Origin of the sequence: Nostoc sp. LPT (assembly GCF_017115165.1) — a bacterium.
Taxonomy (GTDB): domain Bacteria; phylum Cyanobacteriota; class Cyanobacteriia; order Cyanobacteriales; family Nostocaceae; genus Nostoc.
Map to the genome: position 1 here is coordinate 1 of NZ_JABXKF010000021.1, position 57,671 is coordinate 57,671.

General features: G+C 41.2%; 37 protein-coding genes and 1 pseudogene (1 of these 38 running past the window's edge). 19 read left to right on the forward strand and 19 right to left on the reverse strand.

What is annotated here, in order from left to right:
- The 7 genes and pseudogenes from HWQ58_RS38320 to HWQ58_RS03920 all read left to right on the forward strand — a co-directional run.
- Positions 1-86 (forward strand): annotated as a pseudogene (locus HWQ58_RS38320) (photosystem II protein D2); the annotation flags it as partial.
- A 778-nt stretch (positions 87-864) separates the two neighbouring features.
- Entirely contained in the window at positions 865-1,146 is a 282-nt protein-coding gene (locus HWQ58_RS03895; RefSeq protein ID WP_292858001.1) for a 4a-hydroxytetrahydrobiopterin dehydratase, read from the forward strand.
- Between the two features lie 491 nt (positions 1,147-1,637).
- A complete protein-coding gene (locus HWQ58_RS03900) occupies positions 1,638-3,398 on the forward strand; it encodes an iron uptake porin (protein WP_292858004.1) in 1,761 nt (586 codons plus the stop codon).
- Positions 3,399-3,785: 387 nt separating this feature from the next.
- The gene (locus HWQ58_RS03905) at positions 3,786-4,223 is read left to right on the forward strand and encodes an Rrf2 family transcriptional regulator (protein ID WP_292858008.1); all 438 of its coding nucleotides are present in this window, start codon (positions 3,786-3,788) and stop codon (positions 4,221-4,223) included.
- A 207-nt stretch (positions 4,224-4,430) separates the two neighbouring features.
- Complete coding sequence (gene cysK / locus HWQ58_RS03910; RefSeq protein ID WP_292858011.1) at positions 4,431-5,393, forward strand: cysteine synthase A; 963 nt, start codon at positions 4,431-4,433, stop codon at positions 5,391-5,393.
- Between the two features lie 15 nt (positions 5,394-5,408).
- Positions 5,409-6,110, forward strand: a complete 702-nt coding sequence (locus HWQ58_RS03915; protein WP_292858013.1) for a J domain-containing protein — start codon at positions 5,409-5,411, stop codon at positions 6,108-6,110.
- Between the two features lie 170 nt (positions 6,111-6,280).
- Positions 6,281-7,153, forward strand: a complete 873-nt coding sequence (locus tag HWQ58_RS03920) for a 6-carboxytetrahydropterin synthase (RefSeq protein WP_292858016.1) — start codon at positions 6,281-6,283, stop codon at positions 7,151-7,153.
- A 54-nt stretch (positions 7,154-7,207) separates the two neighbouring features.
- Here the strand turns inward: HWQ58_RS03920 and HWQ58_RS03925 are convergent, their stop codons facing one another.
- From HWQ58_RS03925 to HWQ58_RS03940, 4 genes are all read right to left on the reverse strand, one after another.
- Positions 7,208-7,765 (reverse strand): Uma2 family endonuclease, encoded by a 558-nt coding sequence (locus HWQ58_RS03925; RefSeq protein WP_292858019.1) that lies wholly within the window; start codon positions 7,763-7,765, stop codon positions 7,208-7,210.
- 9 nt (positions 7,766-7,774) lie between these two features.
- Entirely contained in the window at positions 7,775-8,767 is a 993-nt protein-coding gene (locus HWQ58_RS03930; RefSeq protein ID WP_292858022.1) for a PrsW family intramembrane metalloprotease, read from the reverse strand.
- Positions 8,760-9,683, reverse strand: coding sequence for a class I SAM-dependent methyltransferase (locus HWQ58_RS03935; RefSeq protein ID WP_292858025.1), 924 nt, complete (start codon positions 9,681-9,683; stop codon positions 8,760-8,762). The genes HWQ58_RS03930 and HWQ58_RS03935 overlap by 8 nt, the downstream gene beginning before the upstream one ends.
- A gap of 179 nt (positions 9,684-9,862) precedes the next feature.
- The gene (locus HWQ58_RS03940; RefSeq protein ID WP_292858028.1) at positions 9,863-11,539 is read right to left on the reverse strand and encodes a DUF3352 domain-containing protein; all 1,677 of its coding nucleotides are present in this window, start codon (positions 11,537-11,539) and stop codon (positions 9,863-9,865) included.
- Positions 11,540-12,631: 1,092 nt separating this feature from the next.
- On the opposite strand from HWQ58_RS03940, the gene HWQ58_RS03945 reads away from it, so the two are divergent.
- The 3 genes from HWQ58_RS03945 (at position 12,632) to HWQ58_RS03955 (ending at position 17,881) form a co-directional block, all read left to right on the forward strand.
- Positions 12,632-15,253 carry a M1 family metallopeptidase gene (locus HWQ58_RS03945; protein ID WP_292858031.1) on the forward strand — a complete coding sequence of 874 codons (2,622 nt, stop codon included), beginning with the start codon at positions 12,632-12,634 and terminating at the stop codon, positions 15,251-15,253.
- 499 nt (positions 15,254-15,752) lie between these two features.
- Positions 15,753-17,477, forward strand: a complete 1,725-nt coding sequence (locus tag HWQ58_RS03950; protein ID WP_292858034.1) for an AarF/ABC1/UbiB kinase family protein — start codon at positions 15,753-15,755, stop codon at positions 17,475-17,477.
- A 29-nt stretch (positions 17,478-17,506) separates the two neighbouring features.
- Positions 17,507-17,881: a hypothetical protein gene (locus HWQ58_RS03955; RefSeq protein WP_104906063.1), complete on the forward strand. Its 375-nt coding sequence runs from the start codon at positions 17,507-17,509 to the stop codon at positions 17,879-17,881.
- 58 nt (positions 17,882-17,939) lie between these two features.
- Here the strand turns inward: HWQ58_RS03955 and HWQ58_RS03960 are convergent, their stop codons facing one another.
- From HWQ58_RS03960 to HWQ58_RS03995, 8 genes are all read right to left on the reverse strand, one after another.
- Positions 17,940-18,968 carry an Npun_R2821/Npun_R2822 family protein gene (locus HWQ58_RS03960; protein ID WP_292858039.1) on the reverse strand — a complete coding sequence of 343 codons (1,029 nt, stop codon included), beginning with the start codon at positions 18,966-18,968 and terminating at the stop codon, positions 17,940-17,942.
- Between the two features lie 16 nt (positions 18,969-18,984).
- Positions 18,985-19,875, reverse strand: a complete 891-nt coding sequence (locus tag HWQ58_RS03965; RefSeq protein WP_292858042.1) for an Npun_R2821/Npun_R2822 family protein — start codon at positions 19,873-19,875, stop codon at positions 18,985-18,987.
- Between the two features lie 3 nt (positions 19,876-19,878).
- Positions 19,879-20,859 carry an Npun_R2821/Npun_R2822 family protein gene (locus HWQ58_RS03970; RefSeq protein WP_292858045.1) on the reverse strand — a complete coding sequence of 327 codons (981 nt, stop codon included), beginning with the start codon at positions 20,857-20,859 and terminating at the stop codon, positions 19,879-19,881.
- Between the two features lie 3 nt (positions 20,860-20,862).
- Positions 20,863-21,822 (reverse strand): glycosyltransferase family 10, encoded by a 960-nt coding sequence (locus HWQ58_RS03975; protein WP_292858048.1) that lies wholly within the window; start codon positions 21,820-21,822, stop codon positions 20,863-20,865.
- Between the two features lie 43 nt (positions 21,823-21,865).
- On the reverse strand, positions 21,866-23,083 hold the full coding sequence (locus HWQ58_RS03980) for a glycosyltransferase (protein WP_292858050.1): 1,218 nt from the start codon (positions 23,081-23,083) through the stop codon (positions 21,866-21,868).
- Between the two features lie 67 nt (positions 23,084-23,150).
- Positions 23,151-25,391, reverse strand: a complete 2,241-nt coding sequence (locus HWQ58_RS03985) for an ATP-binding cassette domain-containing protein (RefSeq protein WP_292858053.1) — start codon at positions 25,389-25,391, stop codon at positions 23,151-23,153.
- Between the two features lie 41 nt (positions 25,392-25,432).
- Positions 25,433-26,596 (reverse strand): glycosyltransferase family 4 protein, encoded by a 1,164-nt coding sequence (locus HWQ58_RS03990; RefSeq protein ID WP_292858056.1) that lies wholly within the window; start codon positions 26,594-26,596, stop codon positions 25,433-25,435.
- A 126-nt stretch (positions 26,597-26,722) separates the two neighbouring features.
- Positions 26,723-28,087: a glycosyltransferase gene (locus HWQ58_RS03995; protein WP_292858059.1), complete on the reverse strand. Its 1,365-nt coding sequence runs from the start codon at positions 28,085-28,087 to the stop codon at positions 26,723-26,725.
- 415 nt (positions 28,088-28,502) lie between these two features.
- Here HWQ58_RS03995 and gloB point away from each other — a divergent pair, with 415 nt between their 5' ends.
- From gloB to HWQ58_RS04010, 3 genes are all read left to right on the forward strand, one after another.
- Positions 28,503-29,276: a hydroxyacylglutathione hydrolase gene (gloB, locus tag HWQ58_RS04000; RefSeq protein WP_292858062.1), complete on the forward strand. Its 774-nt coding sequence runs from the start codon at positions 28,503-28,505 to the stop codon at positions 29,274-29,276.
- A 360-nt stretch (positions 29,277-29,636) separates the two neighbouring features.
- Complete coding sequence (rplI, locus tag HWQ58_RS04005) at positions 29,637-30,095, forward strand: 50S ribosomal protein L9 (RefSeq protein WP_094352304.1); 459 nt, start codon at positions 29,637-29,639, stop codon at positions 30,093-30,095.
- A 125-nt stretch (positions 30,096-30,220) separates the two neighbouring features.
- Positions 30,221-32,869: a replicative DNA helicase gene (locus HWQ58_RS04010; protein WP_292858065.1), complete on the forward strand. Its 2,649-nt coding sequence runs from the start codon at positions 30,221-30,223 to the stop codon at positions 32,867-32,869.
- Positions 32,870-32,937: 68 nt separating this feature from the next.
- Here HWQ58_RS04010 and HWQ58_RS04015 read toward each other — a convergent pair whose 3' ends face one another.
- The 3 genes from HWQ58_RS04015 to HWQ58_RS04025 form a co-directional block, all read right to left on the reverse strand.
- Entirely contained in the window at positions 32,938-33,459 is a 522-nt protein-coding gene (locus HWQ58_RS04015; protein WP_292858068.1) for an FKBP-type peptidyl-prolyl cis-trans isomerase, read from the reverse strand.
- Positions 33,460-33,537: 78 nt separating this feature from the next.
- Entirely contained in the window at positions 33,538-33,861 is a 324-nt protein-coding gene (locus tag HWQ58_RS04020; protein WP_094352173.1) for a phasin family protein, read from the reverse strand.
- 315 nt (positions 33,862-34,176) lie between these two features.
- Positions 34,177-34,587 carry a 2TM domain-containing protein gene (locus HWQ58_RS04025; RefSeq protein WP_292858071.1) on the reverse strand — a complete coding sequence of 137 codons (411 nt, stop codon included), beginning with the start codon at positions 34,585-34,587 and terminating at the stop codon, positions 34,177-34,179.
- Positions 34,588-35,101: 514 nt separating this feature from the next.
- Between HWQ58_RS04025 and HWQ58_RS04030 the strand changes: the two genes are divergently transcribed.
- Positions 35,102-35,986 carry a ParA family protein gene (locus HWQ58_RS04030; RefSeq protein ID WP_292858074.1) on the forward strand — a complete coding sequence of 295 codons (885 nt, stop codon included), beginning with the start codon at positions 35,102-35,104 and terminating at the stop codon, positions 35,984-35,986.
- A gap of 422 nt (positions 35,987-36,408) precedes the next feature.
- Entirely contained in the window at positions 36,409-39,792 is a 3,384-nt protein-coding gene (locus tag HWQ58_RS04035) for an amino acid permease (RefSeq protein ID WP_292858077.1), read from the forward strand.
- 74 nt (positions 39,793-39,866) lie between these two features.
- On the opposite strand, the gene HWQ58_RS04040 is transcribed toward HWQ58_RS04035, so the two are convergent.
- Together HWQ58_RS04040 and ileS are read right to left on the reverse strand one after the other, a co-directional pair.
- On the reverse strand, positions 39,867-41,018 hold the full coding sequence (locus HWQ58_RS04040; RefSeq protein ID WP_292858079.1) for a histidine decarboxylase: 1,152 nt from the start codon (positions 41,016-41,018) through the stop codon (positions 39,867-39,869).
- Positions 41,019-41,635: 617 nt separating this feature from the next.
- The gene (gene ileS, locus HWQ58_RS04045; RefSeq protein ID WP_292858082.1) at positions 41,636-44,587 is read right to left on the reverse strand and encodes an isoleucine--tRNA ligase; all 2,952 of its coding nucleotides are present in this window, start codon (positions 44,585-44,587) and stop codon (positions 41,636-41,638) included.
- A 493-nt stretch (positions 44,588-45,080) separates the two neighbouring features.
- Between ileS and HWQ58_RS04050 the strand changes: the two genes are divergently transcribed.
- The 4 genes from HWQ58_RS04050 (at position 45,081) to HWQ58_RS04065 (ending at position 49,578) form a co-directional block, all read left to right on the forward strand.
- Positions 45,081-45,446, forward strand: coding sequence for a Lin0512 family protein (locus HWQ58_RS04050; protein ID WP_292858188.1), 366 nt, complete (start codon positions 45,081-45,083; stop codon positions 45,444-45,446).
- A gap of 569 nt (positions 45,447-46,015) precedes the next feature.
- Entirely contained in the window at positions 46,016-47,374 is a 1,359-nt protein-coding gene (locus tag HWQ58_RS04055; RefSeq protein WP_292858085.1) for a Rieske 2Fe-2S domain-containing protein, read from the forward strand.
- 242 nt (positions 47,375-47,616) lie between these two features.
- Positions 47,617-47,955: a hypothetical protein gene (locus HWQ58_RS04060; RefSeq protein ID WP_292858088.1), complete on the forward strand. Its 339-nt coding sequence runs from the start codon at positions 47,617-47,619 to the stop codon at positions 47,953-47,955.
- 690 nt (positions 47,956-48,645) lie between these two features.
- Entirely contained in the window at positions 48,646-49,578 is a 933-nt protein-coding gene (locus tag HWQ58_RS04065) for a polysaccharide deacetylase family protein (protein WP_292858091.1), read from the forward strand.
- Between the two features lie 328 nt (positions 49,579-49,906).
- Here the strand turns inward: HWQ58_RS04065 and HWQ58_RS04070 are convergent, their stop codons facing one another.
- Together HWQ58_RS04070 and HWQ58_RS04075 are read right to left on the reverse strand one after the other, a co-directional pair.
- Positions 49,907-55,366 (reverse strand): translocation/assembly module TamB domain-containing protein, encoded by a 5,460-nt coding sequence (locus HWQ58_RS04070; protein ID WP_366837319.1) that lies wholly within the window; start codon positions 55,364-55,366, stop codon positions 49,907-49,909.
- Positions 55,367-55,904: 538 nt separating this feature from the next.
- Positions 55,905-57,671, reverse strand: the 3' portion of a protein-coding gene (locus HWQ58_RS04075) for an alpha-glucosidase (RefSeq protein WP_366837330.1). Its footprint extends 426 nt past the window's final position; the window shows 1,767 of its 2,193 coding nt (coding positions 427-2,193); its start codon lies off the right edge, out of view — the gene reads right to left on this strand; it ends in the stop codon at positions 55,905-55,907.

Sequence of the window (57,671 nt, forward strand, 5' to 3'; positions counted from 1 at the left end):
TCCGCGCTTGGATGGCTCCTCAAGATCAACCCCACGAACAATTTGTATTCCCTGAAGAAGTTCTACCTCGCGGTAACGCTCTCTAAGAATTCAAATTTGACCATGACCTAAATTAAAGTTGTGGTTGGCAGAAATTGACACACCCAGATTAAAATAATCTCCTTGTAATCAGCCAATAAAGTGTCAATTTTCAACATTCTCCAGTAATCTCCCATCAAATAGGTGGGAGATTTTTTATATATATGGTTAATATCTCTAAATTTATATGTTATATTATTTATAGGTTCTGAACCCAGAGTAAATGCTCTGCCCTTTTAAAACTAAGACCGCTTAGGCAATAAGGAGGTGATGCCCATGATAGAAAGTAGTAAATGCATGGGTCATCAGGTTGCAGTTAGCCGGCTGTGTGCCGGAGCTGTTCTCTAAAAGTTAGCCTTAGTCATCTTTGAGATACTAAGTTAGCTCAAGTAGCTAGGCAAGCTCGGAGTTCCTTCCGGCAGTCTGGTTGCAACCTGAAGACCCGCTAGACCGCCCTGAATTAGATCGCCCGATCTAGTTCAGGGCGGATAGTTTTTTATAGGTGATTTTTGTTTTATCAATAGTTATTTTTAAAAGATAGATAATGATCGCTGTCGTGGATAAAGACAACCTATTCAAGTTTTCTAAAAAGAATAAATATCTTACATTAAACCTTGGAATATGATCAAATGTGAGAAATAGCGTCTATATGCCAAGTCTGATTTAAATCTAGACATACGCATTGTGGCTTAATTTATCCTCCCATACTTTCTGTGTGCAGAATAAAAGGGGTTTGCCTTTGTCAGATGCAAAATGTAACAAATATATAAGTATGAATTTCTTGATATGGCACAACTACTCACCGAAGCAGAAATTCAAGAACAGGCAAAGGTTCTGTCAGATTGGACTGTTCAAGACTCCAAGTTGCAGATTACCCGCACATTCAAAGATTTTATTGAAGCAATTGAGTTTGTCAATAAGCTGGTTGAGCCGGCTGAGTCAGCCGGACATCATCCAGATATAGAGATTTCCTACAATAAAGTGAAGATTACACTTACAACACATGATGCAGGCGGATTGACGCAGCCAGACTTTGATGTAGCACAGGTGATTTCCCAGATCAACTAAGTGATTTCTTCTAACATCTTGCACCAGACGATAGGAAGTCACCGCGATATACGATTTGTATAGCCGAGCCAGTGTGTTCTAACTGGCGTGAAATTTATACTAGGGGTAATTGGAAGAAGCGATTTTTAATGGCAAACTGCTAAGTGTCTAAAGCTTTCAGCAATTTAGCCGGCATAAAGAGCGAATAACCCAAACCCTACTCCCTGCTTAGATATTTAGATAAGTATGTGTGACAGTTATCAAGGCGATCGCTCCAATCTTGCCATCTAGATCGGATGTTTTATAATGTTATGATATAAAGATATGTTTTTGCATAAGTTAATCACATAAGTTTTTAACCCAAAGTTAATCGTTTATTAGCTTTGCAAAAACTAAAATTGTAGTAGTGGCAACTATATCTCATCCACAGGTTTCAATGAGATGTCGCATTTTTGAGAATTTAGGTGCAACGAAACCAATTATCTAAACAAGGTGTGAGGAGTAAAGTTAAGATGTCTAATCTCTTGTGGAAATCCTTAGTGGTTAGCCCAGCAGTTTTGGGAGCAACATTGTTAGTTTCGGCAACAGTAATGGCAGCCCCAAACCCAACCACAGAAGTATCATCAGCCAAACAACTAGGTGTAACCGAAGTTGCCCAACAGCCAGAAATATTGGCTCAAACAACCATAGATCAAGTTAACCGCTACAGTAACGAAGGCAACCAAGGTAATTCTCAGTCTCAAGTAACATCGGTTTCTCAATTTTCCGACGTACAACCTACTGACTGGGCATTTCAAGCATTACAGTCCTTGGTTGAGCGCTATGGTTGTATTGCAGGTTATCCGAATTCCACTTATCGCGGTAATCGTGCTTTGACCCGTTATGAATTTGCTGCTGGTTTAAATGCCTGTTTGGATCGGGTTAACGAATTGATTGCCACAGCAACAGCTGACTTGGTAACTAAACAAGATTTAGCTACGTTGCAACGGTTGCAAGAAGAATTTTCCGCAGAATTGGCAACCCTACGCGGTCGCGTAGATTCCTTAGAAGCGCGGACTGCTGAATTAGAAGCAAATCAGTTCTCCACTACCACAAAACTAGTCGGTGAAGCCGTTTTTGCCGTTAGTGATATATTTGGAGGTAACACTGGTGACAACAACAATACTGTCTTCCAAGATCGGGTACGTTTAGACTTGCAAACCAGCTTCACTGGTAGAGACGTTTTACATACTCGTCTGGCAGCGGGTAATTCAACAGCCTTTACACAATTTAACGACGCTAATAATCCGATCGGTACTGCTGAAGGCACACAAACATATCAAGTTGGTATAGGCAATGGTAACAACAGTGTCAGAGTAGACCGCTTGAGTTATGAAGCTCCCATAGGCCCAGCCCAAGTTTACCTCGTAGCTAGTGGCGGACGGCATAGCCAGTATGCTGCTGTCAACAATCCTTACTTTTTTGACAATACTGACGACGGCGGTAACGGCGCTTTATCTACCTTTGCTTCTGAAAGTCCCATCTATCGGATTGGTGGCGGTGCCGGTATAGCGCTCAATCTCCCCCTTGGTAAAGGTGGCGGCATCCTGGGAAATAGCTCAATCACTGCGGGTTACTTGGCATCCCAAGCTAATAATCCTGGTTTTGGTATAAATGGTCAAGGTCTAGGTCTGACCAACGGTGACTATGCTGCTTTAGGACAGTTGAACTTTAGTGTTGGCGATCGCTTGGCTTTAGCTGCTACCTACGTCCACGGATATAGCGCAAGTGGTGCTTTATTTGACTCTGGTACAGACGGAGCAACTGGAGCCTTTGATGTAGGTACTGGACAAGCTAACTTTTTAGGTAATGCAGCAGGTCTTGCAGCAGGTGTAGCAACTCCATCTAGCAGCAACTCCTACGGTGTGTCAGCTGCGTTTAGACCCAGTGACAAACTGTCTATTAGTGGCTTCATCTCTTACCATGACGTAACTGGGGTAGGTGCAGGTGATGATTATGAAGCTTGGAGCTACGGTGTAGGGCTAGCCTTACCTGATTTCGGTAAAAAGGGTAACGTTTTAGGTCTTTTTGCTGGTGCAGAACCCTATTCCTTTAACCGTCCAGGTTTTGGCGGTGATAATGATATACCTTATCACTTTGAAGGCTTCTACAAGTATCGTGTGTCGGATAACATCTCTGTAACACCGGGTGTAATCTGGTTGACCTCTCCTGGTCAAAACAGAGGTAACGATGATGCTATTATCGGTACGCTCAGAACTACTTTCACCTTCTAGAGCATTGATTATCTACTGACAATTTTGAACTCCATTCCTCCCCGCCATCAGGCGGGGCTTTTTGTTTTCAGTAGTAACAATGGATAAACCCCAGTAGTTAACCGGAGTATACTAGAAAAGTTAGGAGTTATCAGTTATGGCGGGTTTGATATGAATAGACTAGAGTAATGCCCACTCTACAAGTGACTTACGCCGTGAGCAACTCTTTCTGAGCGAGCTTTTTTAGTAGAAGTTGGCGGTATAAAGCTACATATTGCGTAATATCTTAACTCTACCAATTTGAGATTTTGAATTTTAGATTTGAGATTGAAGGAAAAATCTCAAATCCAAATTGAATGACTCCTAATTCCTAACTCCTAATTTCTAACCCCTAACTTATTGCTGCTTGTGGAACTATCCTGTAAATCGGAATACGCAATTCTCGCCTTATTAGAGATGGCCGCTCATTACGAAAGCGGCGAACCGCTGCAAATTCGACAAATTGCAGCACAACAAAATATACCCGATCGCTATCTGGAACAGCTACTAGCAACCTTGAGGCGTGGCGGTATAGTTAAAAGTCAGCGTGGATCAAAAGGTGGCTATCTGTTAACGCGAGAACCCCGAAAAATCATCCTTTTTGAGATTTTGGAATGTTTAGAAGGCTTAGAGGCGCGGGCTGGTGAAGAAAACGTTAATTCCAAAAGCACAGACAGTTCAGTCATAGAAGAAATTTGGCAAGAAGCAAGTCGCGCGGCAAATTCCATCTTGCAGAAATATACGCTCCAGGATCTTTGTGAAAAACGAGATTCGCGGCGGCAATTAGATATCATGTACTACATTTAGTCAAGAGGGATTTGTCATTTTTTGATGACTAATGACCAATAGCTAATAACTAAATAATTAAGTAGGAAGACACAAATAAACTTAACTATATCAGTCAAGGGCAAAATAGCTAAAAACCTCTTGCCTCGTGCCCCCTGCCTCTTGCCTCCTGCCTTGTCCTAATTACAATTATTTATGTCACTCTACTTAATAATAAAGGACTAATTTATGCGAATAGCTCGTAACATTACAGAACTGGTTGGTCGTACGCCTCTAGTACAGTTGAACCGTATTCCTCAAACAGAAGGATGTGTTGCGGAAATTGTGGTGAAACTGGAAAGTATGAACCCATCGGCATCAGTCAAAGACCGGATTGGGGTAAGTATGATTAACGCTGCTGAAGAAGAGGGGCTAATTACTCCTGGGAAGACAGTATTGGTAGAACCCACTTCTGGAAACACCGGAATTGCCCTAGCAATGGCAGCAGCAGCTAAGTGTTATCGATTAATTTTGACAATGCCAGAGACGATGAGTGGAGAGCGTCGGGCAATGTTGCGTGCTTATGGAGCAGAACTGGAACTAACACCAGGAATGGAAGGCATGAGTGGGGCAATTCAACGAGCGCAGCAGATAGTTAATACTACACCAAATACCTATATGTTGCAGCAGTTCCGCAATCCAGCTAATCCAAAAGTGCATCGGGAAACTACGGCTCTTGAAATCTGGGAAGATACCGATGGACAAGTCGATATAATTGTAGCAGGAGTGGGTACAGGTGGTACGATCGCTGGTGTAGCAGAAGTGATTAAAGCACGCAAGCCTAACGCTAAGGCGATCGCTGTTGAACCAGCCAATAGCCCAGTTTTATCTGGGGGACGACCAGGCCCCCACAAAATCCAGGGAATTGGGGCTGGGTTTATTCCCCAAGTACTCAAGATAAAATTGATTGATGAAGTGATTACCGTCACCGATGAAGAAGCGATCGCTTATAGTCGGCGTTTGGCAAAAGAAGAAGGGCTACTATCTGGTATTTCCAGTGGAGCAGCTTTATGTGCAGCAATTCGCGTCGCCCAACGTCAAGAAAATAAGGGACGTTTAATTGTGATGATTCAGCCCAGTTTTGGTGAGAGGTATTTGAGTACACCGTTGTTCCAAGACCTGGAGGCAAGATTGGCCGCTAGCGTCAGTTAACGATACATTGAATTAATGGTCAATTCTAAGCACGTTTCTAACCATTACGAAACTCTCAAAGTTAGTCCAAGTGCCAGCCAAGCGGAGATTAAGCAAGCTTATCGCCGCTTGGTTAACTTGTTTCATCCTGACAGTAATCAGGAAACAGCCGATCACGAGCAAATTATTCGCATCAATGCAGCTTATGAGGTCTTAGGCGACAACCAAAATCGCCGCAATTATGACCAAGAACTGCAAGATGACTCCCAAAAATTAAATAGCGATCGCCAACAGCGTACAGCATCAGCCCAACAGCATTACCAGACAAGACGAAAAACTGGACGGGATGTTGACGAGCAAGTTGAAGAATGGCTGCGCCAAGTTTACCAACCAGTAAATCGCTTGCTTTGTACCGTTCTTTATTCGTTAGAAGAACAAATGGAGCAATTAGCTGCCGATCCCTTTGATGATGAGCTGTTAGATGAATTTCAGGAATACTTAAAAACCTGTCGAGATGACCTCAAGCAGGCACAAACTACTTTTCGCTCCCTGCCAAATCCCCCTAGTCTAGCAAGAACAGCGGCTCACCTTTACTACAGCCTCGATCAAGTAGCAGATGGACTCGATGAATTAGGTTATTTTCCTTTGAACTACGATGAGCGTTATTTACACACAGGTCATGAACTATTCCGTATAGCTACGAGATTGCACTGTGAAGCACAAGCGTCTGTTACATAGGTATTGGGCATTGGGCATTGGGCATGGGTCAATATCGCTGCATGTCAAATGACAAATGACAGATGATAAATGACAGATGACAAATGACAGATGACACATAACTTAGGAATTAGTTTATGCTGTAAACAGAAAAAGATTAAGAAATTTTAAATTCTGCTTATAGTGTACTCATGCCATGTATTGTTAATCGCCGCGCCCAGTTTGCAGCAAGTCATCGTTATTGGTTGCCAGAACTAAGTGAAGCCGAAAATATTGAGAAATTTGGTGCTGGTACTAGATTTCCGGGACACGGACATAACTATGTTTTATTCATCTCCCTAGCCGGGGAATTGGATGAATATGGTATGGTGCTGAACTTGTCTAATGTGAAACACGTAATTAAACGGGAAGTTACCAGTCAATTGGACTTCTCTTATCTCAACGATGTGTGGGCAGAATTTCAACAAACTCTGCCCACGACTGAGAATATTGCACGGATTATCTGGCAGCGGTTAGCACCTCATTTGCCTATAGTCCGCGTCCAGTTATTTGAACATCCTGAACTTTGGGCAGATTATATGGGAAACGCAATGGAAGCCTACCTCACCATCAGTACTCACTTTAGCGCCGCCCATCGGCTAGCTCACCCTAACCTCAGTAACGAAGAAAACAGTGAGATTTATGGTAAATGTGCTCGTCCCAACGGTCACGGACACAACTACCATTTAGAAGTCACTGTCAAAGGGAAAATTGACCCTCGTACTGGCATGATTATTGATTTAGGTGCCCTGAATAGAGTGGTAGAAGATTATGTGCTAGAGCCATTCGATCACACCTTTTTAAACAAAGATATTCCTTATTTTGCCGAAGTTGTGCCCACTGCTGAAAATATCGCATTTTATATTAGTAATTTACTGCGATCGCCTATTGAGGAATTGGGAGCTAAACTTTACAAAGTAAAACTGATTGAAAGTCCCAATAACTCCTGCGAAATTTACTGTACGGACTCTGAATCTGATTCAGTCAGCGCAACTGTGAATCAGCCAGTACTAGCACGAGTTTAGCTAATTGAAAATTAGGCATAGGACATAGGAAATTTGTATCATGCCCATGTCCAGCTAGAAAAGTTTACTTACTAAGCAATTAAAACCTGGTAGCAAAGGACTTGTCAGTTCATCTTGACTAAATAAAGTAGCTGCTAACTTTAATGCAGCCTGTTCGCGTCGATAAACCTCAACTTTCTTCTGTATAGAATCGCAAATCCAATATTCCTGAACCCCTTGCACTGAGTACAGCTTTAGCTTTGTTTCCTTATCGCGTTTCTCGTTTTTTTCGCCGGGTGACAAAACCTCTACTACTAATTCTGGTGCGCCCGTGAGGTGTCCAGATTCATCTAGCAAGTATTTTAAGCGTTCATGACTTGCCCATACCACATCAGGGATCACATTGTCAGAATCTGAGAAAATAATTCCCGGTGCGATCGCAGCCTTACCTAAATCAGTTTCATCTGACCAATTGTTAAGAACTGTAACAATATTGCCACAACTTGATTGATGATCCCAACTAGGTGATCTGGTCACAAATAGCTCTCCATCAATAATCTCATAGCGATTTCTGTGATCGCCAGCAAATAGCTCTAGGTCAGCAGTCGTCCAACGCACTGGAGTTGTTTGCATAGAAACCCCCTAGCTTTTTCTTAAATGATACTTTTGAAAATACTGACGGCGGGCGGAATGTCGCAAATAGTGATAAATGCCCCACGCTAAAACTCCGAAAAAGAGATTTAGTAAAAAGCGACTAACTATAAACGACAAAATATCAGTGTCAAAAAGCTTCGACGGACTCAAAGGACTAACAGTCCTGACTAAGAGAAACAGCCCGAAAATAGCATTTCCACCTAGCACGAGGGCAAACAACACTAAACTCCTCTGCCAGTAACGGCGCTGGGGTGTACGGCCTGAAATCATGGTAATTACAGGTTTACCTTGCACTTTTCGCAGTAATTGTTCCAGTCGCCAAAACATCCACAACAAAAACGGGAATAAACCATAACTCAGGAAACGTAGGGGTAATGAGTAACCCCAAGCACTAGATAAAATATTAACTAAAGCATGACAGATTACAGAATTTAGCCAAGCCCTAAAAATAAACTTATTGTCTCTATTTAAGCGATTTTTAGAGGAAATATAGATTCCTAAAGCATATCCCCAAGGTGCAGAGAACATAGCATGGACTGGCGTGCCGATAGTACGTTCAAAAATTGATGCTGTACCGTGGAAAAGGTAAATCCAGTTCTCTTCGGCAGTAAATCCAAGGGCAACGGCTATGGTGAACAGGAAAACCGTAGAGTGAAGTAATCGATACTTGCGTCGCAGATAGTAGGTTGGGACAACAACCGCAGCCAACTTGCAGCCTTCTTCTATTGGGCCTATTTCCACAAGCTGCCGCAAGGCTGTACCAAGAAGAGATTGCTTAATCTGATGCCAGTCTACAAAAGAGTTCGCTACAATTTCAAAATTCCATTCGAGTCTAAGGGCTAAAAAACCAGATATTGCCCCAATGATAAAGAACATCAGTAACTTTAACAAAGGTGGGGCAAATGGCACTCGATAGTAGTAGTAGGCTAGTAGCAGCAAGGGTGGTATTGCTGCCCACAACACTAGAAAGAAATCAACCACTCACCTGAGCGATCGCTGTACGGTGACGGTGGGTATTGTTGGTAATAGTCGGAGTTTGGAAACCCGCCTCAACAATAGCCTGCTCAATGTCTAAAGCAAAATATTCATCTAAATAAGGTTCAGTACTTTTGAGCAAAGTCAAAATGTAGGCTGGCATTTTCTTGTAAACTTCAGATTTGGGATTCATATCCATGATTGCCAAGTAGCCACCCGGACGCAGCACGCGCCGTACTTCAGCTAAAATCTGTCGGGTTGCTGATTGGGGTAATTCGTGGCACATCAAAAAAATGGAAACTAAATCAAACGAGGCATCAGGTAGCCCGGTAGATTCCGCTTGGGCATGAAGCCAATTAATTTTAGCTTGACGTTGCCCAGCGCGGTAATTGGCAACAGCTAAAAAGTAAGGAGATAAGTCTAAGCCTGTAATTTTGGCATGGGGATAAACTGCTTGTAGGGCAAAACTACTCAGGCCAACACTACACCCTACATCTAAAATGTCTTGCGGCTCATTGTGGATTTGACTTTTCAGGATATTGTGGTAACTTTGGCGCAGCATAGGATCGCCTTGCGCTTCTTTAGCGCCCTGCCAAATCTTGGCGTGGACAGCGTAAGCAGCAGGTTCTACCTCAAAAGCGGCTTGCCAACTGAGATTTCCGGTTTCGTAGGCATGGAATGAGGTGACGTAGTATTCTGGGTAGGAAAGCTGAGGATTTTCTACTTGAGCTAGATCGGTCTTCCAATCACGCGCTTGTAGTGTTTCGACTTCTTGCGTCCAAGGCACACCAATTCTCTCAGCACGTTTAATCATCATTTGTCTAGCTTGATGCTTGGCTAGGTTAGCTAAAGGCTGGATTGCCAGTATGCCATTTACCAAACGGGAAGCTAAACCAGGATTAGTGTTTACAGCAGCGGTCATAAATCAGTTTGCATTTAACAGCTTTTTCTACTTATGACATAGTTGCTAGAGGCCAGTCTAGATGCAAATTGAAAAACATTCTGGGGAATAGGGAGATGAAGGAGCAGGGGAGCAGGGGAGAAGTTGCAGTAAGTTTTTCCCTCTACGCCTTTGCACCTCTGCCTCTTCTGCCCCATCCCCTACTTTGCAGCAGGCTTGAGAGCTAACAACACCTCTAATTCACTGGTGGATTTATTGGGGCTAATAGCGGTAAAACCAAGACCACGAATGGAATTTAGGATGGTGATGGTATCGGCGTTAGATGATACAAAACTATTGATCAGGGGCACAGTTTTAGTTTTATCCATATCTAGGTAGAAATAGCCGCCGTTGGGCTTTTGCAAAGAACCAGTCACGGCTTTGAAAGCGTCGCTAGTGTCGAGAGATGAATTCTTGCGATCGCTAACTGCGTCAGCAATTGGCCCACCAAGAGCTATAAATACAGTATCTTGATCTAGCCAACCATGTGCCAATAAAGCTCCTTGTCGGGGAATTTGCCATTCAGTTACATCTTTACCACCAATATTTCTATTGGCGACGTTGATTTGTTGGGTTTTGGCAAGGGTATCCAATTTTGTTAAGGTGGCTTCGGCAGTTTTGCGATCGCTAGTATCAAATACTAAAGCACCTCCAAAACCAACACTCGCTAATACCCCTTGATTTGATGGAATCGCACCAAAGGCAAATTCCCCATTCATCCAGCCAAAAATATCCTTATCTAAGTCTAGATTGGCAAATTTCAGTTGTCCTCGCGCTTGTTCTAGAGCTTGTTTCATTTCTGGATAATCTTTTGACTGCTCTACCAGCACTTCCCAACCACGGCTAATGCCATTTCCGCTAATCAGAGCAAAGGTATCAGCAGGAAATTGCCCGACTATATTCCCAGGACTTGATTGATACTGAAATTTATTTAATTGCGGATCTAAATTAGCTATCGCTTTTACCCGCACTCCCGCATCATCAACACCAACACCCGCTACCACAGATTTTATCTGCTTCAGTTGTGTCAGGGTTTGTGGGGGTAACTGCTTTGCCTGCGGATTTCCAGCGGTTAATTGCTGTATCATCCCGGCATAGTCTGGTACATAAATTTGGGCGAGGCTGTTTCTAACATCCACTCCTTTAAGAATGCTGCTAGCACCTTCTTTACTGGCAAAAGAAGACTGTCCCTTAAACGTATCAATTGCTTTTTCTACAGCTTGCTTTTCGGGGGCTAATACCAACTGACTATCATTTAAAACTACGCTATACGTCGGCTTGCCATTTTGTGTAGTTTCGACAATTTTTTGACCTTGATAGTCAGATTCCTGTAATTTCACTCCTTTTTGTGACTTCAATTTGTTAGCAAAATTCAAGGCGCTGAGTTTGTCCTTGATTCCCACCACTATCAGGATATTGGATTCCTGCTGTAAATTTGTTGGTACATTAGTTGTCCCAGAGGGTACCTTTAACTGTGCTGGTTTGACAGGATTTGGTGGCAATACAGCAATCATCACACCATCAGCCCAAGGCTTTATGTCTTTTTCATAAGAAACGTTACTGTCACTGAACATTTGCTGATTGAAATCTTCCAGACCTTTCGCCACTAACTTTTGTGCTTCTGGAGTGCCAAACTGCTGTAATTTTGCCCAGGCTTGAGAGTCAGTAGTAATATAAGTTGCCATCAGTGCTGTTGAAGGAACTACTTTAGCACTGCCTAGAGCGTCCGAACTACCTCCTGATGGGCCTTTAAAGTACGTATAAGCAGCTATACTTCCGGCGACAACGACAGCAGCACCAACAGCAGGAATGAGAAATTTTGATTTACTTTCAGGCATTTTGTTATCCTCTTTTGCTCAGATTGTCACCGAGATTTATACAAGTGTCACTGTAGAGTTTTCGGATTTATTAGTAATTTCCGCTAATCCATCGCTACTGGAGTTTAGACTAACCCATGAATAAAAGATTTAGCAGCACACTCGTTGACAAACTGCACATCTACCTCCTCCTTGCTGAAAATTGTTGCTTTTGATATGCATCATTAATTTAATCTTAATAAGAAAAATTCTCAATTAGAGGTGATATTCAATCAGCAAATATCCAACTTCAAAGTGATTTTTCACTACAAATGGTGTTTCTGCAAATTAAATACATAGCAATCCTATCTGATTTGTAAAAATTGCAAGGCTAAGATTCCTGACTTCTCTAAAAAGTTGGGAATCTTGTTGTTTACGAATGATTTAGGATTGCTATAGCACTTGGATCTCGTAGTCCATCTATGCAGCAAACAAGCTAGCGATTGCCGATTTGTCAAAAGAGTTAAGAGGATTTGGGAAGCGCAACGTCAATCTACAAGCGTAACCTGCGATCAACTTTTACGGTCACTCGCCATTATGGGAGTTTTTACGGAGACAGAAATCTGTTATTGTACTCTCACACAACTGGTATGCTGCATTTAGTTTCAACTCCAGTTAGTATTTACTGATAAAATTAGTAATCTTACAAATTGGCGGTCTAAAATTACTCTCAAAAATACTTCAACCAGATGAGGGGCGAATCTGCAAATAATATGCTGTTCATCTTAAACAAAAGAACGTGTTCAGCAGCAAGCTATCCTAAAGTTATAAAAATAATTAGGAGTATTTGTACTTAATGAGAATCTATCGAGGTGCAAGAGACTCTTGACTCAATGCTAAAAAAGTGCAAAACATCAGAAAAAGTAAATGCGGGAGGGATATGGAAAAAACCCAAGGATCGGTAGCCGATCTGCGGAAGTTCGGGTGAGATTAATTTTAATCTCCTAATCCCAAAGGGAAGTTCTCACCTCCATAATGCCCTGTTGATTTGGAAAATACATCAAACACCGCTATTTTTCTTAACTACATCCAACCAAGCCAGACTTTTCAGGATTACAAGGTCAGTAAGCATCAATGTCGCAGTCTTTTTTTGATACAGATAATAACGGACACAAACCTTTTGAGTTACCGGGAGCAAGACCACACTATAACCCCGATCGCCCCGGACAGGTAGAGCATATTTTCCTCGATCTTAGCTTGGATATTCCCAAGCAAAGCTATCAAGGCAGTTGTAGCATTCGCCTCTTGCCAATCCGTAATGGTATTGATCGTTTGACTTTGGATGCTGTCAACCTAAATATCGAGTCTGTGCAGGTGGACGAAGTGCCACAAAATTTTGACTATAACGGGGAACAGCTTTCCATCCAACTTTCTCAGGCAACCCAGATTGGTCAACCCTTGCTGATTGCGATCGCTTACTCGGTAACAAAACCGCAACGCGGTATTTATTTTATTCAACCAGATAAGCACTACCCAAACAAACCTACTCAAGTTTGGACTCAGGGAGAAGACGAAGACTCTCGCTTTTGGTTCCCCTGCTTTGACTATCCAGGACAACTGTCTATTTCGGAAATTCGTGTCCGCGTTCCCAACCCTCTCGTGGCGATTTCCAATGGCGAATTAATTGACACCACAGAAGATGGTGATTACAAAATCTACCATTGGTCACAGCAACAAGTTCATCCTACCTACTTGATGACTTTGGCAATAGGTGACTTTGCCGAAATTCAGGATGAATGGAATGGTAAACCAGTTACCTACTACGTAGAAAAGGGACGGGAGGAAGATGCTAAACGCAGCATGGGCAAAACTCCCCGCATGATCGAATTTTTGAGCCAAAAGTATGGTTATCCATATCCTTTTCCGAAATATGCCCAAGTTTGCGTTGATGACTTCATCTTTGGCGGTATGGAAAATACCTCCACAACACTGTTAACAGACAGATGTTTACTGGATGAACGCGCTGCCTTAGATAACCGTAACACTGAAGCTTTAGTCGTTCACGAACTCGCGCACCAGTGGTTTGGCGATTTGGTGGTGATTAAGCATTGGTCTCATGCTTGGATTAAAGAAGGGATGGCTTCTTACTCTGAGGTGATGTGGACAGAACAGGAATATAGTCTAGAAGAAGCAGCTTACTATCGTTTATTGGAAGCTCGTCGTTACTTAAGTGAAGATAGCAGCCGTTATCGCCGTCCAATGGTAACGCACGTTTACCGAGAAGCTATTGAACTTTACGATCGCCACATCTACGAAAAAGGATCTTGTGTTTATCACATGATTCGGGCCCAATTGGGAGATGAGTTGTTTTGGCAGGCAATCCAAACATTTGTCCAAGATAATGCTCATAAAACCGTAGAAACAGTAGACTTACTTAGGGCGATTGAAAAGGCAACCGGACGTAATCTTTTGTTCCTCTTTGACCAATACGTTTATCGTGGTGGTCATCCCGATTTTAAAGTAGCTTACTCTTGGGATGGGGATACTAATTTAGCAAAAATTACAGTAATTCAAACCCAAGCTGCTGAAGGTACAAATGGCAGTAAGGATTTGTTTGATTTAAAAATAGCTATTGGTTTTGGCTACACCCAACAGGAAGAAGTCAGGAGTAATGGAAAACTCAGCACTTCATTCTCAGCACTCAAAACTTTCACCGTTCGGGTAAATGAACGCGAACAAAGCTTCTACTTTCCCCTAGAGAATAAGCCGCAATTTATCAACTTTGATGTTGGAAATAATTACTTAAAAACAGTTGCATTGGAATATCCAATCGCAGAGTTAAAAGCACAGTTAGAATTTGATCCCGACCCGATTTCGCGTAGTTATGCAGCAGCAGCTTTGGCGAAAAAAGGTGGGCTAGAAGCTATCATTGCACTGTCTGCATCGCTAAAAAATGACCCATTGTGGGGTGTGCGTGTGGAAGTGGCAAAACAACTAGCCCAAATCAATTTAGATCAAGCCTTTGATGGCTTAATTGCTGGGTTAAAAGATAAAAATGCTTATGTGCGACGAGCTGTAGTGGAAGCACTTACTCAATTCAAAACTGCTGAAAGCTATAAAGCTGTGAGAGGGTTAGTGCAAAAGGGCGATCCCAGTTATTATGTGGAAGCAGCAGCTTCTCGTGTTATCGGGGCGATCGCATCGGCAAACTCGGAAGAAAAACCCAAGGAAGACAAAGTATTAAAGCTGCTGAAATCCGTTTTAGAAGAAAAAGCAGGTTGGAATGAAGTCGTGCGGAGTGGGGCAGTTGCTGGTTTAGCTGAATTCAAAACTTCGGAAGCAGCTTTAAATCTACTGATCGAATACACCAAACTTGGTGTAGCACAACCACTACGTTTAGCCACAATTCGCGCTTTAGGAAAGATTTCTGTAGGTCAAAGTCCGGCTAATTTGGAACGGATTTTAGAAAAATTAACAGAACTAGCTAAAGAAACCTTCTTTTTAACTCAAGTAGCCGTAGCCGCAGCATTAGGACAAATGGAAACACCCAAAGCAGTAGGGATTTTACGATCGCTAGTTGACCAAACAGCCGATGGGCGTGTACGTCGCTATGCTGAAGAAGAAATTTCCAAGGTACAAAAGAACATTGGTTCAGAACAAACCCTGCGTCAACTGCGTGAAGATTTCGACCAACTCAAACAACAAAACCAGGAATTGAGAAGCCGTTTAGAAAACTTGGAGGCCAAATCTAAATAGCACTACATGACAATTAAAAGCAGGTAATTGGTAATTGTGGCAAAGCTATTAACAATTACCAAGGTTTTAGTTGATACTGTAATTTTATTGTGGACACATAAAATATTTGATTTTCCACTTAAATCACAGGTATAAATAAACATAGTACCAAGATCCCCGACTTCTAAGAGAATTCGGGGATCTTTATATTGTAAGCGGTTACTGAGTTTCAATTTGCATATATAGATACATGTTTATATTTATATAAATTAAAGTTAAGAAAAGATAAAATCATCTAAAAGTTGGATAAGTAGTTGTAGTTTTATAAAGTATAATTAAGAAAAAGATAAACAAATCTAGGCAGTAACAGATGCTAAAATCGCCTCGAACACTATCTCCAAAGGGTAAGTTCTAGTTGTTTTAGATAAAAGACTACCGCTATTCTGAATTTGCAACTAAGTTGTGAGTCAGGAGAAAAATAATCATTGTAAATTTTTCAGTTGAAGAGGCAAAAAAAGGCGTGGGTCAGTATCAACCTGCTCAACTAAAACTCTATAATCCAGATGCGATCGCTCGCTACTATAGTTACCGTCCCTGGTTAGCCTGGGGACGACTGCTGAGAATTATCTCCTCCTTTGTAGGATTTATATTCAGTCTGAAGTGGGACGAGTGGCAAGATCGAGTTGAGCAGAACAAGGGTAAACGAGCTATCCAGTTGCGAGAGATGCTCACTCGCCTCGGCCCGACTTTTATTAAAGTTGGTCAAGCCCTCTCCACCAGACCTGACCTGATACGCAAAGATTTTCTAGAAGAACTGATCAAGTTACAAGACCAGTTACCACCTTTCGATAATGCGATCGCTTACCAGATTATTGAAAGTGAACTAGACCGTCCTATTAGCGAATGCTTTAGCGAACTGTCACCTAACCCAGTCGCTGCTGCTAGCTTGGGTCAAGTATATCGGGGTCGGCTGGTTAGCGGTGAAGAAGTCGCCGTAAAAGTGCAACGCCCCAACTTACATCCGGTAATTACACGCGACCTATACCTAATGCGTTGGGCAGCAGGTTGGCTAGCTCCTTGGTTGCCTTTAAATCTCGGTCACGACCTAACTTTAATAGTGGACGAGTTTGGCATAAAATTATTTGAAGAAATTGACTATATTAATGAAGGTCGCAACGCTGAGAAATTTGCTAGTAACTTCCGCAACGACCTACAAGTAAAAGTTCCAGGTATTTACTGGCGTTATACCAATACCCACGTTTTAACCCTAGAATGGATTGACGGCTTTAAGCTGACAGATACTCAACACATCCGCGCAGCAGGTTTAGACCCAGAAGCGATCATCCAAATTGGCGTTACATCAGGATTGCAACAACTTTTAGAATATGGCTTCTTCCATGCTGACCCTCATCCCGGCAATTTGTTTGCTGTAACCGATGGTCGTATGGCTTATATTGACTTCGGCATGATGGATCAGTTGGAAGAAAGCACCAAAGAAACACTGGTAGATGCGCTAGTGCATTTGGTGAATAAAGACTATACCGACTTAGCCGAAGACTTTGTAAAATTAGGGTTTCTGACTCCAGATACGAATATTTGTCCGATAGTGCCAGCATTAGAAGCAGTGCTAGGGAACGCTATTGGCAAAAATGTCAAGGATTTTAACTTCAAAACTATTACCGATGAGTTTTCGGAACTGATGTACGAATATCCTTTCCGAGTTCCGGCAAAGTTTGCTTTGATTATTCGTTCCCTAGTTACTCAAGAAGGTATTGCCCTTAGCCTCAACCCGAATTTCAAAATTGTTGAAGTGGGTTATCCCTATATAGCGCGGCGGTTGCTGACAGGGGAATCGCCGGCATTACGGCGACGATTATTGAATGTGTTGTTCAAAGATGGTAAATTTCAGTGGCAGCGGTTAGAAAATTTGATTGCGATCGCTCGTACCGATAACAACTTTGATGTATTGCCCACAGCGCAGATGGGGTTCCAATACTTAATGTCCGAAGAAGGCAAGTTTCTCCGGCGACAGTTGGTGCTTGCTCTTACCGAAGATGACCGCCTGCATACCGAAGATGTCCAACGCCTGTGGAACCTGGTTAAAGATGACTTAAAACCGGATCGTTTATTAAATGTAGCGATCGGGATTTTAACACAATTATCCAGAGAAGGTGCAGCCGCTATCCTCCCAAAAGCGACATTACTTGGGTCTTTTGCTGAGAACCAGTCAACAAATAAAAAGTAAAAAATCTTTAATAGAAATTAGGAGTTTTCATGTACTATTTTCCTCTGCAACCGCCTTATTTTCTTTTACTTGTTGGCTTTTTGACTGCATTAACATCTGGTTTGGCATTATCTGGCACTTTGAAAGTAATTGTGCAGAACTGGCCAAGCGAACGAGCAGAAAATACTCAGCCACGTTCCTCACTGAAACAATTACTTGTACCATTTATCGGTATAACAGGCGGTACTTGTCTATTTATGTCTTCAGGTTTAGAGATATTTGGCTTTCCCTCATCCTTGGCTTTAGGAGTCGGTCTACCAATTAGTCTGTTTACTTGTTTGCTAGTTTGGTTGCAGTTGGGAAGTATGATGACCTTTATAGAACGCGAAGGTATGCAATCTTTAGATTTAGATTCTTTTTCTTAGGAAAGAGTAGGAAATTAATAATTTAAAATTCCAGAGAGTCTGAACCTCTCTTGAATGTCTATTGAGCAATTTTATGCTTGAAGTTGCGATACTTCAGCTTAATATTGTTTATTCTTTGCTGAATAAAGCTACTAGTGGACTTTTGCAGAAGTGTTAGCTTGCTTGGGCGCTTAAAGCTTTGAGGAAGTTTTTCAGGTGATTTTAAATAACGATAATATAAGAAAACATCGCGGTAAGCAATATCAACATCTTCACCCCCACAAAGCCTCGTAAAAGCTGAAGAAGATACACTCATATAGTGTAAGTATGTCAATTTCTGCCCTTGGTCATAAAGAATATTATCTACAACATCAAATTTAGAAGTCCAATGGCAACCAGTCGCTTTACCGTGATAGGCGTAATTGTAGTAAGAAATTCCACTACGTAAAACTAAATAATTGAGAACTGTTTGATCGGAATCTGCCCATGCGAGTGCATCAGCTTCACCTGCTTCTAAGTTTGCTAGTAGATTTGCTAAATTAGCATCGTTAAAAACACCCTTTTTAGAAGCAAACCAACCAGAACAAAAAATTTGATTCCTAATATCTTCTATAGAAAAAATCTCTGCTAACTTATCTTCTGTCCAGTTGAAAATATAATTCAAATCGGATCTATATTGAAAGTCATTCGTAATCCAATCATATTCATCCAACTTTTGATAAACATCATCGAGTGATTTCATCAATAAGGTATCTCCATCAAAGAAGATAAACTTGTCAAATGGGCCATCTAGACAGCAAAGTTTTCGATGTCTTTCTATGCGATAATTCTCTGGCAAACCATATTCTCGCCATAGCTTTAACGCCCTTGGGTGAGCTTTCCAGATACGAGAGCCAAAGTCTTCCCAGTAGGCTATGGAATCAGAATTTTCAAATAAAGTAACATTATCTCTAGATGCAATTTCTGCTTTTACTTTCTCTAGCTGGTCATTATATGGAATTACACAAACAGGAATTTTTCTACCAGCATTAGCTTCTATGCTGTTGAGCAAAGCAACTAGTTGATCGTAGACAACATCATTCGCTAAGGTGTAAATACCATCTATCATTGGGATACTCCTAATATTAAGTACGGGCAGAAACAAAGGGAAATAAACGGCGAGTCAGTTTGGGAATAAAGGCAAATTTACCCTCATGAAGATAGCGATAGTGTTCCCACAATTGCCAATAGGGACTACCAGTTTTCATCCGCGTACCAGCCCAGTGGAGATATTTGAGTCGTTGTCCTCGGTCATATAGGGCGTAATCTTGCTGTTGAAAATTTTGCGAACCTGCCCAACTACCAGGCCCTCCCCCAGGAATTTTAACGAGATTTCCACGTTTAGAAATTAGTTTGAGAACAAGATAATTTAAAATTGGTTGGTCTGTAACTCCTTCAGAAAAATCAAAATATTCGCGATGTGCTGCACACTCACATAAAGCTTCATCCATTTGTTGTTCGGTAATAATTCCTTTTCTCGAAGCCCAAAAACCACTGTTGAAAACATCTTGAAGTTGGGCATCAGAAAAAATTTGCTGCTCTTTCACAAATTGAGAAAAAATATTTCGCAACTTTTCATTAGCATGATGGTAATCACAGCAGAAGAAATCGACTTCTAAAAGTTTGTCTAAATTGTCGGCAATTTTTTCAAAAACGACAATATCCGTATCAATATAAATAAATTCATCTAAAGGGCCAAACCACGCCACCAATTTACGCATTTTGTTGGGTAAGGCGAGGAAATCTCGGTCAAAAATTTCTCCGATGCGTTTGGTAAAGGTATCAATAAGTTCTAAATCTGGGAAAATTTGAACGTTGTGTAAGGTAGCAAGCTGTTCTGCTACCTTGTGGTAATTGTCATTAAAAGGTATGAGATAAATGGTAACTTCTGGGTCATAGTAACGAATGCTATTGAGTAGAGCAATAGCATTATCGATAACGCGGTCATTGGCAACTATATAAATGCCCCTACTCATAAATTATCCTTGGTTAATTAACTTAAATTTTCGCAAAGCTCTTGTAAGTAAATTTGCTATTGGAGCGTCATTATAATTCTTAGGAGGATTGGTAAATACTGGACGCTTTTCTGGTTCGTGTAAGTAACGATAATAGAGAAATAAATCTCGATAGGGAAACTCAATATTTTCTCCCGCACAAACTGCTTGATTAATATTAGGAGGAATCCCAATGTAATGGAGATAAGTTAGTTGATTACCGCGATCATAAAGAAGATGTTCTCGTTCCTCGAAGTGTTTGGAGCTAGCAGAACATCCTGTTTTTTCATTATCTGGCAGTTGGCAAGCAAAGTTATAAATAGAAAGATTAGACCTCATTACCATATAGTTGATTAATGGTTGTTCGCCAGCACCACCATACAAAATTTCTGACTCACCATTTTGTAAATGTGATATTAGCCAATCTCTTTTTTTCGAGTCAAATAGTCCTTGTTTTGCGCCATAAAAGCCTGAGCAAAATATTTCAGAATCAATGCGTTTTTGCTCAAAAACTTTTAGTAATTTGGGAGAATCAATATTATATATTTTACTAACGTCTTTAAATTGGAAATCGTAGACCACAAAATCATAACTATCTAGCTTTTCAAACACTCCTGCGAGTGATTTCATCACCAAGGTGTCTGCATCTAAATAGATAAACTTCTCGAATGGCCCATCAAAAGCGCAAAAACGACGGTGAGCACCATAAAGACGGGATTTACTCCGATTCAATCGTTCTGGGGCTGCTGCAAGCATAAATTGATCCCAGCGGTTGATTGATTCTTGGTCATCGTAAAGAAATACATTAGGGCGTTTAGCTATTTCGTCAGCAATCTGTTGTGTCCGATCGTCGAAAGGATAAATACAAACAGGAGTTTCTGGGCCTAAGATAACATCAATACTGTTGAGCAAAGCCACCAGCTGATCGAAAACATAATCATTGCCAAGGGTACAAATACCATTCATAATTTATGAGTATTGATCGACAAAGTTTGATAACCAGTTAAGCAAGTTTAATTTGTGTAAAATGATTTGACGTGCTTCTGCGATCGCATCTTTGGCAGCATACCAAGCATCAGGTGTAGCTGTCACTTCTTGGATGTAAGCAATGCCTTTTTCATCTAAACTGGGCAACCGCAAAAAACTACCCGGTGGCAATAATTTATCAGCAGCTGGGCCACCATAATAAATTGGTAAACACCAAGCAAGTAAACTATCCCAAAGTTTCTCACTCACATACAAATTATTATCAGCATAGTTTTCAATTGCCAGATTGTAATAGTATGGTGCCATGCCATACCATTTATTGCCTAGTTCCCCCGAACTGTTCGCCCATTCTGGTAAGTTACGCCCATACAAATCAAATTTCATGCCACTAGATTGCAAAGATTGTAAAAAATCCAAACGCTGGCGATGGTTGGCTGTGCGGCTAATTCCCGAAGTAATCCAACTACATAGGGCAACTTTTGGGGGCGGTGGCATTTCATTTAAATCTTGAAATGAATTTGAGTGATACCAAATAGCAGGCATATAGTCAGGAATGGGAGCAAAATCATCGGGGCCAGAAACGTAGCCGCAATACTTCTGGGCTTCTTGATAATTATGATTAGTTATTTTTAGAACCTCATCTAAAGGCGGTTCTCTGAGCAAATAAATAATCCGCTCTTTGTTGACACCACGCAGTAGATATTCAACATTTACTACTGGTTTTTGTTGCTGTTTGCGAAAACTATCTAACCAAGATTTTTGCGGCGATGCTTGGGGAAAATCAAATTGATATAGCAACATAAAATCTGGCTTTTCTGCCATTTTCAACATTTGCATGTTCTTCCAAACACCAAAGTAGTGCGGAGTTTGTTGCCATAACCAATCTTTGTTTTTAGCAAGACCTGAATAGCTGCTAATCATGCCAACAGTTTTAATAGTCATAAATCGTATTTATTCGGTTATTTTTCAATTAATTTTTGTACCGTTACCCTAAAATTGGTGGACGCCGATCTTCTTCTACGTAGCTTAAGATTTTGGTAATTCTATTCTCCCAAGAAAATTGCTGGGCAAAATCTATACTAGCTGCATAACCCTCTATTTTTCTGGGATAAGTTTCTAAAGTATGTTGAATAGATTGGGCAAGTTTATAAGGATTATCTGGTGTACACCAACTGGCAATTAAAGGTGATGTTTTGAATTCCATTAAAGGTGGAATCTCAGTTGCAACTATAGGAGTGCCAGCAGCCATGTACTGAAAAAACTTAACTGGATTCGTGAAATCTGCTGATTTTCCAGCGCAGTGAGGATGAACCAAAATATCAGCTGCTTGAAACAAGCTGACTAATCGTTCTCGTGGAAGTATCCAGCCTAAGAATTTAACGTTTTCGACATTTTTATCTCTGGCTATTTGTTGATATGCTTGTACTTGTGCTTCTGTTCCTCCTGTGATAACAAACTGAATTTCCGGTAATTCTTTAGCGGAATCAATTAAGAGATCGACTCCTTTGAAAGGATACAAAGCGCCTGAATAGACAACTAAATGCTTACGTCCATTTATCAGCAATTCTTGCCGCCATGTTTCGGCTTCTTGGGGCTGTCTGATTGAAAATGATTGATTGAATCCGTTATGTAGCCAAACGACTTTTTCCGGTGGCATTCCATTTTCTATTAGGCTTTGCCGGATGGGTTCTGACTGAGTTATGGCTATTTTAAAATAGGGACTGTGGACAATTTCCTGCTCAAATTTTCGGTCTTGAAAGTAGTGACGTTCATAGAATGTAGGAACTTTATTTTTGACTGCGGCTTTAACAAAGTTCCAATCTCGCGTGTGGACAACTTTAGTATGAGGTAGGATATGAACTGGTAAATAATATTTAGTTACGACTGTACTAGAGTTAGTAAATTTACCACCTATTCGATCGATAGGCCAAGGCATTGGCAATGCCGCAATTTTGAGTTTTTCTTGAACATCGTAAAATTCGATAAATTCTCTGCCGGGTCTTTTGGGTTGATAAGGATAAATTAACGATAGTAGATTAACAGAAGAATTTTTTTTATCTTGATAAATTAAAACTGAGGAGTAGCCTAAGTTAGCTGCTGCATTGGCACAAAGAACATCATGAATTTCATGTGCTGTGTCCGGCTTTAATGATAGCTCTCCGGTGTAAAAAATATATTGATTTTTCTTTGAAGAATTTACCATTTTTTTGGGGATGATAGGTTTTTCAAGATTATGGTATAAGTACTTTTGTTCCTGAGATTAACTAAAATTAAATTTTATTCTCAAAAAGCTTTAATGTATCTAGTAGATAAATAGCAGATTGATAAGATTCTGCAATTAATACATTTTGTTTTTGGGGTTCGGATTCTAATTTATCGGCTAGTAAGCGGAGAGAGCTAATCAGAGGATAGAGACGCGTGCGAAACTCATCCGAAATATGACTAAAGTTTTGAGACTGGTTATGTTCATCTTGATTTTGGTCTATATCTGACGATAACTGCCAGTTAATTTTCAAGTTAACTACATCGCTGAAGAGATCGATGGCGTTGAGAACTCTTAAGGCTGAGTTGTATGATTGATCAATTAATTCCTGCCTCTCTTGGGAATTTTCTACTAGATCGTCAACTAATAGTCCAAGGAAACCAATCATTGAGTTAAGCCTTGTACGCAGTTCGTGAGAAATGCGGTTAAAGCTGGGATTAGTTTTGGTGGAAATTTTAGTCTGAGCGGCGAATTGCATTGAGTAGAGGCGTGAGTAGTAACCCCCTTTTTGTAACAGTGTTTCATGGGTTCCCACTTCTACCACCTGTCCTTGATCTAATACGGCAATTTGATCGGCTTTTTGGACTGTGGAAAGGCGGTGAGCAATTACCAGGGTTGTGCGATCGCGACTTAAGTCATCAAGTGCAGCTTGTACTAAGCGTTCGGAAACAGTATCTAAAGCGCTGGTGGCTTCATCTAAAATCAAAATTTCTGGATTTTGCAGGAGGGCGCGAGCGATCGCTAATCTTTGCCTTTGTCCACCAGACAACATGACGCCGCGATCGCCAATTTGACTGTCAAATCCTTGAGGTAATTTATCAATAAATTCATAAGCATTTGCTCGTTTTGCTGCTGAGATAATTTCATCTTCAGTAGCTTCAGGTCTTCCATAAGCAATGTTATTTCGCACCGAGTCATTAAAGAGAAATGTATCTTGACTGACAATTCCCATGTGTGTTCTGAGAGATTTGATATCAAAATCACGCAGGTCTGTGCCATCAATAGAGATACTGCCAGATGTCGGATCGTAAAATCTGGGTAAGAGGTCAGCCAAGGTGGACTTACCTGCACCAGAACCACCTACCAAAGCGAGAGTTGTAGCACGGGGTAAAAATAAATTTACATCTTTCAGTACTAACTTTTCATGACTGGGGTAGGCAAAGGAAAGTAAATTAAAACGTATTCCTTCTTTTAATTCTGTGTAGATAACATTACCGTTTTTCATAAACGGCTTGCGATCGCGACTTAAAAACTCACTTACTATTTCTACGCTAGTAGCACTATTGGCAAAACTACTACGAAGACTATTTAATTGAGAGACCAAAGGCAGGAGTCGCAGTAATACTAATAAATATGTCAGTAGTACCGTTGAAATGAAAGAAACCTGATTGGCAAAGAAAGTTTTACTCAAGAATACAATCAGAAGTAAGGCTATAACTCCCATCACCTCACTTATCGGCCCGATCGCTTGTGAGTTTACCTGAGATTGAAAATCTGCTTTCTCGCGATCGCGAATTAATTTGGTAATCTTTTGATATTCTCTGTCTTCATTGGCAGTTGACTTTACCAAACGAATTCCATTCAATGTTTCTAAAACACTGATGGAATAAGATGTAGACATTTCTGAGAGTTGTTGACCAAATTTCTTCGCTCTACTAATTGTGTATTGATTTATTAATGTTATAAAACCCAATAAAATTGTTGCTGCGATTGTTAGCTGCCAAGAAATTGCTAATAATAAGCCAACAAAAACTAAAATTGTAATTATTAAAATAATTAAATTTATGATACTCCCGATAGCGCTAGAAGTGCGGGCCGTTTCCGACCCAAGGCGATTAATAATATCGCCTACTTTCATTTTTGAATAATAATCTATATCAATATCTAGTAATAACTCTAAGCTAGCTTCGCGAATGTCCGCATTTAATCTCCGAGTCAAAATACTTGATACCAAAATACTACAATAACTAGATAAGTTTTTTAAGAAAATTATAAATATAATTGTTCCAGCCATTCCCAAATTCCGATAATTTTCGGGAAGATTATCAAATGGAAACATCACAGCTTTGAGAATCGGAGGAAAACCAGTTAAATCTACTGGTTGTCCGACAATTCTCAAAATTACTGGCACAATCAAAGTCACACCGACACCATTAAATAAAGCACCAGAAAATCCCAACAGCATTGTTAGGATAATTAAACCTGGATAGGGTTTGGCGAATCTTAGTATTAGTTTTCTGGTAGACATTGGGTATTTTTATGCCAATTTAACTTAATTATTAATATTATTCACAACTGAGTAATTACTGACTTGAGCACAGAAGCCATAGCCTCGATGCTATAGTGTTCCACACATCTTTCTCTTGCCTTGATACCTTTCTGGCTTGCTGACTCTAAATTCTGAAAAATCAATTGAATTTGTTCAGCAATTTGCTCAGGACAACCAGGCTCGACTAAATAACCAGTATCACCTAGAAGTTGGGGAATATCTCCAACACGCGTTGATAATACAGGTTTAGCCATTGCCATCCCATCTGTCAACTTCAAGGGAAATTGAGCGCGAGTTTCTGGAGTATCTCGCTGGGGAACAACTACAATGTGAGCAGCTGCTACCAAATCAGGCATAACGTCGGCTGGATACTTAGGTAATTTGATAATCCAACGTCCCCATTTTTGTTGAAGTTGTTTATCATAATCATCATAAGGACTACCACCTACAATTACTAGTCTCAAGTCTGGTTGATTAAGTTTATCGAGCGCCATGAGAACATCTTCTAAACCTTTATAAGGTCTTGGCGCACCGGGAAACATTAAAATCCGATATTCAGATAAACCATAACGATTCCTACTGGACTCAGCATCATATTGAGCGGGATCGAATAAGGAAACATCTTTGCCATTCGGAACAAATGTACCACCAAAACGCTGCTGCAAAAATTTAGTATGCACTGTCACAGCATCAGCGTGACTTACCAAACCTTCCATCCATTTCACATATAAAGTATGATGAGGATTTTTGAGTGCGCCCTGTGGTTTTAATAAGTCCCTAGCTAATTCTTTGGGTGTAGGATGATAATGCCAGTTATCACCGCCATGCCAGCTAAGTTCCCAATCATCTATGTCTAAAATTAATGGCTTTCTAGTGAATATTTTCCTTAATAGTCCAACTCCAAAACTTGCTATTTGTGGTTTGATAGCATAAATTATATCGCCATTTATTTTTGGTAAAATTTTTTGGATTTGTCCAAAAAACTCTGGAAAGTCTTTGCCTGGTAAGTTATAAACTTTGAATTCGGATGGTAAATTTAAATAGAAGTTATTTCCAAATAAAAAACCCATAATTTCAACTTCATATCCTAACTGATTAAGAGCTTTTGCTATCAAGTATGCACGCAAAATCGCTGCACTTGATAAATCTGAAACCAACAAGGATATTTTAGAAAACTTTTTCACTATTTTTATACTTAATTTTTATTTAATTTTCCCAGGATTTGTCAGCTGTTACTAAATATGCAAATATTATTAATTTAATTTGTTTTGTAGGAGTTGGAGCAACTAAAAAAATTAGGTATCAATCCATCAAGATACAAAATTTTTCGGAGGAATTTTTAAGATTTCATGGTAAAGTGCCAACATCTCTGAAGCAACAGTATCCATTGTACGTACTGGCTGGATACCTTGACGTAACTTAGCTAGTAAATCAGCATCTTTGGCTAAAGTTACGATCGCTTCAGCCCATGCTTGGACATCTTTGGCTGGAACTAACCAACCATCGATGCCGTGACGGACTAACTCAGCAATTCCTCCTAAATTTGAACCTAGTACGGGAATGCCCATAGCTTGTGCTTCTAAGGCAACTATGGGTCCAGTTTCTAACCACTGCGACGGTATTGCTAGGATATCGAAACCTGCTAATGCGTCTGGTACTGCTTCGCGTGAAAGTGGTTCAGCAATCTGAATCCGGCGATCACGAGCAGCGATCGCCATAACTTTTTCGCGATTGGCAGCACCGTATTTTCCCGGATGAGTAGCATGAAGAATTAACTCCACAGGTATATCATTCGGTAGACTATGTACCGCTTCTACTAAAACTTGTACCCCTTTAGTTTCTTGCCAGCGGCCCAAAAAGCCAATTTTTAATGTAGAGTTTTGTGGTTTGTTTGGTATTACTTCACGTTTGAAAGTGTTAGCAACACCTTGCCGAGAGACAGTAAGTTTTTCGGGAGGAACGTTGTTTGCAACAAAAGCATTGTATTGCCAATTACTCGTTACAACAATGCGATCGGCTAGGTTTGCTAGTTGCATCAAATTGCGCCTATGTTGAGACACTAGAGTAGGAATACCAAGAGTTTTGCCAAGCAGGCGTAGCTTGAAATTTTTAGAGGTAAGTAATTTTGTTTCTGCTGCTATACCAACATCCAAAGGAACTTGACTAAAAGCCTTGAGCATCCAAGGTGTTGCTTGTTTTGCTACTCCCAAACATTGACTACAATTAACAGAGTCAATCAACCCATTGCAAGGTTCTTCACCCCAGCGCATCATCGTACCACGCAGACATATAGGCTCAGGTATGTGGACGGTGACTACAGTAGCCATCCCTAACTGGCCGGCGAGAGCAAGATGATGTAAACCGCAGTCAAATCGCCATGAATGTTGATGGTATACATCGGCTCGATTGTTTTCTAGCCAATTAGCAAAAGTTTTAAAGCCGCCGTGGGGTAGCTGTTTGTGTACCTGTATCTTACTGGGGTTAAGAAAAACAGGATAACGATAAACTGAGATACCATTGTATTCGTAGGTATCTTCCTCTGTACCTTGTTTAGGAGCAGCAACAATACCTTCGATTCCATGTACTTGTAAGCCATGCAGTAGTGAGTCTAAGTATACTTCAGCACCGGCTGATGTCTCTGGAAAATACCAGCTAGTTGTATGGATTAGCTTCATTTATGAACCTGCAAAGAAAAAGTTGGAAAGCTCATCTTTTTTACCATGATTGCTCTATTTGTTATTATTAACATCTATTTTTTATAAATAACCCAAAGTGAATCTATAAGATTCTGTATTAAGAGTTAGTATGTACAAATAAAAAATTTTCGATTACTGATTTTGTGTTTTTGAGTAAAAAAGACAATTTAGGACAAAAAGAACAGAATAAATCTAACTTAGCTTTTACACTTCCTCCCAGAGAAATTTTACTGATATACCCAGATATAATTTATAGTTACTTAGTATATTTTTAAGTATTATTACGGTTGTATACTATCATAGTATTCATGGACTTTCTCAACCTTTTCTCACTGAGATATTTGAGATTGCTGATAAATTCCAAAGTATTTACTGGAAAGGGAGATATTAAGTAATGCAAGTAATCAGGCTTGAGGCACTCTCAGATAATTACATATTTTTGCTGGTAGATCGCCAGCAACAAATTGCTGCTGTTGTCGATCCAGCAGAGGCTGAACCAGTACTAAAGCAACTTGCACAGTTAAAAGCTGAGTTGGTAGCGATTTTCAACACACACCACCACAATGACCATGTAGGTGGCAATCAGCAATTAATAGAACACTTTCCGCAACTAACAGTCTACGGTGGTGTCGAAGATCGCGGGCGAATTCCCGGACAGCAGGTATTTTTGCAACAAGGCGATCGCGTCCAGTTTGCAGGCCGCATAGCTGAAGTTATTTTTGTTCCCGGACATACCCGCGCTCACATCGCTTACTACTTTCCCCCCGAAAAATCTAGTGAGACAGGCGATTTATTTTGCGGCGATACCTTATTTTCTGGCGGTTGCGGTCGCTTATTTGAAGGAACACCAACTCAAATGGTAGACTCTTTAACCAAATTGCGCTCCTTACCAGATGATACGCGGATCTGGTGTGCCCACGAATACACTTTAGGAAATTTGCAATTTGCCCTAACTGTAGATGGCGACAATGCCGACTTACAAAAACGCTTCAATGAAGTGAAAACTTATCGTAGTCGAGGAGAAGCTACTATCCCCTCACTGCTGGGAATGGAAAAGCGAACCAATCCCTTTTTACGTTGGGATCAGCCATCATTACAATCAACTGTTAAAGGTAGCGATGGAGTGCAAACTTTTGCGCGGATACGGGAAATGAAAAATAACTTTTAGATATTGGGCATTGGGGATTGGGCATTGGGGATTGGGCATTGATTATTCTCCTCTGCTCCCCTGCTCCCTCATCCCTCATTCCTCCAACTTTCTAGCGCTAATAGTTGCGATCGCACCCTTCCTTTCGCTAGGATCTGTAAGCTTTAGGGTATGGGCAAAGCTACTTGGAACAATATACTCATTTCAGGAGTTCTAAGTTCTGAAAAAACACTTGTTATTCAGGACTTTTTACTCAGCAAGGGCTAAACGCCCCGTTGGCGCAGCCTCTCGTAGAGAAGAAAGCTAACAGCACTGTTTTAGTAAGCTATGCTGCCCAAACCCACCCAAATTAATCAGATTTTACAGGACAAACGAAAAACGATGGCGAAACGCGTGCAGTTAGTTTTAAATCAGGATATCAGCAAGCTCGGAAAATCTGGCGACTTAGTGGAAGTAGCTCCTGGCTACGCTCGTAACTATCTGATTCCCCAGAAATTGGCAACCAATGCCACTCCTGGTATTCTCAAGCAAGTAGAACGCCGTCGCGAGCAAGAGCGTCAACGGCAATTAGAACTCAGACAACAAGCTCTTGAGCAAAAAGAATCTTTAGAAAAAGTTGGCAGCTTGACAATTGCCAAGCCAGTTGGTGAAAACGAAGCAATTTTCGGTACTATCACCACCCAAGACGTTGTAGATGCAATTAAGGCAGCCACCGGTCAGGAAATCGATCGGCGTGGAATTACCATCCCTGATATTAACCACCTTGGTACTTATCAAGCCGAAATTAAGCTGCATTCGGAAGTAGCGGCGCAAGTCGATATTCAAGTAGTCGCTAGCTAACTCACCAGAGGGATGAAGGGATGAGGGGATGAGGGAGCAAGATAAACTCGTAACTCTTAACTCCTAGCTCCTGTACAGACGCGATTAATCGCGTCTCTAGCAAAATCTCAAAACTAAAATCGTTTATGGCTGAAGAATTGAGTTTTCAAGGGCTAGGTAGCGATGCCTACGGCGGTAAACTAGGCCTCCCACCACAAAATATTGAGGCGGAAGAAGCGATTTTGGGGGGTATTTTGCTAGATCCAGAAGCGATTAGTCGAGTTAGCGATCGCCTCCTTCCCGAAGCTTTTTACATTAGCGCTCACAAAAATATTTATCAAGCAGCTGTGAGGCTCCACGCCCAAGGTAAATCCACAGACTTACTCTCAGTCACCAGTTGGCTGACTGACCATGAAATGCTAGCCCACATTGGTGGTAGAAATAAATTAGCAACTCTGGTAGACCGTACAGTGTCAGCAGTTAACATCGACGCCTTAGCAGGGTTAGTCATGGAAAAATACCTGCGGCGACAGTTAATTAAAGCTGGCAATGAAATTGTACATCTTGGTTACGAGACAGAAACCGAGTTACCACAAGTTTTAGATCAGGCAGAACAGAAAGTTTTTGGTGTTACTCAAGAACGTTCCCAATTGGGTTTAGTTCACATTTCTGATACTCTAATTAATAATTTCCAGGATATTGAAGATAGAAATCAAGGCATTGCCTTACCTGGAATTCCCTGCGGATTTTACGATTTAGATGCGATGACTAGCGGCTTTCAACGTTCTGATTTAATTATTGTCGCGGGTCGCCCATCAATGGGGAAAACCGCATTTTGCTTGAACCTTGCTCATAACATTGCTGCTTCTTATAAATTACCAGTTGCTTTTTTCAGCTTGGAAATGTCCAAAGAGCAATTGACGCAACGTTTATTAGCTAGCGAAGCGCAAATTGAAAGTAGTTATCTGCGAACTGGCCGCCTCAGTCAAACCCAGTGGGAACCTTTAAGCCGTGCTATTGGTATCCTTTCCGAGATGCCGATTTATATTGACGATACGCCGAATATTACAGTTACACAAATGCGTAGTCAGTCAAGAAGACTGCAAGCTGAAATTGGAACTGAATTAGGATTAATTGTAATAGATTACCTGCAATTGATGGAAGGAGCAGGTGATAATCGCGTACAAGAATTATCAAAAATTACGCGTCAACTCAAAGGTTTAGCGCGTGAATTATCTGTTCCAGTTATTGCCTTATCTCAGTTGAGTCGAGGCGTGGAAGCACGCACTAACAAACGCCCGATGTTATCTGATTTGAGAGAATCTGGTTGTTTAGCAGGCGATAGTCTGGTGACATTAGCAGATAGCGGACTGCAAGTACCAATTAGAGAATTAGCAGGTAAATCTGGTTTTGCAGTTTGGGCGTTGAACGAAGCTACAATGCAGCTAGAAAAAGCAATTGTTAGCAATGCTTTTTCCACTGGTGTAAAGCCTCTGTTTACTTTAACAACTCGATTGGGTCGAAAAATCCGTGCCACAGGTAATCACAAGTTTTTAACAATTAATGGCTGGAAAAAACTTGATGAATTAACTCCTAAACAACATCTATGTTTACCAAGACATCTCCCCAGTCCTGCTAAACAAACCATGACTTATGCCGAAGTCGCATTATTCGGGCATTTAATTGGCGACGGTTGCACATTGCCACGTCATGCCATACAGTACACCACTAGAGAGATAGATTTAGCTCAGAATGTTGCTTTCTTGGCAACAGAAGTTTTTGGAGATTCAATTGTTCCTAGAATTTCACTTGAACGTGGGTGGTATCAAGTTTATTTATCCGCAGCACAGAATCTAACTCATCGTGTGAGAAATCCAATAGCCAAATGGCTAGACTCTCTCGGTGTTTTTGGTTTAAAGTCTTATGAAAAATTTGTACCTCAAGAATTGTTCTCACAACCCCAAGAGTTAATAGGTTGCTTTCTAAGACACCTTTGGAGTACAGATGGCTGTATAAAATTGGTTGCAGGAAAAAACTTAAGACCTATTGCATATTATGCAACGAGTAGCCAGAGACTAGGTTTTGATATACAGACACTTTTGTTAAGACTTGGCATTAACGCAATACTCAGGACAGTTCCTCAAGTTGGAAAAGGCAGAAATCAATATCATGTAATAATCACTGGTAAGCCCGATCTCCAGTTGTTTATTATTCATGTTGGAGCAGTAGGAGAATATAAGCTACGTTCACTCCAAGATATTTTCCAACACTTTGAAAACAGTATTCACAACCCTAATAGAGATATAATTCCGAAGGATGTTTGGAAAATAGAGGTTGTACCTGCGATGCAAGCTATTGGCTTCACCACACGGATATTACAAGCCTCCATTGGAGTTTCCTTTTGTGGGTCTACTCTTTACAAAGTAAATTTAAGTCGAGAAAGAGCTTTAAAAATCGGCAACATTGTCCAATCATCTAAACTGGTTACTCTTGCCAAAAGTGATGTTTATTGGGACGAGATACTTTCAATTGAATATAGCGGCGAGGAAGAAGTCTTTGATCTTACAGTTCCTGGTTTGCATAATTTTGTTGCGAATAATATCATTGTCCACAACTCAATAGAACAAGACGCGGATTTAGTAATCATGTTGTACCGCGACGAGTACTACTCTCCCGATACTCCCGATCGCGGCATTGCAGAAGTAATTATAGCTAAACACCGCAATGGCCCTACAGGTACTGCGAAACTTTTGTTTAATCCACAATTTACAAAGTTTCAAAATTTAAAAATTTAGCCATTGAATTGGGGACTGGGAATGGGAGACTGGGAGAAGCCAATGCCCAATGCCCAATGCCCTAGTTTTTACTTAACTCCTAGCAATTCCACTTCAAAAATTAGAGTTGCATTGGGTGGAATCACGCCACCAGCACCACGAGCGCCGTAGCCTAACTCAGATGGGATGATTAACTTACGAAGACCGCCTACTTTCATGGTGCTAAGTCCTTCATCCCAACCTTTGATTACCTGTCCAGCACCGATTTTAAAGCTAAAAGGTTGGCCGCGATCGCGTGAACTATCAAACTGAGTACCATCTTCTAGAGTGCCGACATAGTGAACTTCAACCGTTTGTCCAGATTTAGGAGTCGCCCCAGTCCCCTCTTTTAACTCCACATACTTTAATCCAGAGGGAGTAGTTACGGCATTAGCATCAGACATAGTATTACTCGCAATTAAGATATTGTTTTCAGTTACAGTCGTGGACGCTGGCGGCGTTTGGGTTAACTCGGCAGCAATGGCGGTATTCTGTTTACTGCCTACTTGCCCCACAACCAAAAGCACAACACACACCAGCATGAAAGCCACGCTGAGGAAAATTGGTTTCAAAATCAGTTCTCCTTACTTAGGTATCCTGGCAAAAAGATTACCAACAGGACACATTTAGTTTAAATCAGAAAGGGCATTCTAACGCCAAAGCTTATTTTCTAAATCGCGTAATTGACGCTCTAAACGGTCAATTCTACCCCTTAGTTCGTCCACTTCTGACTGACGAGCCACCCCCAAATCCTGCATCATATTTCGCATTTGCCGTTGCATTTGGACATCGAAGTTTCCCTGTTCCGACTTTAACTGCTGGGCAATATCATCTATTACTGCCTTGGCTTGCTCAGGATTGAGCTTGCCATCTTTGACTAAATCATCGCTGACTTGCCGCAGTTTTTCTGCGACTATAGAGGTTGTGCCAAGACCCACCATCATTAGCTGTTGCAACCAGTTGTTGTTGTCCATACTCCCTTCCTCTTACTTATTAACCAGCCGACCCTTACTCCTGAGTGTAGGCAATCAAGCTTCTTAAAGCGTAGTTATTCTAGCCTACAGCTCTATTTTGGCAAATTCGCAAGCACAAGGATAAGGATCAAAGGGCGTGATTATACAACTCCTCAAGTTTAAGGTTGCCCAAATTTACCTATTTTTGCGATATCACAGGCAATTCCCTATAAATTACAAAACTCACACTCATCCTTTGCGGTGAATGTGAGTAGTTCATGGGAAGATTTTATCTAGACAGTGCTGAATATCCAAGATTGATCGTTAAAGGAGAAGTTAAATTTGTGTACGCCATTTCTGAAAAGCGATCTCGTAATCCTCTGATTTACTCTGATAAACACTCCACCAATGAAAAAATAGTCCTAACCCCCATCCTAATATTGGGAAAATAGCCCAAAAATAACTAGGACTAGTGATTAAATTTAAGAGAATGAGGAATAAATTCACTGCTAGGAAAGAAACAAAGTGTGTCCAAAAGGCTCTGCGTCGGAAAGTATTAAATGTGTGTCGCGAACGTTCCTCTTCTTGTTGAGCCAACCACTTTTGTTCAGTTGTTTCCAAAATCTTAGAAGAAATGCCTAACTCAGATGCCATTTCTAAAAGCTGTTCTCGTGAAAATTCACCTTCCTGTTTACGAGTGAGTGCTTTTTGCAGGATTTGTTGGACATCTTCTGAATCGTAAGTCATTTTAATTACCTTATAAGTTTGTGTGTAAATACGCCTTTGATTTCACGAAATTATCGATCGGCTTCGTTCAATTCAATTAGCAAATGCATCCACATTTTGCATCCAATACTTAGTAATATTCACAACACTATTATTTTCTCACAATTGATTTAGGGCTACTGTATTTGTCAATACCTCTATAATTGCTTTGATGAGAGCGAGCTGTTACGGCATTAAGCTAAACATTGTCATTATGGAGTAAAGGATGCTGGTAGCTCGATTTCAGGTAAAGATCCAACTATATGTTGCTGCCTCAATCGAGTAAACATCGCTGAAATCACTCTTTTGAATTTCCAAAAATATTAAATTTAATGGAAGATTTAAAATATCAGCAGCGATCTACGCTACCTAGTAGTCTGTCAAGTTTGATTTGATCGGTTCGTAGTTTATGCTTTAGCACTAACTATAAACAATCCGCACCTCTCAATTATTTCTTGACAGACGAGTGGGAATGCGTCAATAGAGGACTCAATCAATGGGATATGTAATTGCTACTGCCAATATGAAAGGTGGCGTTGGTAAAACCACCCTCACGGTCAACTTAGCTACCTGTTTAGCTAAAAATCATGGCAAGCGGGTGCTTGTCCTTGATTTAGACAGCCAAATTAGCGCCACACTCAGTTTGATGTCGCCTTTAGATTTTGCCAAGCTTCGTAAACAAAGTAAGACATTTAGGTATCTGATAGACGAAGTTATCAATCCAGACCCACAAGCAAAACTCACAATTCAGGATATTGTTCAATCCCAGGTTTGTAATCTTCCCGGACTAGATTTATTACCGGGAGATATCGATTTATATGATGAATTTGTTGTTTCAGAAATGCTGCATCAGCAAGCAACTGCTTTGGGGGAACAGGACTTTGAAACGATTTGGAATCGCTTTGAAAGGGTCTTAATTAATAATATCTTAAAACCAGTACGTCAAGAATATGATTTTATCCTTCTCGATTGCGCCCCTGGCTATAATCTATTGACTCGTAGCGCTTTAGCTGCCAGTGATTTCTACATACTTCCTGCGAAACCAGAACCATTATCTGTAGTGGGTATTCAACTTCTAGAAAGACGGATTGCCCAATTAAAAGATAGTCACGGACATGAAACCAAGATAGATATAAAAATGTTGGGAATTGTATTTAGTATGTCCAGTGCTAACCTGCTCACTGGCAGATACTATAAACAAGTAATGCACCGCGTTGTAGAAGATTTTGGTGTTGAGAAAATTTGTAAGGTACAAATACCAGTTGATGTTAACGTTGCTAAGGCTGTTGATAGTTTTATACCAGCTGTTTTAAATGCTCCCCAATCAGCAGGTTCAAAAGCTTTCTTGCAATTAACTCAGGAGTTGTTGCAAAAGCTATAGCTTTAGTTAATCATTGATTAACAACATGATTTCCGATTTATTAAATTAGAAAGATGAATGTAAAGACGTAGCATTCCTACGTCTTTACAAGGGTTTCAGGCAATAAATAATTTAATTTTGGAAATTTCTATATCTATTAAGTAGGTCGCAAATCTGAACCTTTCAATTTTTATAAAGGTCTGAAGAAAGAGAATTTATACCTACTCGGTGAGAAACAAGCTACATAGAATAAATCTCAAATCCCCAATTTAAAGTTCTCTATTCAAGAAAACTCTTTAGGCATCAGGTCAATCTAAAATCTAAAATCCACAATTCAGTAATAAATAAGTTATCTTTTCTTAAAGTTCAGCAGTTATACGGAAGCTATAATTAGTGAGATTCAGCTATTGAGTGAAAAGGTCAGTAAATCTCACTAAGAAACAATGGTTAGTAACGATTCTGCGCGGGCACAAAACAATCAGCACTTACTAATGCGCCTACCACGGACTCTGAGTTATCTCGAAACCTGGGGCTTCGGGTTAACTGGTCATGTTGGATGGATTGGTACCGCCCCCATTATTCATGCAGCGTTAGGGCCAAAAGCTATCTTAGTTTGGTTTTTTGGCACGATTATTTCCTTTTTACTCAACTTGCAGGTACAAAGTCTAGGTAGGCATTGGTCAGATGTCGCCGGAGGAACACCGAACTATACCACAAGGCTATTAAAGAACTTTCCTGACTTAGGCCGTTACGTAGCATTAGGATACTTTTTTAGCTGGGCAGCAGCACCAGCACTGTATGCGATTATTCTCACTAACTTAATTAAAGTTAATTTTGAAACATTAGGTATTTCTTGTCCAGAAACTTTCTTAAAAGTCTTATTTACAGCGATTCCATTTATTTTAGCGTTCAGTGGCACCCGTGCTTTGGCGCTCCTGCATTTATTTTTTGTATTACCAGCGATTTTATTACTGTTATCGTTTTGTGTTCAAGGCGTATTATGGTTAGCCTTCTCATCTGCTAATTTTAATTTTCTCCCAACTAGCACACATAGCCTGAGCTTCCAAGAATGGGCAAAGTGGTTTTTTCTAGCTAGTTATTCAATTTATGCTTGTGAAACCACTTCTTCTTTTGTTGCTGATAGTCGCCACCCATATAAAACTTTAAAGTTTTTAACCGTAGCTGCTTGGTTAATTCCTCCGGTGTTTCTAGGTGGTTCTTGGGTATTAATGTGTTCTACTCAAAATCCTATAATACGTGATGATGCTTTCTTAAATCTAGTAGCGGCTTCTGAGCCTTTTTGGGGTGAATCTGCCTCTTTTCTAGTAACACTTCTGATTACTATATCTTGCCTTCTAAGTTCTGCTACAGCAGTTTCTAACTCTCCTCGGATATTATACCAGCTTGCCTTAGACAGACAGCTTTCTCCTATATTTGCATTAGTTTCCCGTCAAGGTGTCCTTGGCCCTGCTATTTTATTGACCTTTCTACTAAGTTTACTTTGTCTAAATTTGGGAAATGTATCTCAACTTGTTACAGTAGCAGGCACCTGTTATCTTATGTCCATTATGGGACTACATCTGGGATTATGGCTGTGTCGGGGTAAACCACACGTGTTATGGCCTTGGTGGTCACTTGGTTTTTTCTTGTTAGAAGCGGTAGTTCTAATAGTGGGAGGTTTAGCTTGGAACTGGAGAGATTTCTTAGTGGGATTATTATTACCCATTATTTTGATGATTACAGATGTAGTGCTACGTCGCTTAAGATTTGCGCCATTACACCCAAATTGGTGGACACAGCGTTACGATACTAAGTCTAATAGAAACAATCCAGACTTTGTAGTATTACAAGTGATTGTTTTAGTATCATTGATTTGTATTACTGCCACAATCAGTTGGGTTATTCGCGATTTTTTAGATAGACTTTCTAATCATCCTCAAAATTCTTTCCTAGCGATTTTATTAGTAACGCTTTCTTTTGCTGGGGTTGCGATCGCTTGCTGGACAACTTTACCACAAATTATTGCTATTGATGAAGCACGCAAACAAGCAAGAAACCTATTTATTACTACTCTCGATACCGTTCCAGATACTGTTTTAGTATTAGATGAAGACGGTACAATTTCTCAGACAAATGCTGCTGCTGAAGAATTATTTCAAACAAGTATTCAGCAGCTGCTTGGGCAAAACTTGAATCAACTTCTAATATGCTATCGCGGCAAACCGGAGCAATGGTCTATTAGGAGCGAGCAAAGCTTGAAAATTAACCAAGGTTTGCGAATTGTTGAATCAACGATTTCCCAGCCATTTAATTCTCTGCTACGGGAATATATTGTTATTGTCCGTGACATAACTAAGCGGAAGCTAGCAGAGGAAGAACTAGTCCAGTATCGTTATCAGCTTGAGCAGTTGGTTCTAGAACGCACTATTGAACTTATTAGGGTTAATCAACAACTTCAACAAGACATTGTTAAACGTCAAGAAGCACAAGAACAATTACTGCACAACAGTCTTCATGATGGGCTAACTGGATTACCTAATCAACGATTATTTCTGGAGCGGGTGCAGCAAGCAATAGAACAGGCTAAACAGCAAAATAATTATTTATTTGCCGTACTATTCTTAGACCTAGACCGCTTTAAAGTTGTGAATGACAGCCTGGGACATCTACTAGGAAATCAACTTTTGATTGCAATTTCTCATCGGCTAAAGTCAGTTCTGCGAGGTGAAGACATAGTTGCCCGTTTTGGCGGAGATGAGTTCACAATCTTAATTGAGGAAATTGAGGATATCGACACCGCCATACAGGTCGCCGAGCGAATTAAAAAGGTGCTAGCTTTGCCATTTCAATTAAATGAGCATCGGGTGTTTACTAATGTTAGTATTGGTATCGCTTTAAGTAGAGTAGATTATGAGCAAGCAGCGCAGATTCTACGCGATGCTGATGTGGCAATGTATTGCGCTAAATCACTTGGTAAGGCACGTTATGAGGTTTTTGATCCAAAGATGCACGAGGGTGCAGCTTTGCTCTTAGAGTTAGAAACTGCTCTGCGAAATGCGCTGCTAAAGCAAGAAGAATTTCGCCTTGATTACCAGCCAATTGTTTCACTAACAACTGGCAAAATTATTGGATTTGAGGCACTGATACGTTGGTATCATCCAGAACGAGGACTTATTTCCCCTCAAGATTTTATTCCCCTAGCTGAGGAAACTGGAATGATTGTTAATATCGGGCAATGGGTGCTTTATGAAGCCTGTTACCAAATGCACAAATGGCATAAACAATTTCTTACCTCACAACCTCTGACAATTAGCGTAAATTTTTCTGGTAAACAAATCACGCAACCTGGTGTGTTTAAACAGGTTAAACATATTTTGCAGCAAACTGGACTTGAGCCATGCTGTTTGAAATTGGAGATTACTGAAAGCTTGTTGCTGGATAATTTTGAATTAGCTACCACTGTGCTTTCCCAATTAACAGCGCTGAATGTTGAGATGCACATGGATGATTTTGGGACTGGCTTTTCATCCTTGAGTTATCTACATCGCCTACCAATCAAAACCATTAAGATTGACCGCTCTTTTGTCACTAGTATAGGTAGTCGAGGAGAAAATTTAGAAATTATTCGAGCGATTGTGACATTAGCCCATAATTTAAATATGTCTGTAACAGCAGAAGGCATAGAAACTGTAGACCAATTAGCACAATTGAAGGCTTTACAATGTGATTATGGGCAAGGGTATTTTTTCTTACCACCTATGGAACGGGCAGAAGTAGAAATACTCCTTGCTGCTAACTTGTGCGGAAAAAACTTTTTAAAAAGATAAAATCTTGGGAGCAAATTCTGTTTAAAGAAACACCTTGTTAAACTGGGTGATTAATTTCACTTGGCAATCTATTCTTAGTGTAGTGCTGACTGTAGCTGAAAATTATCTACGTTATCAAGCAATCCTTCTTCTAACAACAGTTCGTTAACAAAAGTATCAATTTTGTGCCGATCGATATTTTGCATGACTATAATGTGTACCCAATTTTCAGAAATCGCTAACTGCCACTTTTTAATTAATCTTTGAGAAGGTTTTTGAAACACTACGGTATTGGAAAATTTATTGAGCATACATGGGTATTCTCTGATTTTAAGTTGTTGGAAAAGATATTGGGCATTATCTATACAGGTCTTCGCTTCTTTCGCTAATCCATCATAACCTCTTGTTTGCATTGCATACCAGAGAATCAGAGGCGTATGACCGTTTCTAGAACCAAGAATTGTTGTATCTGATGAACCAATATATTCAATTGCTGTTTCAACTTTTTTTACCCATTTTTTCTTGGTTAAAACTACACCGCAAGGCAAGGGAGAACCAATGAATTTAGCAGAAACAGCTATACTATCTATGGGTTTTTGAAAGTTAACTTGCGGAGCGCCATCTAGAAAGGGTAATATTAATCCTGATAGGGCAGCATCACAATGAATGTAGTAATCTTTAATCTGATTGCGCTCTAAAATTTCGATAACTTTGTCTAAGTTATCAATTGCACCTTTAACAGTAGTCCCAATATTTAAATTGACGATCGCAGGATAATTGCGATTTTCGCTAATAAGTTTTTCAAAATGTTCATAATTCATCTCTCCATTAATTTGTGAGTTAACAATATTATGTTGGATGCGGAATAGTTTTGCTGCTTTGGGTATGGAGTAATGAGAGTCTTGTGATGAGTAAAGAATACCATTAGGGTAGATTTCTCTTGCTAAGAACATCCCATATAAATTACCTTCAGTTCCGCCAGCAGTAACATAACCCCAAAACTCATTTTCTGGAATTTTATAGAGGTGAGCAAAAAAAGATAATACTTCTTGCTCAAACTTACGAGAATGGAGACCAAAATCTGGTTCAATATATGGATCTCCAGCATTATTTAACAGAAAATTGAAAAATTTGCCGATCGCACTGTAATCACAACTTAAATTATATGGATAGCCTGTATGAAACTGCGATCGCTGTTCTATTTGCAGCAGAAAATCAGCCAATTCCTGAGCAATTTTGTTTGACATATCTCTGTATCTCTTAAATTTTGATTGAGTTAATGGATGTTTTAAACGAGATTACACGTATTAATCCATACCTTTATGTTTTTTTTATAATCACCCCATTTAGCTCTTTAATAGAAGATAATACAGTGAAAATACTGATAAATATTCAGTAATAATACCCATTTTTTTTTTGACAAAGTATATTACACTTAGAACTTCTGCATAATACGAAATAACCAGAATGCGTATTACATAAAATATTTTTTCAGTCGCTGAGTGCAACCTGATTTAATTACATATTTAACTTTGTGCTAGTTGCGTAATTTCTAGGAATGACTAGGCTATACAGCGAAGTCCGCTTATGCGGACTTCATCATGCTAAAAATAGATTTCCAGAAATTAAATATGGGTTATACAGAACCCTAATAGAGACTTAGCACTGCTCGTCTCTATATTCTTGCAGTTTTCCAGTAGATGAGGTACAAAATGCAGGACTCATGCATCAAACATCAAGAGTTTCTACTTTCTTGTTTCTGTCTTTTGCCTCAAATCCTGTAGTTTTGTACTTCATCTAAAAGAAAACTGCTGTCAGTGCATTTAGCCATTTGTAGTTTGCTAGTGCCGTGGAATTTTTGCTTTTAAAATTCTCCAGCTAAGGCTGCAACACACCGTTCGCAAATTAAGGGATGTTCTGCTGATTCTCCCACATGAATAGAGTAGTTCCAACAGCGATCGCATTTTTGCCCGTCTGCTTTCACTACCCCAATTTCCCAGTCTTCCGTCTGCGCTGTATATTTCAATCCTTGCAATCCTTCAGCAGAATCTAATAATTCCACTTGGGAAGTCAGCAATAAATACCGCAGTTCGTCAATCCCGTTACCCTTAACCGGGTTAAAGGCTTTGATAGCATCACCTAACTGTTTGTGAGGGATATGAATCAAAGCTTTCGCCTCCAGGGAAGAACCAATGAGTTTTTCTATCCTGGCTTGTTCCAACACCTTATTAACATCGGTGCGGAGTTGTCGCAGCACTGACCAAAATTCTGCTAATTCTGGATTACGCCATTTTTCCTCAACTAGTACCCAACCAGCTTCAAATACCGATTTGTAAGGTGTTTTGTAAGGGAGATATTGCCAGATATCTTCGGCAGTGTGAGATAACACTGGGGCGATCGCTCGTGCTAAATTATCTATTGCTATCTTCAGCACCGTTTGACAACTGCGACGGCGTAAAGCATCTTTTGCACTGATGTACAATCTATCTTTGGCCACATCTAAATAAAAGTTGGATAAATCCACGACGCAGAAATTCTGCACTGTTTGGAAAAAGCGGAAGAATTGGAAATTCTCAAAGGCAACAGTTACTTCCTCAAATACTTCGGTGATGCGGTGCAGCATATAACGGTCAAGTTCTGGCAATTCCTCAAAAGCAACTGCATCTTTTTCCGGGTCAAAATCATCCAAGCTACCCAACAAAAACCGCGCCGTATTGCGAATCTTCCCTCTAACATCATTCATTTGCTTAATGATGTTTTTGCCAATGCGAACATCGCCGGAGTAGTCTACCGATGATACCCACAATCGCAATACATCTGCACCGTAGGGCGGTTCTACTTTTTGATTTTTTCCGCCTTCAATGATTGTATTTGGATCGATCGTATTTCCTTCTGACTTACTCATCTTTCGGCCTTGTTCGTCCAAAGTGAAGCCGTGAGTTAGCACAGTTTTGTAAGGCGCAATGTCATTTACCGCTACACTGGTGAGCAAACTTGATTGAAACCAACCGCGATGTTGATCGGAACCTTCCAAATATATATCAGCAGGGTAGCGTAACTCTGGACGCTGTTGGACGACAGCCGCCCAAGATGAGCCAGAATCAAACCATACATCCATTGTGTCTGTACCCTTGCGGTAAGACTTGCCATTTTGGCGATAGGATTCGGGTAATAATTCCTCAACTGAAAGTTCCCACCAAGCATCGGAACCTTTTTCGGCGATGATTCCTTGGACGTGGTTGATAATTTCTTCACTCAGCAGCGGTTCTCCCGTGGCTTCGTCGTAGAAAACGGGAATCGGTACACCCCAAGCACGTTGACGGGAGATACACCAATCAGAACGTTCCGCCACCATTGGCGTAATCCGATTTTCACCTTGGGCTGGAATCCATTTTACCGTGGCGATCGCCTCTAGCGCTTCTTCTCTAAATCCTTCCACAGAAGCAAACCATTGTTCAGTGGCGCGGAAAATTGTTGGCTTCTTCGTCCGCCAATCATAAGGATACTTGTGGGGGTATGGTTCTTCTTTCAACAAAGAACCAGCCGCAGCCAGTGCATCAATTACCGCCTGATTCCCATCACCCAGCACATTTAACCCCGCAAATTGTCCCGCTTCTTCGGTAAAATTGCCATTGTCATCCACTGGTGCCAGTATGGGCAAACCGTAACGCTGACCAACAATGTAATCTTCTTGACCATGACCGGGGGCTGTATGTACCAACCCCGTACCCGATTCTGTAGTGATGTAATCACCGCCGACAACAATCGGACTTTCGCGGTCAAATAGAGGATGACGATAAGTAGTATATTCTAAATCATTCCCCTTAAATGTGGCTTTTACAGTTAACTCAACTCCGAAAGTTGAAGATAAACGTTCGACTAAATCAGCAGCAACAATGAGATAGCGGAACCTCACCCCCTCAGTCCCCTTCTCCGTTAACAAAGAGGGGGAAGCTACTTCCTCACTCCCCCTCCCCGCAAGCAGGGAGGGGGTTAGGGGGTGGGGTTCCACTTCCACCACTGCATAATTTAAATCTGCATTTACCGCCACAGCCAAATTCCCCGGAATTGTCCAAGGTGTAGTTGTCCAAATAGCCACACCCAAATCTGACTGATATTCCGCCAACAGTGGTTTTACAGCTTCTGCCAAACTTGTAACTGCAAAAGCTGCATAGATACTACGGGAAACGTGACCTTCTGGATATTCCAACTCAGCTTCCGCCAAAGCGGTATGAGAACTGGGACTCCAGTGAACCGGCTTCAAACCGCGATAGATGTAGCCTTTTAAGAACATCTGACCAAACACGCCAATTTGAGCCGCTTCGTATTCCGGCTTCAAAGTTAGATAAGGGTTATCCCAATCACCCCAAATACCGTAGCGTTTAAAATTATTGCGCTGGTCGTTTACCGTCGCTAGACCAAATTCTTTTGCTTTGTGTCGCAGTTGTAAAGATGTTAAATTTTGCCGTTCTGCTGATTTCATGTTCTGCAAAACTTTCAACTCAATTGGCAATCCGTGACAATCCCAACCAGGGACGTAGCGAACTTTACGCCCTTGTAACATTTGGTAGCGATTAATAATATCTTTGAGAATTTTATTTAAGGCATGACCGATATGGAGCGAGCCATTAGCATAGGGAGGCCCATCGTGCAGTATAAATAATTCGCCGGGGTTATTTTCAAAGAGGCGATCGTAAATTTTATTTTCTTCCCAAAATTTTTGGATTTCTGGCTCACGCTTGATGGCGTTTGCCCGCATATCAAAATTAGTCTTGGGTAGGTTTACAGTATCTTTGTAACTTCCTGATTCGGTCACAGTCTCATGCCTAGAATTAGGTGTGCAGGTTTTATCAATTATAGAAGATAGCCTGAAATCCAAAATTCGCTAACACCCCACACGCCAGGCGCTCATGGGGGAAAGCCCCTTCTCTACGAGACGCTACGCGAACGCAAAGCGTTCCGTTGGCGCAGCCTCTCGTAGAGAAGGAAAGGCGCTAGCCTCTCCCAAAGGGAGAAGACTGCGCTGGCTCCCCTTAATCCCCTCCCCAAAGCATCGGGGAGCAGGGTGGTTTCATACAAGCAGAGAAAAAATAAAACTGAGTTTCAAAGCCTCTCCCCGAAGCGGAGAGGAATGGAAGTGGGGTAAAAAGCTATGCCACAAAACAAGAAATCAAGACTTATATATTTTTCTTTTTTCGTATGAAACCACCCTGCCTCCCTTAGCAAAGGCAGGGGTCTATTGGAGAATTTCTGTATTGCTATGCAATAGAAAGATAAAGTGAAAGGTGCAGGATTTACCGGAGTTAGCAATGGCGCGTAAACGCTTGATTATCGAGATGGGGATGGGAATAGATCAGCATGGACAAGAACCAACAGTAGCAGCATCTAGGGCAGTACGTAATGCGATCGCTCACAATGCGTTACCTGGTGTTTGGGAGGTTGCAGGTTTAAGTCATCCCAATCAAATGATTATAGAGGTTCAAGTAGCAGTGCCATATCCAGAACAAGTTAGAGAAGAAGAGGTACTAGCTGTATTACCATTTGGTAGAAAAACTTTGATCGTCGAATCTGGAGGGATGATAGTTCAAGGGCGGGCGATTCCTGAACTCAACGATAAAAATGACGAAATGTTGATTGCGATCGCTGCTGTTACAGTTCTAATCGAAGATGAGTAGCTGAGGTAATTCCTCTAGAAACAGAAAGTTATAGAAAAGTTATTAAGTTATTCGACTACCGACTTCATTTGTGCAGACGCAATTTTTAATTGTCAAGTATATTTGCTGATTACTTGATCAAAAAGCCTCATTTCTTTATAAAAATACCTGTTTACTTTCTCAAAATACTTAAATGCTTTCTCAAAATGACCTTTGACTTATTCAAAAGCTGTGTTTGCTTTCTCATTTTGGTGTTTTCCGCAAGCAAAACGAGCTTTGACTTACTCAAACCCCAGTTTGCTTTCTCATTTTGGTGTTTTCCGCAAGTAAAATGACCTTTGACTTACTCAAACCCCAGTTTGCTTTCTCATTTGGGTGTTTTCCGCAAGTAAAACGAGCTTTGACTTACTCAAACCCCAGTTTGCTTTCTCATTTGGGTGTTTTCCGCAAGCAAAACGATCTTTAACTTACTCAAAATGCTTGAATGCTTTCTCATGGTTAATTTTTGAATCACTCTAGAAATGTTCTATCTCTGGGACTAAAAATTTTCTAATCCAAAAGTATAAAATAATAGAAACCTGGAGAAAAATATGTCATTAGAAACAGAGACACTACAGGCGACACCACCAACTTCTACTTTTGAGAAACTTGAGGAGAAGCAAGAATTTAACTGGAGGCAATGTTGGTATCCCGTCACCTTCGTCAAAGACTTACCTGCTAACCGCCCTCATGGCTTTTCCTTGTACGATGAACCTTTGGTTTTATTCAAAAACAAAGATGGACAATTTATCTGTTTAGCAGATCGTTGTCCTCACCGTACAGCTAAACTTTCTGATGGACAAATTATTGACGGCAAAATTGAGTGCTTATATCACGGTTGGCAGTTTGGCAGCGATGGCCAATGTCTGCACATTCCCCAATTAGCAACAGATGCAAAAATTCCAGTCAATGCTTGCGTGCCATCCTTTAAAGTTGTGGAACGCCAAGGTATGATTTGGGTATGGGCTGGCGAAAAAGAAACTGCTGTTGATGAAATTATTCCAATTTTGCCAGATTTAGATAAGCCAGGATTTGTGTGTGCAGACTTTATATTGGATCTGCCTTATGACCAAACATATCTAGTCGAAAATGTTATCGATCCTGCTCATGTTGCTATTAGCCATAATGGCACTAGAGGGGGTGGTAATCGGAAAAATGCCCAACCGCTAGAAATGGAAGTACTAGAGAATTCTGTTCAGGGGGTTAAAGGCAGGTGGCGGGGAGCTAACAAATCAAATGAAGCCTGGAAGTATATTGATTTTGTTGCTCCAAGTCTTGTGCTAAACACTGCTTATATTGAAAAAAAAGATTGGACATTTGGACTAGCTTTGTATTCGATTCCTTTAGGTAAAGGGCGATGCCGTCTTTTAGCTAGAGGTTATCGTAATTTCATGACTTGGGGAGTCAAGCTGAGGCCACGCTGGCTCGATCACTTAAATACGAACAAAATATTGGAGCAGGATTTGCCTCTGATTGCGGGACAACAGGCAGAAATTGAGCGCTTGGGAAGAAGTCTCAAAGAATTATATTTGCCGCTGAAAACATCTGACACATTAGTGATTGAGTATCGCAAGTGGCTAGATAAATTTGGATCGTCTTTGCCTTTTTATCACGGCTATTCCACGTGGAAAAATGTTGAGAATGACGAGTTGAATTCAAAGCCGATTTTGCTAGACAGATTTTCGCGACACATACTTATTTGTAGTTCTTGCAATCGAGCTTATCAGGTGACAAATAGGGTCAAACAAGGTTGTATAGGGGTAGCGATCGCTCTAGCTGCTGTAGCAATACTTGCAGATGATTCTAGAATCAGAATCGCAGCAATATCAGTTTCCATAGCAGCAATTGTCATGTCTGTTATGGCTCATACACTCAAAACTCACTTTGAGCATTCCTACACTCGTCATTAAAATAGGTATTGGGAACATTTTGTAGTAAGCACTAAAGTGCTTACTACAAACTTTTCATTACTAGCTTAGACATTGTACCGATACATGTGTAGTAAGTTTGCTCACCTTAAACGATTTGCTCAAACCTCAAGTCTTGTTAAGTGACGATCGAGTTAATGGCTCTGCGCTAAAGTAAAAATATTGGGATAAAAATCTCTGGCAGTAAGTTCAATAGACCAATAATCTTTACCACTGCGGCGATCATGTCTCAAGAGCATAACGAATCACTCCAAATTCAGGAGATCACCAAACTCAAACCGAAACACTTTGCTGATTTAGTCAGATCGGCACAATTGGTTTTCGACCCTACAGCCGGAGTTTCGGGAAGAAATATCACAGTTGACTGGGAACAATTTGGAATTCCCCGTGAAGTAGCGGACAATCTCAAATCACTTGGTCAGCACTACCAGTATGCATCTCCTCACATCCCTGTTGAAGACATTTGGAGTAAATTAACTCCAGAAACTCGTATTTGGTTCGTTGAAAATAAAGATCGGTTGTGGCAGCTTGAAGAAGCTTTCCCAGCCCTTGACGAAGATTGAGGAAGGCAGGAAGAGAGTAAGAGGTTGGAATTTAGATAAGACTTCTATACGAGGTCGAAGATTTTAGTAAAGGACTTTAAACTCTTCCTTCCTCTGCTCACAGCAGGAGACAGAGAGTAGCATTCCTCCTATCTTCTCCCTTCTGCCTCTCTCTACAAGGATAAGCAAAAACTGCGATCGCAAGCAAATAGCGAATATTGACATTACTAGTTGCAAAGTCCTTAACTCTATTGGTCAAGGACTACTTAGCATTTCTCCAGGTTACGGTTATACTGCTATCATTGCTGGCTCTACTGGCCAGCTAAATTTACTGAGTATTATTTTATTCAGTTTAATAATCGTAGCAAATTAGTACAGATTAAATTGAGACATCCTTTAGCTTTAGCTGGAATGTTTCAAGGTATTTTATTGTTATCTTTTTTCTTTCAGCAATAGATATATTAATTACAACAGGCTAGTACCGCAAGGCGGAAGTCAAAAGTCAAAAGTCAAAAGTCAAAAGAATTATATTCCAAGCTCTTGCGCCATTTGAAATGGTATGTTTATTTACGCCATGCTGTACTAGGAGTAATATCAAGTCCGGGTAATTCCAGTTTAATAAGTAATCAAGCGGACATGATATAAGGTATGGGAATATCAGGGATAAACCAATCCCGAATAACTAATAACTAATATTTGAGGAGATTTAATGTGTCTAGTCGTAAATTATCTTTGTTATTGAAACTAATAATTATTACATTGGTTACTGGTGCTAGTAGTTTAGGTATCAGCTTGCTTTTAACCACAAACGGATTTGAGCATTTGTTGGGAATTATCAAGCCAAAAAGCGAGAGTCCTAAAGCGAGTCATAACAAGCTGATGAGTGCAGATGCACAGAATATAAGTCCAGTCAAAGACCAGATGAATGAAGTGCCAAAGGCATTTCAGGGAACAATCGTTTATCAAGGGAAACTAAAAGCGAATGAGAAAGTTATTGCCCTAACTTTTGATGATGGTCCCAGCCCCAAAAATACGGCACAGATTTTAGAAATTTTGAAGAAAAATGATGTAAAAGCCACATTCTTCATGATCGGGCAAATGGTGAAATATTTTCCTCAAGTTGCCAAGCAAGTGGCTGCTGATGGTCATGTAATTGGTAATCACACATGGCATCATTGGTATCGCCACATGGACTTAGCTACTGCGGCTAGTGAAATCGATCGTACAGCAGAAATCATCTACAAGACTACTGGAGAGAAAACTACTCTATTTCGTCCTCCTGGAGGCTTTTTGAATAATGGACTAGCCGAATATGCCAAAAACGAGAAATATGCTGTCATGATGTGGTCAGAAGAATCGGGAGATGCTGAACGTCGTTCGCCTCAAGTTTCAGGACTAGTCAAAAATGTGCTGAAATATGCAAAACCCGGTGCAATTGTCCTGATGCACGATGGGGGCGGCAACCGTTCCAAATCTGTCAAGGCTTTACCAGAAATGATCGCGGGTTTAAAAGCCCAAGGCTATAGATTTGTGACAATTCCCCAACTACTAGAAATACAAGCCCAAGAAAAAAGTGTGGAGACAGCAGCATCACCTGTAGTAACAAATCAAGAACATCCAAACCAACAGCTTAATCATCAGTGATATCATGTCCGGTTAAAGACTTATCATTAAGAACGGTAGGGGGCGAAAGAGTTTTCAGATTTTTGCACAGATGCAAGAACCATAACCAATCAGCCGGACAGGATATGATATCATGTCCAGGTAATTAGTTAGTTTATTGGCCAGCAATGCGATGTGTCGGCTAACAATGCGATTGTTTCGACTAATACCAATTCAATTAATGATTGCAACACATCCTTTGGTAAAGACGCGATGAATCGCGTCTCTACAAATGGTCTATTTGTCGCATTCTTTTTTCAAATTGGTATAACAATGCGATTGTTTCGGCTGACAATGCCAATACACCAATTTAAAATCGGGTTTCATACTCAACTTGAAGTTGATTGTCATCCCCCACATCAGTTGAGCCTCGCATCAGAATTTCGTCATTGACTCGATAAAGGACATTGAAACGGAAAGAGTCATCGCTAGAAAGAGCGCGTGATAAAGAGGCAGAGAAATTTTTACTAATATCAAACACACCTTCCGCTGATAAATTAAGAATTGAAGCTCTTGATGCTTTTGATTCTTCATCATTAACAGATGGAGTCGGAAATATCCGAAATTCACTGAAACCAACAGCCTGTCCGATCGCAGTGATAGTTCCTTGTAAACTACCTAAAATGGTAGAACTAGCGAAATTAGTCAGCCCTTGACCTGCATCTGCTTGACCGAAAGAACCCAGAATTGAGCCACCCAGCAGCGCAACTATTTCTCCTTTACTACGGCTAGGTTCGCTCGTCAGTTCTAAATTCTCACCCAATTTACTAGCTGGCCCGTTCACCCTAGCTTGAACGGTAACGCTACGTAAAGTCCCAAAGTTGTTTACAGAAACATCGCTGACTTCAGAAGACAATGGTGATTCCAAAGTTTGAGTGTTCCTTGCTGATGTTTCCGGTACAATTGCTGTCAGTCGGACATCCAAAGTCGGGTCAAGTCCTTGACTAGGAATAAACCGCGCAGTTTGTTCATAGCCCCGCGCCAAGGTGAACTCAGTGGAAAATAAGCTCAGTCGTCCTCCTGTCAAACGAATGACTCCTTCAGGAAGCGGTTTGGCTAATGTACCATTAATGGTCAAGTCACCTTTAGCGTCAAACCTCAATAGGGGCTGACTTAATGCCGCTCCTCCTGGTACAAAGCTTAGGAAAGACTGAGTTGTAACCCAAATATCTTTGCCTAAAATCAACTTTAAATCTGCAAACTCTACAGGTATGGGTGGAGTTGCAGCGCTAGTGCTTGCGTCTGCTGTTGCCACTGGGTTAGTGCTTCCATCCACTGTAACCACTGGGTTAGCGTTATTCTCTGCTGTCGGTGTGACGTTAGGGTTAGCCTCTTGTCTATCTAGATTTATGACCTTAGTATTAGCCTCTGCTGTAGCTGCTGATTTTTTCTTCGCAGCAGCCGAGTTGCCAATAATTACCTGACCATCACTCAGTTGAATCTCTCCACCAATTACAGGTTTTAACGCTGTGCCGCGAATCACGACATCACCACCAACACCGCCTTCATACAGTCCTGCAAGCTTAAAATTGAGTTTGTCTGCTATTGATACTGTCAGGGGATTAGCTGTGGCTTGTTGAAGATCAAAAATTGGCAAGATGCCTGATACATTTACTTGCCCTTGGTTGTAATTACCTTGGATATTTTCAACGCTGATTGTTCTACCATTAAATAGTGCTGTTCCTGTGACATTCGTTAAAGGATCGGATAAGGCTTGAGCGCGAAAAGTTGCATTATTAAGTGTGGCGTTGCCATTGATAATTGGTTCCTTTAAAGTACCTTGAACATTTAAATCTACTTTTCCTTGACCGTCTACCCAAGCGACTTGATTATTGGTAAGCAGATTTAAGAGTGCCAATCCTTCATTTTGCACATTGGCGTTGATGCTGATTTGATTGCTATCCGGTTGCACTTTGGCAAAAGGCAAAGGAGCTGGTACGCTACCTGTAACGGCAACTGGCTGCGTTCCTGTTACTAGTAAGGTACTATCAAAATTCAAGCGAGCTTTGTTGTAATCAAAGTTCACCTGTCCTGTTTGTACGGGTTGTTTGTTAAGGGTCGCATTCGCTAGCGCCACTTTCCCTTGAACTCTGGGGTCTTGCAAACTACCTGCTAAAGTGGCATCAGCATTTACATTACCAGTGATATCTACGGGGTATTTTTCGATAAAAGGTTCTAAAAGTGATAAGGGCAGACTGGCTACATTCAATTTTCCAGATAGTTGGTCAGTTCCTAACTGTCCTGAAAACGCCACTAGTCCTTGATTTATCCCTACACTCAAGGGCGAAAGGGTGACGATACCATCGGCAAAAGTGCCTTGAGCAACGACTTGATTGATGGAGTAATTACCCCATTGCCAGTTAGCACCTTGAAAATTAAAGCCGACATTCAACCCAGATTTTAACGAGCCATTGGCTGTAATTGCTCCGCTTAAAGCACCTGTTAATTCTGCAAGGCTAGGCAAAGATGCGGTTTGTTTTGTTTGGGCTTGCTGTTCTTTGGCGATCGCTGTTGTAATATTCGAGAAGTATGCTAACTGTGTTTTCAAATCTGCATTTGGCAAGCTGACAGACTCAGTTTCAAGTGCTTCTGCACCAGCTAATGTTGGAGGCTGCAACCCGGTACTAAGGTCTTGAAAGTCGAAGATATTAAACGCTTGTAAAAGTCTCTGGATTTTGGCTTGGGCAAAATTAGCTTGGAATTGAAATTGCGGGTCATCGCCCGTTTGCACATTACCACTGAGAGCGATGTTGCTATCACCAATCCGTAATTGACCATTAGCCAAGCTAGCCGTACCATCAGCATAATTGATGCTGCCCCGAAATTCATCTGCTGCAACTCTAGCAACACGAGGCCGTGCGATCGCTACATCTCCCGCAATGGCATAATTATTTAGATTGACAACTAAATTACCCGATAATTGCCCCGCCAGTGGTTTCAATTGATTGTTAGGTAAAAAGCCGCCAACCAGAGCGATGGGAAACTGTTGGGCGTTGATGAGTAAGTTATCTCCCTCAGTTCTACCTGTGGTAACTGCGCCATCGCGTCGAACTAAAAATGAAGTGGGACGATAATCTGCACCTAAGTTAAGGGCAATCCGATCCTGTTTCCCAGCTAATCGCAGACTTGCCCCTTGTCCCCCTTGAAAATTCACGTTTCCGGTTAAAAGTGGGTCAAACGCCAAGTTACTCACATTAAAATTCCGCAGCCGGATATTGCCATTAGCTAGCGGGACATCTGGAGTTCCTATAACTTTTCCATTAAAATCCAGTCGCCCTGCTATTGCTACGTCACCAGGAACTTTAAAGCCAGTATTTTGTAAGTTGAAATTCTGCGCCAGTACATTTAAATCAAATCCGGCAATTTGGGGTGCGCCAGTTGGGGGAGACTGAATAGCGATCGCACCATTAGCACTCAATCCTGAGGTACTTGCGTTTTCAACTATAATCTGCTGTCCATTCCACTGGAATTGCGCGGTGAGCGGTTTTGCCAGCTGCGCGACTCCTTGGGGAAGGCTGATTTGTCCGGCGGCGCGAATATCTGCAAGCTGGAAAGATTGTGTTGTGCCTGCTAACTGAATATTGCTATTCAGCCGTCCTCGCAGTTGTGGTGAAAAACGGCTGAGTTGAATTTGAGAAGTTTTGACAGATCCTTGCCAGCGTTGTTGTGCAATTTCACCTTTGGCCCTGATTGTCCCGCCTGCAACGTTCACAACCGCATCGGGAAAGACGATATTCTCTCCTTGTTTGGTAACAACAACTCGTCCACTAGTAGGATAGGTGGCACTAGGCGCTTGCACCCGTGCTACTGTTTGCAGATTGCTGAGAGTGCCGGAAATATCGGCATTTGCCGAGACATTCCCAATAGCGATTGAGGGTGAGGAATTGTAGGCTTTGGCGATTGCATCTCCTGGTATATTTTTTGCTTGCACATTCAAAGCCACCCTACCTTGAGGTGCAAGCTGAACTCGTCCGCTAGCTGTGACTTGCCCTCCCACATCTGGATTTGCTTGAACGCGAGAAACATTGACGTTTAACGGTGTACCCAGAGAACCAGAAATTTTAGCGTTCGCAGATATACCACCAACATTAATCGGAGTGGAAATACCATAACCTTGAGCGATCGCATTTCCTGGGATACCTTGAGCTTGAATATCTACGCCTACCTGACCTTGGGGAGCGAGTTGAATTTGACCATTGGCTGTGATTTTCCCTCCGGCTGGCGGCGTTACCTGAACATCAGAAACATCAAGCTTCAACGGCTGTTTGCGAAGTGAGCCAGAAATTTGGGCTTTTGCTGAAACATTCCCGACTGCGATCGGGAGAGTAACGCCATAGCTGCGTGCTAGTATATCTCCTGATATCCCATCAGCTTGAGCATTAAATATTACCCCATCTTTTTTTCCCAGATTAGCTTGACCACCGCCTGTAATTTGACCGCCAGCTGCGGGGACTATTTTCAGATTGGAGATAGTAAGTTGAGATGCAGTTTGAGATGCATTCAAGCGAAAACCAGTGTTGATGGTATTAAATTGAACGCGGTCAACTTGAATCGGTTTGGTGTTACTTACTGTACCACTGACGACTGGTTGCTCAAGTGCGCCGCCTACCTGAATATTTGCTTGAATTTCGCCACTAGCTGGGACTGACGAATTTACTTTCAGGGTATCTAAGATATTTTTGGCAGTAACTGGTTTGATCTGAGCAGAGACGTTAAAACCTGTTTGAGTATTAATTGTTCCATTAGCCAGAATGGGAATTTTGCCAAAGTTCGTACTCAGATTATCTAAAGTAACTGTCTGACCCTGAAATATAAATTTCCCATTAAAATTAGAAATCGGCTGAGGAATATTTTGAATTTTAGCGGTGATTTGATTAGCTGTAGCTGTTCCCGTAATTGCGATGTCTGAAAGTTTGGGTGGAATCTGAACTCCTAAGTCAGCATTTAAATACCCAGCTTGCAGAGCGATCGGTAACTGAATTAATCTAGTGATATCAGATGCTTGTAAATTTTGGGCTGAAAGTTGGAGATTAGTTTGTTGAGCTTTTAGTTGGGTTTCCCCAACAACTTTAACAGCCCCTCCCCTAGTGAGTTGAGTATTGAAGTCATAACCGATCCTTTGATTTCCATCTGAAAATCGGGCAATACCACCAACTTGATCTAATATGACTGAGCCTTTCGGTTTAGTTGGTGCAGTGAATGGCACCAACTCTATATCGCCATCTTGAATTTGAAGTGACTGCAACTCAGTTTGAATAAAACCTTTTTTTTCCCCAGCCTTAACTTGGGCTATCACCCAACGACCATCTTTATCTTGTTGAATGTAAACATTGGGTTGAACTAACGTGACATCTAATACCAGTTTTCGGCTAAGAAAGAGTTGCAACGGCGAGAACTGCACCTCCAAAGCTTTTGCGACCACCTGATCTTGATCGCTGGCAGTTGCTGGGATCGATAAAGAGCTAAATCTCAGACTAGAAAGCGAAAAACGTTCAACGTTACCAACTTTTACTGGACGCCCCAGTAACTGCTCAAGATTTTGCTGTACTAACGGTGCTAAATCTTTGTATATATAGTTTCTAGCCCACCAAGCACCAACTATAATTCCAATTAGTAAAACCCCACCCAGAGCCAAACTGGTGCGTGCTAAAAGCAGGAGCCACAGACGACGATTACGATTAGATGGTTCCTGATTGTTTTTTGAATTTGGCGATCGCGTCATCATTGTTACTAGTACTAGTAATTTTTTTTCGAGTGAGGCTAGAGACAAATTAGTTAGGTGTATCAGCAAGTTACAAGATATGGTTTCACAATATTAGGACTTACGCAAGAACTTTGTGCCAAGCTGTTTGTATTTTCTCGGATAGCTGCGCCAATAAGACGCATTTGCAGTGCGTCTATGTTATTTGATGATTTTGTGTAATTCCTGAATTTATTTCAATATCTTGAATCAATACCTTAGCCAAAATAAGAGGATGAAGAGAGGGGGTCGATGTAATAAAGTTATTGTCTTCGCATAAATTTCCAAGCTTGTGTGCGATCACCTACGGTGGGCGCTTGCGCCATCGCAAGCTTTGAACTGATAGGGCTGCCATAGTAGAGTTATTGTCTCTGACAACGACAACTCAAAACCCACTCTCTAGCCCATGCCCGACATCTTATCACTCCTGCAATGCCTCTTGCCGCAGATAAACGCTACAACAATGAGGCAATTGAACCAGATAGTCCAATCCAGATTAGCGATCGCCCCTTGGAATTGGCATGACTTGATTAGCTATCCTACACTTTGCTAATGCACCACCGAGAAATTAAAGGACGTGGAGGGCTTTGAGTTCTGTAACGAGATGCTCTCCAAATACGGCTTTGTCTCTGAAAAAGACTCCCGGTTTGCCAAGCGGTGCGGATACTTTGATCCACTTTCCTTTTTCCGAATCGAACTTAGCGCCTGTCCACAGATGAATCCATTCTCCAGCGGGCAAATATAACTGCACTGTTTCCACACCTTTGTCCAAAACCGGCGCAACCAAGAAGTCAGAACCCAGCATGAATTGATAGCGAAGATCGTAAACATTCGGATCGTTGGGATAGTGTAGGACGAGGTGGCGAACCACGGGATATCCCACTTTTGCAGCCTGATCGACAAGGGTTTTCCGGTAAGCGGCTAGCGACTTGTACACCTGCCCAAATCGAGCTAAGTGGGAGAGAGTCTCTTTATCTGTGTCAATCTGCGCGCTAATCTCAGGAACCAATCCATCATGGGTGCGAAAAATGACTGTGAATGCATTAAGCTCTATCCAGCGCATGAGCAATTCTTTGGATCGCGCAATTACCGGAATCTTATCAAAGGCTGCTGCGTCAAAGCCCCCCGTATCACTGTGCAAGAGGCTGAAACCTGACATACCGCCTGAAAGTAGCCCCACAACGGCAGTTTTGATGCCATCGTATTCATCCCAAGTCTGCAACTGGTCTCCCAGCCAGAACGCAGTGGAAACCGCCGGACTCTGAGTAAACCCTGATCGATTCCAGAACACGAAGTCCTTGCCCCTGCCCGTCTCTTCAATGGCTTCACGATGAAGACGCGCCCAGGCTTCGGGATAGTGGTTGTGCCAAACCGCCGGATCTGCGTTCCCAGAGAGCTGGGCGTTGAACGGTAGAGCTTCCCCAAAATCAGCCATCCACCCCGATGCCTGCGCTTTGCCAATCATTTCCTCCTTGATCAAGTTCTTCAGCCAATTGCGGGCTTCCTCGTTGCTCAAATCAACCATTCCAGCTTTGATCGAGGAGTTCTTATACACGTAAGCCGTCCCGTTCTGACGAATAAGATAACCCTTCTGATTGGCCTCCTCGTATAGATTGCGGCAGGATGCATTGTCAGGTGAGCACGGCTCTTGCAGCAGAAAAGGATTCATGTAGATGAACACGCGAGCGTTGTACTTCGCCAACTTCTTTAAAAGCTTGTCCCAATCCGGGTATTGCTTTAAGCTCAACTGCCAGTTCCAGACGACCTGTTTGCCAGCATCCGTCTGGTTTATTCCAGCCCAATCCTGAATCCATAGTCCACAGAACGGAACTTTGGCATCGATCAATTTCTCAAGGCGATCGTTGACCTTGAGGCTACCGCCTTGGGCGGCGACCATGACCCCTTCGTGAATCCAGTCTGGAAGCGGACGCATGCGACCTGCATAAGTGGTGTATTCTTCGATTAAGTTCAGCGGTGTGCGCCCGAAGAGGATGCGCCCAGTCATTGCTTTGGAGAAAAGTTTGACTTCAACAAAGTTAGCGTCGCGCATATCGAAAATACTGTACTCTTTGTTTTCGAGAAACAGAGAACGAAGCTGGCTTGTGATGTAATGTGGAGCAGGGGCTTCAGTTATATAGGGGTTGCCGCCCGCGCCATCGTACTTCAGGTCAACAAGCTGCGTGATTCCGGGCAGTCCTCTGCCGATTCCGTGCTCCTGAACCAGGATCGGGATAACTTTTCCTTTCTGATTGAAATAGGTGAGCTGGTGTCCGAATCCGAAGAACGCTTCGTTCGGGTTGGACGCATATCGCAGGAAGATGCGATTAAATTGAGA

What these genes read in the sequence shown, in the direction of transcription:
- HWQ58_RS04060 (WP_292858088.1), top strand. Translation starts at nt 47,617, where the DNA reads ATGTCTCAAGAGCATAACGAATCACTCCAAATTCAGGAGATCACCAAA.
- cysK (WP_292858011.1), top strand. Translation starts at nt 4,431, where the DNA reads ATGCGAATAGCTCGTAACATTACAGAACTGGTTGGTCGTACGCCTCTA.
- HWQ58_RS03955 (WP_104906063.1), top strand. Translation starts at nt 17,507, where the DNA reads ATGTACTATTTTCCTCTGCAACCGCCTTATTTTCTTTTACTTGTTGGC.
- HWQ58_RS03920 (WP_292858016.1), top strand. Translation starts at nt 6,281, where the DNA reads ATGCCATGTATTGTTAATCGCCGCGCCCAGTTTGCAGCAAGTCATCGT.
- HWQ58_RS03900 (WP_292858004.1), top strand. Translation starts at nt 1,638, where the DNA reads ATGTCTAATCTCTTGTGGAAATCCTTAGTGGTTAGCCCAGCAGTTTTG.
- HWQ58_RS03970 (WP_292858045.1), bottom strand. Translation starts at nt 20,859, where the DNA reads ATGAATGGTATTTGTACCCTTGGCAATGATTATGTTTTCGATCAGCTG.
- HWQ58_RS03960 (WP_292858039.1), bottom strand. Translation starts at nt 18,968, where the DNA reads ATGATAGATGGTATTTACACCTTAGCGAATGATGTTGTCTACGATCAA.
- HWQ58_RS04030 (WP_292858074.1), top strand. Translation starts at nt 35,102, where the DNA reads ATGGGATATGTAATTGCTACTGCCAATATGAAAGGTGGCGTTGGTAAA.
- HWQ58_RS03995 (WP_292858059.1), bottom strand. Translation starts at nt 28,087, where the DNA reads ATGAAGCTAATCCATACAACTAGCTGGTATTTTCCAGAGACATCAGCC.
- HWQ58_RS03940 (WP_292858028.1), bottom strand. Translation starts at nt 11,539, where the DNA reads ATGCCTGAAAGTAAATCAAAATTTCTCATTCCTGCTGTTGGTGCTGCT.
- HWQ58_RS03945 (WP_292858031.1), top strand. Translation starts at nt 12,632, where the DNA reads ATGTCGCAGTCTTTTTTTGATACAGATAATAACGGACACAAACCTTTT.
- HWQ58_RS03925 (WP_292858019.1), bottom strand. Translation starts at nt 7,765, where the DNA reads ATGCAAACAACTCCAGTGCGTTGGACGACTGCTGACCTAGAGCTATTT.
- HWQ58_RS03895 (WP_292858001.1), top strand. Translation starts at nt 865, where the DNA reads ATGGCACAACTACTCACCGAAGCAGAAATTCAAGAACAGGCAAAGGTT.
- HWQ58_RS04035 (WP_292858077.1), top strand. Translation starts at nt 36,409, where the DNA reads ATGGTTAGTAACGATTCTGCGCGGGCACAAAACAATCAGCACTTACTA.
- HWQ58_RS04025 (WP_292858071.1), bottom strand. Translation starts at nt 34,587, where the DNA reads ATGACTTACGATTCAGAAGATGTCCAACAAATCCTGCAAAAAGCACTC.
- HWQ58_RS04050 (WP_292858188.1), top strand. Translation starts at nt 45,081, where the DNA reads ATGGCGCGTAAACGCTTGATTATCGAGATGGGGATGGGAATAGATCAG.
- HWQ58_RS04055 (WP_292858085.1), top strand. Translation starts at nt 46,016, where the DNA reads ATGTCATTAGAAACAGAGACACTACAGGCGACACCACCAACTTCTACT.
- HWQ58_RS03975 (WP_292858048.1), bottom strand. Translation starts at nt 21,822, where the DNA reads ATGACTATTAAAACTGTTGGCATGATTAGCAGCTATTCAGGTCTTGCT.
- HWQ58_RS03980 (WP_292858050.1), bottom strand. Translation starts at nt 23,083, where the DNA reads ATGGTAAATTCTTCAAAGAAAAATCAATATATTTTTTACACCGGAGAG.
- HWQ58_RS04020 (WP_094352173.1), bottom strand. Translation starts at nt 33,861, where the DNA reads ATGGACAACAACAACTGGTTGCAACAGCTAATGATGGTGGGTCTTGGC.
- HWQ58_RS03965 (WP_292858042.1), bottom strand. Translation starts at nt 19,875, where the DNA reads ATGAGTAGGGGCATTTATATAGTTGCCAATGACCGCGTTATCGATAAT.
- HWQ58_RS04040 (WP_292858079.1), bottom strand. Translation starts at nt 41,018, where the DNA reads ATGTCAAACAAAATTGCTCAGGAATTGGCTGATTTTCTGCTGCAAATA.
- gloB (WP_292858062.1), top strand. Translation starts at nt 28,503, where the DNA reads ATGCAAGTAATCAGGCTTGAGGCACTCTCAGATAATTACATATTTTTG.
- HWQ58_RS03985 (WP_292858053.1), bottom strand. Translation starts at nt 25,391, where the DNA reads ATGTCTACCAGAAAACTAATACTAAGATTCGCCAAACCCTATCCAGGT.
- HWQ58_RS03915 (WP_292858013.1), top strand. Translation starts at nt 5,409, where the DNA reads ATGGTCAATTCTAAGCACGTTTCTAACCATTACGAAACTCTCAAAGTT.
- HWQ58_RS03935 (WP_292858025.1), bottom strand. Translation starts at nt 9,683, where the DNA reads ATGACCGCTGCTGTAAACACTAATCCTGGTTTAGCTTCCCGTTTGGTA.
- rplI (WP_094352304.1), top strand. Translation starts at nt 29,637, where the DNA reads ATGGCGAAACGCGTGCAGTTAGTTTTAAATCAGGATATCAGCAAGCTC.
- HWQ58_RS04010 (WP_292858065.1), top strand. Translation starts at nt 30,221, where the DNA reads ATGGCTGAAGAATTGAGTTTTCAAGGGCTAGGTAGCGATGCCTACGGC.